Genomic DNA, 57364 nt, shown 5'->3' with positions numbered 1-57364 from the left:
CGACCACCAGACGCTTCAGGTACAGCTCCGGGGCCACCCGCAGGTACAGGTCCAGGTCCAGGGCGTTGTGGTGGGTGGTGAACGGCTTGGCCGTGGCGCCGCCGGGGATGTAGTGCATCATCGGCGTCTCCACTTCCAGGAAGCGGCGCGCGTCCAGCCAGGCGCGCATGGCGCGGATGATCTTGGAGCGCTTGACGAACACCTCGCGCGCCTCCGGCGACACGATCAGGTCAACGTAGCGCTGGCGGTAGCGCTGCTCCACGTCGGACAGGCCGTGCCACTTGTCCGGCAGCGGCCGCAGCGCCTTGGTCAGCAGCCGCAGGCCAGTGGCCTTGACCGACAGCTCGCCGGTCTTGGTGCGGGTCAGCCCGCCTTCCACGCCGATGATGTCGCCGATGTCCCAGCCCTTGAAGGCGTCGTAGGCCTCGCCCAGGGCGTTGGCCTGCAGGAACAGCTGGATGCGCCCGGACTCGTCCTGCAGTTGCACGAAGCTGGCCTTGCCCATCACCCGCTTGGCCAGCAGGCGCCCGGCCAGGCGCAGGCTGCGGCCCTGGGCCTCCAGCGCCTCGGCGGTCCAGCGCTCGGTGTCGGCGAACTCGGCCTGCAGATCGCCGGCGAAGTCGCTGCGGCGGAAATCGTTCGGATAGGCCACGCCCTGCGCGCGAAGCGCGGCGAGTTTGGCGCGCCGTTCGGCGATGAGGCTGTTCTCGTCGACGGGAAGGGACGGCGCGGGGGTCTGCTCGGTCATGGGATGGGGGATGCGTGAGGAAGGGAAAGAATGCACCAGCCGGCGGGCCGTGTGCCGCCGCATGGCCTCCGTCGCCAGGATGGAGGCCGCCGGTTCAGGCGTCGCTGCGTTTCGCGCCGGCTTCCAGGCCGGACTTGAGGCTGGCCTCGACGAACTCGTCCAGGTCGCCGTCGAGCACCTTCTGGGTGTCCGAGCGCTCCACGCCGGTGCGCAGGTCCTTGATCCGGCTCTGGTCGAGCACGTAGTTGCGGATCTGGCTGCCCCAGCCGATGTCGGACTTGGTCGCCTCCACCGCATCGCGTTCGGCGTTGCGCTTCTGGATCTCCAGCTCGTACAGCTTGGCGGCCAGCATCTTCATCGCGTTGTCGCGGTTCTGGTGCTGGCTGCGCCCGGTCTGGCAGGCCACCACGATGCCGGTGGGCACGTGGGTGATGCGCACCGCCGACTCGGTCTTGTTGACGTGCTGGCCACCCGCGCCGGAGGACCGGTACACGTCGGTCTTCAGATCGGCCGGATTGATGTCGATGTCGATGTTGTCGTCCACTTCCGGCGACACGAACACCGAGGTGAAGCTGGTGTGGCGGCGGTTGTCCGAGTCGAACGGCGACTTGCGCACCAGCCGGTGCACGCCGGTCTCGGTCTTCAGCCAGCCGTAGGCGAAGTCGCCCTCCACGCGCAGCGTGGCGGACTTGATCCCGGCCACTTCGCCGCCGGAGACTTCCATCAGCTCGGTCTTCCAGCCGCGCGACTCGCACCAGCGCAGGTACATGCGCAGCAGGATCTCGGCCCAGTCCTGGGCCTCGGTGCCGCCGGCGCCGGCCTGGATGTCGACGAAGGCGTTGCTGGCGTCCATCTGCCCGGAGAACATGCGCTGGAACTCCAGCTTCTCCACCTGCGCCTGGAAGCGGTCGACGTCGGCCAGCACCGCCTGCGCGGTGGCCTCGTCGTTCTCGCTCTCGGCCAGTTCCAGGAATTCCAGCGATTCGTTCAGGCCATCGAGCACGCTGGCGATGCCGCCGACGGTCTTCTCCAGGCTGGCGCGTTCACGGCCCAGGCCCTGGGCGCGCTCGGGGTCGTTCCAGACGTCGGGGCTTTCCAGCTCCCGGGTGACTTCCTCTAGACGCTCCTTCTTGGCGTCGTAGTCAAAGAAACCCCCGTAGCGACAGCACCCGATCGGACAGATCGGCGATGCGGTGGCGAATCGGATTGAGTTCGATCATTGCGGCGTTTCCGGCAGACAAGAGCGCGATTCTAGCAATTCCGGCCGCCGCGCCACAGCGCCGCCGGACTACTCGACGGTCGCCGCCTCGCCCTCCCCGGCCGCCACGCGCAGCGCGGCGCGGTAGCGGCGGCTGCACGGCACCTGGCTGCCGTCGCGCAAGTGCACCCGGGCCTCGCCCGCCTCCAGCGGCTCGATCGAGACCACGCTGGCCAGGTTGACGATGTAGCTGCGGTGGATGCGCACGAACCGCGCCGGGTCCAGCCGCGCCTCGATCGCGGCCATGGTGCTGCGCAGCGGGTAGTCGTGGCCGCGCACGCGCAGGTTGACGTAGTTGCCAGCGGCCTGCAGCCACTCGATGTCGGCCGCGGCGACCAGGAAATCGCGGCCCAGCTTGCGCACCAGGAAGCGCTCCGGCCGTTCCAGCGAGCCCACCGGCGGGCCGGCGTCGGGCGCGCCGAGCAGCGCCGCCTCGCCCTGCCAGCGCCGCAACAGGAACCGGTACATCTCCACGCACAGCGCGATCGAGGCCAGGCTGCGCACGTCCTTGAGGTATTCGTAGGCCAGCCCCTGCGGCCACGGCCCGAAGTCGTACTGCTGGCCCTGCAGTCGGTAGACCAGGCTGCGCAGGGCGACCATTCCCACCACGTGCAGCACCGACAATGCCACGCTGCCCAGCAGGTAGCCCGGCAGCCGGCGCCGCCAGGTGTCCCAGTGCAGCGGGTAGCGTCGGGTCAGCAGCACCACCAACGGCACGATCAGCAGGAACATCAGTTGGCTGGACCACTCCCAGACCACCGGCTCCCATGCGGCGAAATGCAGCCCGGTGTTGCGGATGTCGATCAGCACCGTGACGCTGTTGGCGATGGCGTTGATCAGGGTGAGCGCGACCCAGAAGCCGATTTCGAAGCTGCGGCGCCAGGGCTGGAAACGGGAATAGGCGCTGGCGCCGGACGGATCAGACATGGTCGAAGTGTAGCGCGCCGGCATGACCGCGCCGGCGCGCCATGGGCGGATCAGCGCACGTCGAACTCGCCGACCAGCACCGTCTCCTTGCGCTCGGCCAGGCGCAGCGTCACCTGCTGGTCGCGCTGCGCGGCCGTACCCCAGCCCGTGCTCAGTTGCAGATGCAAGGTGGTAGCACCGGTGACCAGCGGCTGGCGCTCGCCGAAGAAGTTCGCCTCCACCTTGTACTTGCCGGGCTTGGCGGTGCGCAGCGAGAACTCCTCCGGCCCGTAGCCGCCGGTGAAGTCCGGCGACAGCTGGCCGCCCTGGTAGGTCGCGCGGTTTCCGTAAAAGCAGCGCTCGCCATTGGGGTCGGTCACCCACAGGTCCATGTCGCTGTTGTCGCTGTCCCAGTTCAGCACCACGCGCAGGTCCAGCGGCAGGTTGCGCAGCAGCCGTGGGTCGACGAAGCCGGTGTCCAGCGGCCGCGGCGCCCGCGCCACGATCGCGTTCAGTTCGTTGAGCGCGATCATGCTCACCCCGTCGAAGCGCGTGTCCCAGTCGCGCACCACCACCTGATACAGCTGTGCGATCGCCGCCTGCGCGTCGCCGCGCGCGGCATAGGCCAGGCCCAGGTCGCGGAAACTCTGCGGCTCCTCTTCGCCCAGCCGCAGCACCTGCTCGAACACCGGCACCGCCAGGTCGGCGCGACCGGCCTGCAGCAGCCGGTAGCCGAGCACGCGCAGCACATGGCGATTTTCCAGTTGCAGCTCGGCCAGGTTGGAGAGCACCCGCAGGGCCAGGTCGCGCTGGCCGCGCTCGAACAGCACATCGGCCACGTCCAGGTAGAACGCCACGCTATCGGCGTGCGCCGCGCGTTCGCTCAGATACAGCGGATACACCGCGTCCGCTGCGGCCGCACGCAGGCGCCGCGCATACGGCGAATCCGGCTGCCAGGGCTGCACGGCCAGGGAGATCGTGGCCGGAGCCGCCACACGCTCGCGCGCAGTCGCCGACGCGGCCGCGTCGCTGGGCGCGCCGGACGAACCGCCGACGATGTCCAGTTCCAGCGGCGCGAGTGCAGGCGCGGCAGCGGGCATCGGCGCAGGCGCTGCGAGGGCCATGGACCGTTGCGGGCCCGACGGGGTCTGCATGCGCTGGTCGGCAGTGTCAGCGGCGGCGATCGCCACTGGCGGCGCGTCCTTGGGAAAGCGCCGCTGCCACCAGGCGACACGCTGCGCGAACGCTTCGGCGATCGCGTCGATGCGTCGCTTGCGCGTGTCGTCCTGCAGCTTCTGCTGCCGCACCTGCGCACCCGCCACCGCCGCACGCAGCGCCGTGGGCGCCGGGATGCCATAGCGGGCGTAGTCGTCGGCATTCTCCAGCACCAGCAACGAAGTGTCGGCGCTGACCAGCCCGAAGCGCGTCGCCAGCGCCTGGCGGCGCGCGGCCGATCCCTGCGGATCGGCGGACAGGTTGCGCAGCATGGCCCGTGCCCAGGCGCCCGGCACCAGGTCGCCTGGAACTTCCTCCGCCTCGCGCAACGGCAAACTCAGGCGTCGGGTGCTGGCGGCGGTGGCGATCTCCAGGTGCAGCGTCGCATCGGCGCCGAGCAGGCGCCCGGCGATGCGCAGGTAGCCATCGTCGGCGTCGCGCGAATCGGCGACCAGATCGGCAACCTGGCTACCGTCCAGCGCGACCAGTTCGCCGCCACGCCGCAACAGCCGCTCGCTGGCCAGTTGCACGCCCGGCAGGCCCTGCAATGCGATCGCGCGTCCGCCGCGCGCTTCCGCGATCGCCGCCAGGCGCGCGGCATCGGCGTGCACGCCGGCCGAGTCGATCGCATACAGGCGCTGCCCCGGCGCCAGCGTCGGCATGGTCTGCGCGCCGTAGTTGCCCAGGCCATCGCTGAACAACAGATACTCCTGCACCTGCGCCGCCGGTTGCCAGTCGCCCAGCGCACTGGCGCCGTCGGGCTGCTCGGCCTGCAACGCCGCCTTCAAGGCGTTCCAGTCGCCGTTGCGCACCTGGAACCTGCGCGGCGCCGCGGCACGGTCGCGCAGCACGATCAGATCGACCTGGGCGGTGCCGACCGCGGCGAAATAGCGCTGCAGCAAGGCCAGTTCGGCCGGAATGTCGCGCTGCCGTGCCGAACCGGACGCATCCCAAAGCAGGCCGATGCGTTGTGGCAGCGGGCGCGGGCCATGCAGGTCGGCGATCGGCACCAGCGCCTGGAAGTAGCGCTGGCCATCGTGGAGACCGGTCGCCACGCGCGGCGTGGCGCTTGCGCGCAGCGACAGCACCAGCTCCGACGGCAACTGCGCCGGGCTGCCGGACCAGGACGCGGCGTAGCCACCGTCCGCCGTCGGCAGCAGCCGCATGCCTGGCGTCGCCACGCGTTCATCAGGCGCGGCCTGGGTACTCAGCGCGACCTGCAGCGACCGCGCGCCGACCGCATACGCCAGCGGCAAGCGCCATTGCCAGCCGGCGGCGGTGCGCTGTAGCGATTCGCGATAGACCAGGCGCACATGGCGGCTGCCATGCGCCGGCAGCGGGTAGACGCGCAGCCGGAACTGGTTGCCGGCGGTCTGCTCGAGCAGGCCCGGATCCACGCCGCGCCGCTCGACCGCTTCGAACACCTGGCGCCCGCGCGCCTTGGGCACCGGCACCGCGTCGCGCATCTGCCCATCGACGTCCAGGGCGAAACCGCTGAGCTGCTGCCCCTCGCGCAGCGGGAACGTCAGCTGCCCTTCCAGCACGCGCGCGTTGGGATTGAAGAACTCCAGCTCCACTGTGGTTTCGGCCAGGCCGCCGGCGGCATGCGCACGCACTGTCGCCGAGCGCAGTTCGACCGGACGTTCGCCGGCGTCGGTGTGTAGCAACGGCGCGACCAATTGCCGCTGCGGCGCGGACTGCGCCCCGGCCGGGACCGCGGCGAGTAACGACAACGAAAGCAACAACACGTACACGCTTCTGCGCATGGTGGACGGCATGGATCGCTCCTTGCTGGGACGGTATGGCTTGAACGTCCGCCGTGACACGATGGGGTTGCTTGTGTGCGTCCAGACTCAGGCGACGCGCAAGCCCCTCTCCCATCGGGAGAGGGGTTGGGGTGAGGGTGCGGCGCAAGGCGCAGCGCTTTGGCGATGCGAGGCTGCGTCCGTACCCTCATCCGCCCCTGCGGGGCACCTTCTCCCGGGGGGAGAAGGGAAAGCAAAGCCCCTCTCCCATCGGGAGAGGGGTTGGGGTGAGGGTGCGGCGCAAGGCGCAGCGCTTTGGCGATGCGAGGCTGCGCCCGTACCCTCATCCGCCCCTGCGGGGCACCTTCCCCCAAGAAGGGGCCATGGTCCCGGCGGGAGAAGGGAACGCAAAGCCCCTCTCCCACCGGGAGAGGGGTTGGGGTGAGGGTCCGGCACCACGCGCAGCGTCAGACCGCCAACTGCTCAGCCATCCAATGGCAGACAGTGCTCCACCACCAGTTGCACCGCATCGCCGCCGCGGTAGTCGTCGGCGACCAGCCGATAGGCGATGTGCACGCGGCGGCCCGGTTCGCGGCCGTGCCAGCCGTTGAAGTGGATCGCGTTCAAGGGCGCGGCACGGCCAGGACAGCGCAGGCTCAGCTTGAGGTGGCGCTCTTTCAGCACGCGCCACTGCAGCACCTCAAATTCGCCATCGAACAGCGGCTCGGGGAAGCCCTGCCCCCATGGTCCACCCTGGCGCAGCGCCTCGGCATGGCGATGGTCGAGTTCGTGCGGTTCCAGCACGCCGTCGCTGAGCAGTTCGGCCTGCAGCAGTTCCGCGTCCAGGCTGGCCAGCGCATGCGCGCGGAACACCTCTTCGAACTCGGCCAGCGCGTCCTGCGGCAGGCTCAGGCCCGCGGCCATGGCATGGCCGCCGAACTTCTCCATCAGGCCCGGCCGCTGCGCCTCCACCGCCGCCATCGCGTCGCGGATGTGGAAGCCGGGAATCGAACGCGCCGAGCCGCGCAACTGGGTGCTGCCCGGCTCGGCCGGGGCGAAGGCGATCACCGGCCGGTGCAAGCGGTCCTTCATCTTCGAGGCGACCAGGCCGATCACACCGGGATGCCACTGCGCATCGAACAGGCATACCGCCACCGGCGGCTGCTCGGGCGCGGCCAGCAGCGCCTGCGCCACCACCGCTTCGGCCTCGTCGGTCATCTGCTGCTGCACGGCGCGGCGCTCGGCGTTGATCTCTTCCAGCGTCGCGGCGATCGTGCGCGCCTGTTGCGGGTCCTCGCACAGCAACAACTCGATGCCCAGTGCCATGTCCTCGAGGCGGCCGGCGGCGTTGAGCCGCGGTGCCAGGGCGAAGCCGATGTCGCTGGCGCTGAGCCGTGCCGGGTCGCGGCCGCTGGCCTCGATCAGGGCGCGCAGACCGAGGCAACCTTCGCCACGCTGCAACCGGCGCAAACCGGCCGAGACCAGCGCGCGGTTGTTGGGATCCAGCGGCACCAGGTCGGCGACGGTGCCGACCGCGACCAGGTCCAGCAGCCCACTCAGGTCCGGCGGTGCCGCCGCGAACGCGCCGCGCACGCGCAGGTGCCGGCGCAAGGCCAGCAGCACGTAGAAGATCACCCCGACGCCGGCCAGCATCTTGCTCGGGAAGGCGTCGCCGGCCAGGTTCGGATCGACGATGGCGTCGGCCGGCGGCAAGGCCGGACCCGGCAGGTGGTGGTCGGTGACCAGCACCTGCCAGCCCAGCGCCTTGGCCGCGGCGACGCCGGCATGGCAGGCGATACCGTGGTCCACCGTCACCAGCAGGTCCGGCTGCAACGGCGCCAGTTCCGCGACCAGCGCCGGCGACAGCCCGTAGCCATGGACCATGCGGTTGGGCACCGCATGCAGCACCTGCGCGGCGCCGAGCAGGCGCAGCCCGCGCACCGCCACCGCGCAGGCGGTGGCGCCGTCGCAATCGAAATCGCCGACCACCAGGATGCGCTTGCCCGCCGCGATGGCTTCGGCCAGCAACGCCACCGCGGCGTCGATGCCGCTCAGCGCATCCGGCGGCAGCAGTTGCGCCAGCTTGGGCTGCGCCAGGCCACTGTCGTGCGCGCCGCGCGCGGCATAGATGCGCCGCAGCAGCGGCAAGGTGGCCTCATGCCACGGGCCGGTCGCGGCCGCCGCGGGCCGCCGCACGATGCGCGCGCTGGAACTCATGCGTCCAGGCGCGACAGCGGCCGCCGCCACAGGCGCCAGCGTTGCGCGGGAGCGATACGGAAACAGGTGCCGTCCTCGAAATCCAGCTGCAGCTGCTGCAGCTCGCCATCGCGCAACGCCTGCAGCAGCGGCTGCACCACCTCGCCGACGAACTGCTCGGGCGCGCGCAACTGGCGCAGGTCGACCAGCGCATCGACCCGCGGCGCCTGCGCATCGGCGACGCCGGCGGCCTGGGCCAACGCGCGCAACAGCGGATCGCGGCTGCGCACCTGCGCATGCGCAGTGCCGACGGTGGCCGGCAGGCGGCCGCCGCCCCAGAACCACAGCGAATTGATCGCCGGCTGGCCGCGGGCGACGCGTTCGCGGTTCCAGGGATGCTGGTGCAGCACGATCTGCACTTCGGTCAGCAGGGCACGCCAGCGGCGCGCATCCTCGCCCTGCGGCAGATGATCGAACAGGTCCGCCCCGAGCACCTGCGCCGGTGCCGCGAACACCGGCAGCACGCTGTCGGCCGGCAGGCGCAGGTACCAGCGGGTCGGATCGGGCGCGTCCAGGGTCAGCCCGCTCTCGGCGAACACGCCCTGGACCGCCGGCAACAGCGCGTCCAGGTCCACCGCGTCGAGCGGCAGCATGTCGCCATGCGCCATCAGCCGCGCGCCCTGCATGTCCGGCACCACATAGGCGGGATCGGCGCGCAGCCACAGGCCGTCGCCGGCATCGCCGGCGTCCAGTTGGCGGGTCAGCGCCGCGGCCGGCAGCGATGCTTCCGCCAGCACGAAATGGCGGCGCAACTGCGCCTCGCCGCCGGGCACGGCCTGCGTGCGGTCGGCGCGGCCGAACGCGCGCGCCACCTCGCCGGCCAGCACGGCGCCGGCCAGGCGGACCCGCTCCGGCAACAGCAAGGTGGCGACCGCCATCGGATCAGCCGACGTAGGCGACGCTGACGATCTCGTACTCGCGGCGTCCGGCCGGGGCATCGATGCTGACGCTGTCGCCTTCCATCTTGCCGATCAGCGCACGCGCCAGCGGCGAGGAAATCGCGATCAGGCCGAGCTTGATGTCCGCTTCGAGGTCGCCGACCAGCTGGTAGCGCTTCTCTTCGTCGGTCTCCACATCGGCCAGGGTCACGGTGGCGCCGAACACCACCTTGCTGCCGACCGCCAGCTTGCTGACGTCGATGACCTCGGCGTGCGACAGCTCGCTTTCCAGCTGCTTGATGCGGCCTTCGATGAAGCCCTGCTGTTCGCGCGCGGCGTGGTACTCGGCGTTCTCCTTGAGGTCGCCGTGCGCGCGCGCCTCGGCGATCGCGGTGATGACCTCGGGACGCTTGACCGACTTCAGGTGATCCAGTTCCTCGCGCAACCGCTGCGCGCCTTGCATGGTGATCGGGGCTCTCACGCTTCCAGCTCCTTGTGCAGTTCCTGCAGCGCCCAGACCGGACCGGTGCCGCGGAATTCCAGTGAATGCACCAGCGCACGCGCGCCGGCGACTGTGGTCGAATAAGTGACGCGATGCTGCAGGGCTTCGCGACGGATCGAGAACGAGTCGGAGATCGCCGCCCGGCCCTCGGTGGTGTTGACGATATACACGATTTCGCCGTTCTTGATCAGATCGACGATGTGCGGGCGGCCCTCGGCGACCTTGTTCACCTGCTCGCACTGCAGGCCGTGCTGCTGCAGCCAGGCGCAGGTGCCGCGGGTGGCGACCAGGGTGTAGCCGCGCTCGACCAGCGCCTGCGCCACCGGCAGCACGCGCTGCTTGTCCGGATCGCGTACCGACACGAAGGCCTTGCCCAGCGGCGGCGCCTTGATGCCGCCGGCTTCCTGCGCACGCGCGAACGCTGCGCCGAAGCTGCGACCCACGCCCATCACCTCGCCGGTGGAGCGCATCTCCGGGCCGAGGATCGGATCGACGCCCTGGAACTTGGCGAACGGGAAGATCGCCTCCTTCACCGAGTAATAGTCGGGCACAATCTCCTTCAGCGCGCCCTGCTCGGCCAGGGTCTTGCCGGCCATGCAGCGCGCGGCGATCTTGGCCAGCGGCACGCCGATCGCCTTGGACACGAACGGCACGGTGCGCGAGGCGCGCGGGTTCACTTCCAGCAGGTAGACGATGTCGTCGCCGGCATCGTTGACCTGCACCGCGAACTGGGTGTTCATCAGCCCGACCACGTTCAGCGCCTTGGCCAGTTCGACCACCTGGCGGCGCAGCTCGGTCTGGGTGGCCGGCGACAGCGAGTACGGCGGCAGCGAGCAGGACGAATCGCCCGAGTGCACGCCGGCTTCCTCGATGTGCTCCATCACGCCGCCGATCAGCACCTGGCCGCTATGGTCGGCGATGATGTCCACGTCCACTTCCACCGCGTTGTCGAGGAAGCGATCCAGCAGCACCGGCGAATCGTTGGAGACCTTGACTGCGTCGCGCACGTAGCGCGCCAGGTCGGATTCGCCGTAAACGATCTCCATGGCGCGGCCGCCGAGCACGTAGCTCGGGCGCACCACCAGCGGATAGCCGATCTCGCGCGCCAGCACCAGCGCCTCGTCGGCGTTGCGGGCGATACGGTTCGGCGGCTGCTTCAGGCCCAGCTTGTCGACCAGCTGCTGGAAGCGCTCGCGGTCCTCGGCCAGGTCGATCGAGTCCGGCGAGGTGCCGATCACCGGCACGCCGTTGGCTTCCAGCGCGCGCGCCAGCTTCAGCGGGGTCTGCCCGCCGTACTGCACGATCACGCCCTTGGGCTGCTCCAGCTCGACGATCTCCAGCACGTCTTCCAGGGTCAGCGGCTCGAAGTACAGGCGATCGGAGGTGTCGTAGTCGGTGGACACGGTCTCCGGATTGCAGTTGACCATGATGGTCTCGTAGCCGTCCTCGCGCAGCGCCAGCGCCGCGTGCACGCAGCAGTAGTCGAACTCGATGCCCTGGCCGATGCGGTTGGGGCCGCCGCCGAGGATCATGATCTTGTCGCGATTGCTGGGCGCGGCCTCGCACTCGTCCTCGTAGGTCGAGTACAGGTAGGCGGTGCTGGTGGCGAACTCCGCCGCGCACGAGTCAACGCGCTTGTACACCGGGCGCACCTTGTGCGCGCGGCGCAGCGCGCGCACCGCGGCCTCGTTGGTGCCGCACAGCTCGGCCAGACGCGCATCGGAGAAGCCGGCGCGCTTGAGCGTGCGCAGGCGCTTGGCGTCCAGCGCGCCGAGGCCGTCGGCAGCCAGCTGCGCTTCCTGCGCGATCAGGTCTTCCATCTGGTCCAGGAACCAGGGATCGATGAACGACAGCGCGTGCACCTGCTCCACGCTCATGCCGGCGCGGAAGGCGTCGGCGACGTAGAACAAGCGCTCCGGACCGGGCGCCTTCAGCTCGCGCTTGAGCGTGGCCAGGTCGTCCTCGCTGCTCAGGTCCAGCCCGGTCGGGTCCAGCCCGATCTTGCCGGTCTCCAGGCCGCGCAGCGCCTTCTGCAGCGATTCGGAGAAGGTGCGGCCCATCGCCATCACCTCGCCCACCGACTTCATCTGCGTGGTCAGGCGCGCGTCGGCCTGCGGGAACTTCTCGAAGGCGAAGCGCGGGATCTTGGTGACCACGTAGTCGATCGACGGCTCGAACGAGGCCGGGGTCAGCCCGCCGGTGATCTCGTTCTTCAGTTCGTCCAGGGTGTAGCCCACCGCCAGCTTGGCCGCGACCTTGGCGATCGGGAAGCCGGTGGCCTTGGAGGCCAGCGCCGAGGAGCGCGACACGCGCGGGTTCATCTCGATCACCACCACGCGGCCGGTCTGCGCGTTGATGCCGAACTGCACGTTGGAGCCGCCGGTGTCCACGCCGATCTTGCGCAGCACGGCGATGGAGGCATCGCGCAGGCGCTGGTATTCCTTGTCGGTGAGGGTCTGCGCCGGGGCCACGGTGATCGAGTCGCCGGTGTGCACGCCCATCGGGTCCAGGTTCTCGATCGAGCAGACGATGATGCAGTTGTCCGCGGTGTCGCGGACCACTTCCATCTCGAACTCCTTCCAGCCCAGCACCGACTCCTCGACCAGCACTTCGCTGGTCGGCGACAGTTCCAGGCCGCGGCCGACGATCTCGATCAGCTCTTCGCGGTTGTAGGCGATGCCGCCGCCGCTGCCGCCGAGGGTGAAGCTGGGGCGGATGATGGTCGGATAGCCGACCGTGGCCTGAATCTCCAGCGCCTCTTCCAGGGTATGCGCCACCGCAGCCTTGGGGCACTCCAGGCCGATCTCGCCCATCGCCACGCGGAACAGCTCGCGGTCCTCGGCCATGCGGATAGCCTCGCGCTTGGCGCCGATCAGTTCGACGCCGTACTTCTCCAGCACGCCGTGGTCGGCCAGGTCCAGCGCGCAGTTCAGCGCGGTCTGCCCACCCATGGTCGGCAGCAGCGCGTCGGGCTTTTCCTTGGCAATGATCTTCTCGACCGTCTGCCAGTTGATCGGCTCGATGTACACGGCATCGGCCATGTTCGGGTCGGTCATGATCGTGGCCGGGTTGCTGTTGACCAGCACCACGCGGTAGCCCTCGTCGCGCAGCGCCTTGCACGCCTGCGCGCCGGAGTAGTCGAACTCGCAGGCCTGGCCGATGACGATCGGGCCGGCGCCGATGATGAGGATGGTTTGGAGGTCGGTGCGCTTGGGCATGGGGGATTCTCAGTAGAGGCGGTCCTGCCACGCCGCGGGGGCGCGCCAGGTGATCTGATCGGGCGAACGCGCATCGATCGCGCCATGGTCGACCGCGGCGCGAACCTCGCGCTGCATCGCGGCCCAACTGCTGGCGGTGGCGCCGATGCGCGCGCCGATCCGGTTGTTGTGGGCGTCCATCGCCCGGCTGGCGTTGCCGTGGCCGTCGCGCTCCATGACCGCCGTGACCCAGTCCACGCAGCGCGGCGACAGGGTGTAGGCGACCACGGCGCTGGCCAGGCTGTGGCGGTACGCATCGGCCGGGCCGTCGCGTCCGCCCGGCAAGCCGGCGCTGAGCCACTGCGGATACACCGCGCCCAGCACGAAGGCCGGATACGCGGCGAGCACCAGCAACGCCGTGGCCGGCCACCGCCAGCGGCGGGTCGGCGACGGCATGGCCGGCGCTGCGGCCATCAGGCGGCGGCCGCCATCAGCGCGGTGAAGCGATCGAACAGCGGCGCCACGTCGCGTGGACCCGGCGACGCTTCGGGGTGGCCCTGGAAGCTGAAGGCCGGCGCGTCGGTGAGCGCAATGCCCTGGTTGCTGCCATCGAACAGCGAGCGATGGGTGACGCGCACGTTGGCCGGCAGCGTCGCCTCGTCCACCGCGAAACCGTGGTTCTGCGAGGTGATCATCACCCGGCCGCTGTCCAGATCCTGCACCGGATGGTTGGCGCCGTGGTGGCCGTGGCCCATCTTCAGGGTCTGCGCGCCGGCGGCCAGCGCCAGCAGCTGGTGGCCCAGGCAGATGCCGAAGGTCGGGATCTTGCGCGCCAGCAGTTCCTTGATCGCGGCGATCGCGTAGTCGCACGGCGCCGGGTCGCCGGGGCCGTTGGACAGGAACACGCCGTGCGGGTTCATCGCCAGCACCTCGGCGACCGGCGTCTGCGCCGGCACCACGGTCACCTCGCAGCCGCGCTCGGCGAGCATGCGCAGGATGTTGTGCTTGACCCCGTAGTCGTAGGCGACGACCTTGAACTTGGGCTCGGCCGTGACGAAGGCGTTGCTGTCCAGGTCGAGCTGGCCGTCGCGCCAGGGATAGGACTTGTCGGTGGAGACCACCTTGGCCAGATCCATGCCCTTCAACCCCGGGAACTTGCGCGCCGCTTCCAGCGCGGTGTCCACGTTCACCTCGCCGGCCATCAGCGCGCCGTTCTGCGAGCCCTTCTCGCGCAGGATGCGGGTCAGCTTGCGGGTGTCGATGCCGGCGATGGCGACCACGCCGCGCTGGATCAGCCAGTCCGGCAGCGCCACCTGGTTGCGCCAGTTGCTGGGGCGGCGCGGCACGTCGCGCACGATCAGGCCGGCCGACCAGACCTGGGCGGCCTCGTCGTCCTGGTCGGTGCAGCCGGTGTTGCCGATATGCGGATACGTCAGCGTGACCAGTTGGCGGGCGTAGGAGGGATCGGTGAGGATCTCCTGGTAGCCGGTCATGGCGGTGTTGAACACCACTTCGCCGACGGACAGGCCGGCAGCGCCTACGGATTCGCCCTCGAACACGGTGCCGTCTTCAAGGACAAGGATTGCGGGTTGAGTCACGGGGTTCGCCTTGGGGAGAGAGGAACCCTGCCCCACCAACTTGCAGGCTGCAAGAAACCGCGAACTCGGCGCTTCTCCGGGTCCGTGGCGATGGGTAACAGGCGAGCGAGAATTGTACCGGCGCGGGGCGGTCCGCGCCAGCCGTTTATGTGAAAACCGCGTTCAGCCGAGCAGGTCGCGCAGCCGATAGGCCCCGGGCGCACGCCCCGGCAGGCGCGCGGCGGCATGCAACGCGCCGCGGGCGAAGATGTCGCGGTTGCTGGCGCGGTGCACCAGTTCGACCCGCTCGCCGAGTCCGGCGAACTGCACCAGGTGTTCGCCGACGATGTCGCCGGCACGCAGGCTGGCGTAGCGCGGGGTCGCGCCGCCGTGCGCGGCCGCGTCGCCGAGGGTGAGCGCGGTGCCGGAGGGCGCGTCCTGCTTGTGCACGTGGTGGGATTCGACGATGTCGCAGTCCCAGCCCGGCAGCGCCGCGGCGGCGCGCTCGACCAGATCGTGCAGCACCGCCACGCCCAGGCTGAAGTTCGAGGCCCAGATCAGCGGAATGCGTTCGGCCGCAGCGGCCAGCGCCTGCCGCTGCGCGTCCTCCAGTCCGGTGGTGCCAGACACCAGCGCCGCACCGCGCCCGGTGCACAGGACCAGCACCGGGTCGAAGCCCTGCGGCAGGCTGAAATCGATCGCCACGTCGAAGGCCGGCACGCCGCCCAGCTCGGCCGCGGCGAAGTACGGCACGCCGTCGATCACCCGCTGTGCCGGCGCGCGCCGCACCACCGCGGCCACCACTTGCAGCGCCGGGTCCTGCGCGGCCAGCCGCAACAACGCCTGGCCCATCCGGCCGGACGCACCATGGATCAACACACGCAGCGGAGAAGTCGTCATCGGCACAAGGCTAGCGGTTTGCGCGCGGGTGCGACAGAGGGCGCGCGCGCCCGAGACGCAAGCGTCCCACGCGCCACCTCGGACGTGGCGATGCTTCCCTCGTCGGGGCTGAAGTCCCTCCCACAGGGGCGTGGCGGCACTGGAAGCGACAAAAAAGCCGCCGGGCGAGGCACCCGGCACCTGCCAAGAGACATCGCAGCCGATCAGACACCACCTGCGGGAGGGACTTCAGCCCCGACGCGTTGCACCCACCCAATCGGGCATGCACCTGTCGACGCCACCGCTACCGCCAAGAGGGGAGCACGCTCGCCGGATCGATCAACCGCCCTACTCGGCCGCCGCCTGCCCCAACAAGCGCTTGTCCCAGTCCTCCACCGCACGCTGCGCCAGGCGCCGCTCGAACAGGGTGCGCCAGTTCGGCACCAGCGGCAGCGCCAGCACCTCCTGCAGTTGCGCCGGGTCGATCTCGCGCCGGTACAGCAGGCCGACCAGGCGTGCCAGCGGCCACTGCGGATACGGACGCTCCAGCAGCACCAGACTGTCACCGGCGGCGACCTCGCCGGGCTGCAGCACACGGTAGTACCAGCCGGTACGGCCACTGTCCTGCACGCGCCGCGCCAGCGCGGCCACGCCGAACCGGTCGGACAGCTTCCAGCACGGCTGCCGCGACTGCGACACCTCGACCAGGGACGTGCCCAGGCGCAGGCGATCGCCCAGGCACAGGTCGGCTTCGGTCACCCCGCTACTGCTGAGGTTCTCGCCGAACGCGCCCGGCGCGTCCAGCAAGGCATGTGCGCCGAGTTCCTCGCGCCAGGCCGGGTAGTGATCGCGCGGGTAATGGTGCAAGGCCTTGTCGGGGCCGCCATGCACGCGGCGGTCGCCCTGCTCGTCCAGCTCCAGCCCCTCCGGGCCGATGCGCAGGCGTCCGTCCTGGGGCCGCTTGTCGATCGCGCTGCGGCTGCCCGGGCGGGTGAACGCCTGCGCGCGGCCGACCAGGACCGCGTCGATGGTCCAGGACGCGACGGCGGCATCGGACGACGTCATCGACGGAGGCGACGCCGGACTCAGGCCGTCGCCCGCCGGTGCGCAGCGACCTCGTCCTGCAGCAGCGCACCGAGGATGCGCACGCCGGTCTCGATGCGTTCGGCCGGCACGGTCACGAACGACAGCCGCAAGGTATTGCGCTGCGGCGCGACCGCGAAGAACGGCGCGCCCGGCACGAAGGCCACGTTGCGCTCGATCGCCTTGCTCAGCAGCGCGCCGCCGTCCATGCCCTCCGGCAGTTCGACCCAGATGAACATGCCGCCGGCCGGGCGGTTCCAGCGCACCTGCGCCGGGAAGTACTTGGCCAGGGCCGCCAGCATCTGCTCGCAACGGCTGGCGTACAGCGCACGGATGCCGGGAATATGCGCATCCAGGAACCCGTCCTGCACCGCCTCGTAGACGATGCGCTGGCTGAACGAGGGCGTGTGCAGATCCGCCGCCTGCTTGGCCTGCACCAGCTTGGCGTGCACGGCCTCCGGCGCGACCACATAGCCCAGGCGCAGGCCCGGCGCGAACACCTTGGAGAACGAGCCCATGTAGATGGCGCCGTCCGGGTTCATCGACAGCAGGCTCGGCAGCGTATCGCCGCTGTAGCACAGCTCGCCATAGGGATCGTCCTCGACGATGGGCACGCCGGCTGCGGCCGCACGCGCGACCAATGCCTGGCGGCGGTGCAGCGGCAGGCGCCGCCCGGTCGGATTCTGGAAGTTCGGCAGCACGTACATGAAGCGCGCGCCGGCCAACTGCGCATCGTCCAGCGCGTCCACCACCACGCCGTCGTCGTCCGACTGCATCGCCGCGAACGCCGGCTGGAACAGCGAGAACGCCTGCAGCGCGCCAAGATAGCTGGGCGTTTCCACCAGCACCTTGCTGCCTTCGTCGATGAACACCTTGCCGAGCAGGTCCAGGCCCTGCTGCGAACCGGTGGTGATCAGCACCTGGCTGGGACGGATGTGGGCGCCGTCGCGGCTCAGCCGCGCCGCCACCCATTCGCGTAGCAACAGATAGCCTTCGGTCGGGCCGTACTGCAGCGCCGCCTGTGGCGCGTCGCGCAGCACCTTGTCGCAGGCCTCGCGCATGCGCTCGACCGGGAACGTGTCCGGCGACGGCAGGCCGCCGGCGAAGGAGATCACTTCAGGCCGTTCGGTGACCTTGAGGATTTCGCGGATCGCCGAACTGGTCAGCGCCTGCGCACGGCGGGAGAACTGGAATGGGCTGGTCATCGGCATAGGATAGTCGCCGCCATCGCGACGCGCATGTGCGGCGCACAAGCGATGCGCCGGCCAGCAACGGGCGACGCGACTCAGTGCCGCCGCGGCGGCGTCGGCCCGCAGCTGTCGCAGCCGCCACAGGCGCCCGCACCGGCGCTGGCCGGCGGTGCGATGCGCCGCCCCAGCGCCTGCAGCCAGGCCGCCCGGCCGGGCTTGAGCAGGCGTAGTGCGAGCGCGCCGCGCAGCTTGCGCGCGGTGCCCGGGAACTGCTTCTTCAACACCACCCAGGCGCTGACCAGTACCGCCAGCGCGATCACCAGGTACTGCAGCAGCAGCGAGGCGCTCATCTCAGCCGGCTCCCAGCGCCACCGCAACCTGGTAGGTGACCAGCGAGGCCAGATACGCCAGCGCGAACAGGTAGAACGCGGCGAAGCTCATCTGCTTCCACGAATTGGTCTCGCGCTTGATCGTGGCCAGGGTGGAAATGCACATCGGCGCGTAGATGTACCAGACCAGCAGCGACAGCGCGGTGGCCAGCGACCAGCCGTCGTGGATCAGCGGCGACAGCGCCTGCGCGGCGGCATCGTCGTCGGCCGCCGACAGCGCGTAGACCGTCGCCAGCGAGGACACCGCCACCTCGCGCGCGGCCAGCCCGGGGATCAGCGCGATGCAGATCTGCCAGTTGAAGCCCAGCGGCGAGAACACGGTGGTCATGGCGTGGCCGATGCGGCCGGCGAAGCTGTAGTCGATCGCCGGCAGGGTGGCGTCGGCCGGCGGCGCCGGGAACGACAGCAGGAACCACAGCAGGATGGTCAGCGCCAGGATGATGCCGCCGACGCGCTTGAGGAAGATCGCCGCGCGCTCCCACAGGCCCAGCGCCAGGTCGCGCAGGTGCGGCACGCGATAGGACGGCAACTCCAGCAGCAGCGGATGCTCGCCCTTGTCGCGGCGCCACTTCTTCATCGTCCACGACACCACCAGCGCACTGGCGATGGCGGCGAAGTACAGGCCGAACAGCACCAGCCCCTGCTGGTTGAACACGCCCCACACCTGCCGCTGCGGGATGAACGCGCCGATCAGCAGCGCGTACACCGGCAGGCGCGCCGAACAGGTCATCAGCGGCGCCACCAGGATGGTCGCCAGGCGATCGCGCGGATCCTGGATGCTGCGGGTGGACATGATGCCGGGCACGGCGCAAGCGAAACTGGACAGCAGCGGGATGAACGAGCGCCCGGACAGGCCGGCGGCGGCCATCATGCGGTCGAGCAGGAACGCCGCACGCGGTAGGTAGCCGGATTCCTCCAGCGCCAGGATGAAGGCGAACAGGATCAGGATCTGCGGCAGGAACACCACCACCCCGCCGAGGCCGGCGATGATGCCGTCCACCAGCAGGCTGTTCAGCGGCCCCTCCGGCAGGGTTCCGCCGATCCAGGCGCCCAACGCCTTGGTGCCGCCATCGATCAGGTCCATCAGCGGCGCCGCCCAGGCGTACACCGCCTGGAAGATCAGGAACATCACCACCGCCAGGGTCAGCAGGCCGGCCACCGGATGCAGCAGCCAACGGTCCAGCGCGTCGTCGACGCGCGAGGTGCGGGTCGGCATCGACACCGCCGCCGCCAGGATCGCGCGCACCTGCTGGTGGTAGTCGCCCTGCCCTTCGCTCGGCGCCACCGCGGGCGGCAGTGCCGGCGCCAGCGCGTCCAGCCGCTCGACCAGGGCGCGGGCGCCGTTGCGGCGCACCGCCACGGTCTCGATCACCGGCACGCCCAGCGCCTGTTCCAGCGCCTGGCGGTCGATCTGGATACCGCGGCGCTGCGCCGCGTCGACCATGTTCAAGGCCACCAGCATCGGCTTGCCCAGCTCGCGCAGTTCCAGCGCGAAGCGCAGGTGCAGGCGCAGGTTGGTGGCGTCGACCACGCAGACCAGCACGTCCGGCGCCGGTTCGCCCGGGTAGAAGCCGCGGCACAGGTCGCGGGTGATCGCCTCGTCCAGGCTGGCCGGCTGCAGGCTGTAGGCGCCGGGCAGATCCAGCACCGCGAACTCGCGCCCGGACGGCGCGCGGAAGCGGCCCTCCTTGCGCTCGACGGTGACGCCGGCGTAGTTGGCGACCTTCTGCTTGCTGCCGGTCAACTGGTTGAACAGCGCGGTCTTGCCGCAGTTCGGGTTGCCGACCAGGGCCAGGCGCAGCGGCGCGGCCACCGCGCTCACGAGCGCACCTCGTCCAGCGCGCTGACCTGCACCCGTGCCGCCTCGCTGCGCCGCAGCGCGAAGCGCGTATACCCCACCTGCACCAGCAGCGGTTCGCCACCGATCGGCCCGCTGGCCAGCACCTGCACCTGTTCGCCGGCGACGAAGCCCAGCTCGCGCAGACGCCGGGCGATGGCGTCGTTGGCCTGGCGGTCGTGCACGGATTCCACGAGGGCGCTGCTGCGCAACGGCATGTCGGACAACGTCACAGCACGTTCCGTCGATAAGAATGGTTATCAATTGTAGCATCGCCGCGGCGCGTCATGGCGGGACCGGCACGGCCGGCTATGATCGCCGTATGGCTGCCGTTTTCCCTTTGTACGAGCGTGTTCGATGAGCGATGCCCTGTTGTTGCAACGATCCGGCAAGGTCCTGACCCTGCAGTTGAACCGACCCGAGGTCCGCAACGCCTTCGACGCCGCGCTGATCGTCCAGCTCAGCGACGCCCTGCTGCAGATCGGCGCCGATCCGCAGGTGCAGGTACTGGTGCTGGCCGGTGCCGGCGCGGCGTTCTCGGCCGGTGCCGACCTGCAGTGGATGCGCTCGATGGCCGGCGCCGGCGAACAGGAGAACCTGGACGATGCGCTGGCCCTGGCGCGGCTGATGCGTCTGCTGGACGAACTGCCCAAGCCCACGGTGGCGCGGGTGCAAGGCGCGGCGTTCGGTGGCGCGGTGGGCCTGGTCGCCTGTTGCGACATCGCCGTGGCCGCCACCGATGCGCGCTTCGCGCTCAGCGAAAGCCGGCTGGGCCTGCTGCCGGCGGTGATCTCGCCGTACGTGATCGCGGCGATCGGCGCGCGCCAGGCGCGGCGTTGGTTCGCCAGCGCGGAAACCTTCGACGCCGCCACCGCGGCGCAGATCGGCCTGGTCCACCAGGCGGTGGCGCCGGAGGCGCTGGACGCGGCGGTGCAACGCCAGGTCGCCCTGCTCGGCCAGGCCGGGCCGCTGGCCGCCGCCGGCGCCAAGGCCCTGGTGCGGCGGGTCGCGGCCGGCGGCGAGCGCGATGCGCTGGACCAGGCCAACGCCGCCCTGATCGCGCAATTGCGGGTCTCGGCCGAAGGCCAGGAAGGACTGAATGCGTTCCTGGAGAAACGCGAACCGGCCTGGAGGGCTAGTCCATGAACCCGATCGACCATCTCGGCCTGCGCTGCAGCGACCTCGACCGCAGCCTGACCTTCTACCGCGCCGCCCTGGCCGCGCTGGAGCTGGACGTGGTGATGCAGGTGAGCGCCGAGGAAAGCGGCGGCCAGCGCCACGTCGGTTTCGGACGCGACGGCAAGCCCAGCTTCTGGATCGCCGACGGCGGCCGCGACGCCGGCGACAATGGCGTGCACGTGGCCTTCGTCGCCGCCAGCCGCGCGCAGGTGGACGCGTTCCATCGCGCCGGCCTGGCCGCCGGCGGCCGCGACCACGGCGCACCGGGCCTGCGCCCGCACTATCACCCCGACTACTACGGCGCGTTCCTGCTGGATCCGGACGGCCACAACATCGAAGCGGTCTGCCACCGCCCGGCAGCGGCCTGATCCGCGCTACCGCGTTGCGCCAGCGCACCTGGCGCCAGCCATGCCTGCCACTGCTTCACCGCATCTCTTCATCAGGAATCCCATGACCCTCTTTGCTTCCCGCTTCGTGCGCAGCGCCCGGCCAACCGCGCAGGAATCCCGCGAATGAGCGACCGCGTGCGCATCGTCGAAGTCGGCCCGCGCGACGGCCTGCAGAACGAGAAGGCCTGGGTCGCCACGGAAGACAAGATCGAGCTGATCGCGCGGCTGGGGCGCACCGGCCTGCGCAGCATCGAGGCGACCAGCTTCGTCAGCCCGAAATGGGTCCCGCAGCTGGCCGATGCGGCCGAGGTCTACGCCGGCATCGCGCAGGTGCCGGGCGTGGACTATCCGGTGCTGGTGCCGAACCTGCAGGGCTACGAACGCGCGGCCGCGGTCGGCGTGCGCGAGGTGGCCGTGTTCACCGCCGCCTCGGAGACGTTCAACCGCACCAATACCAATGCCGGCATCGACGAATCGCTGGCGCGCTTCGCGCCGGTGCTGGAGCGCGCGGCGGCGGACGGGGTCAAGGTCCGCGGCTACGTGTCCACCGTGCTCGGCTGCCCCTACCAGGGCGACGTCCCCCTGGCCGACGTGGTGCGGGTGGCGCAGCGGCTGCATGCGATGGGCTGCTACGAGATCTCGCTGGGCGACACCATCGGCGTGGGCACGCCAGGCAAGGCGCGGGCGATGCTGCGCGCGGTCGCCGCCGTGGTGCCGATGGACGCATTGGCGGTGCACTTCCACGACACCTACGGCCAGGCCCTGGCCAACATCGCCGCCTGCCTGGAAGAAGGCGTGCGCGTGGTCGATGCCGCGGTGTCCGGCGCCGGCGGCTGCCCATATGCCAAGGGTGCCAGTGGCAACGTGGCCAGCGAGGACGTGGTCTACCTGCTGCACGGCAATGGCGTGGAGACCGGGATCGACCTGCCCGCGCTGGCCGCGACCGGCCGCTGGCTGGCGCAGAAACTGGGCCGGCCGACCGGCAGCAAGGTCGGCCAGGCGCTGGCCGCCGAGGGCTGAGCCGCGGCAGTTCCTTACCCGGCGACGGACCTGCACGCCGCGGCCCGTCGCCGATCTCGCCGCGATGGGGCGGCAGCCTCTAAACTGGGCGTTTTCCTGGGAGGGAACATCCATGCAGCTTGCCGATCTGAAAGCGGTGGTCACCGGCGGCGTGTCCGGCCTCGGCCTGGCGGTGGCGCAACGCATCGTCGCCGAAGGCGGCAAGGTCGCGCTGTTCGACCTGAACGACGACAAGGGTGCGGCCGCGGTCGCCGCCCTGGGCGCGGACCGTGCCTGCTACCTGCGCACCGACGTCAGCGACGAGGTCCAGGTGGCCGCGCAGCTCGGCGCAGCGCAAGGCTTCCTCGGCGGCCTCAATGCCGCGATCAACTGCGCCGGCATCCTCGGCGCCGGCCGCGTACTGGGCAAGGAGGCGCCGATGCCGCTGGCCACCTTCCAGGGCACGGTGATGGTCAACCTGGTCGGCAGCTTCAACGTCGCCAAGGCCGCCGCCGACCTGATGCAGCACAACGCCCCGGGCGAGGACGGCGAGCGCGGCGTGATCGTCAACACCGCCAGCGTCGCCGCCTACGAAGGCCAGATCGGCCAGGCCGCCTACGCCGCCTCCAAGGGTGGCGTGGTGGCGATGACCCTGCCGATGGCGCGCGAACTGGCGCGCTTCGGCATCCGCGTCAACACCATCGCCCCGGGCATCTTCTGGACGCCGATGGTCGACGGCATGCCCGAGGCCGTGCAGCAGTCGCTGGCCGCGGCGATCCCGTATCCTTCGCGTCTCGGCCGCCCGGACGAATTCGCCGACACGGTGATGTTCCTGCTGCGCAACCGCTACCTCAACGGCGAAACCATCCGCCTCGACGGCGCGGTGCGGTTGGCGCCGAAGTAGCGGGGAATGGAGAATCGGGAATGGGGAATCGCAACGGCGTTTCCCTTCCGCTGATCCTCTCCGCCTGCTTGACCCTGTTCCGATTCCCTATTCCCCATTCCCGATTCCCAGCCCTCATGAAAGCCAACGAAATCAAGAAAGGCAACGTCGTCGAGTACAACAACGGCGTGTACCAGATCCGCGACATCGAGCGCAGCTCGCCGCAGGGCCGCGGCGGCAACGTGCGCTTCCGCTTCGTGATGTACAGCGTGCCGGGCGGCAACAAGCTCGATGCCAGCTTCGACGGCGACGACGACCTGCGCGAAGTCGAGCTGATGCGCCGCCAGTCCACCTTCTCGTACAAGGACGGCGACGCCTTCGTGTTCCTCGACGACGAGGACTACACCCCCTACACCCTGGACGCCGATGCGATCGGCACCGATGCGGGTTACATCACCGACGGCCTCAGCGGCATCTACGTGCAGGTCATCGACGACCAGCCGGTGGCGATCCAGTTGCCGCAGAGCGTGACCCTGGAAGTGATCGAGACCCCGCCTGAGCTCAAGGGCGGCACCGCCACCAAGCGCCCGAAGCCGGCCAAGCTCAACACCGGGATCGAGATCATGGTGCCGGAGTACATCGGCAACGGCGAGCGCGTGCTGGTCAATACCACCACCGGCGAGTTCGCCGGTCGCGCCGACTGAGCCCATGCGCGGGAGCAGTGTCACCCACGTCTCCCGCACAGGCAGCGCCGCGCATGCGCCGCGGCACGCCTGCCTCGGCCTGCTGCTGGTCTTGCCGGTGCTGGCGCTCGCCGCGCCGGCGACGCCGGCCACGGCGGCCGCCCCCAAGCCCGCGTGCACGATTCCCGACGCGGTCGATCCCGAGCACCACGACGGTTTCTGCACGCTGCCCGCGCCGATCCGCGCCTTCGTCGCGCGCCAGGACACCTGCACCCATTTCGCCGGCGAAGAGCCCTACGACGCGGCGCGGCGGCGCGAACTGGAGCAGGCGATGGCCAAGTACTGCGACGGCAACGAACAGACTTGGGCGACGCTGCGCGCGCAGTACCGCCAGGATCCGCCGCGCGACGCCTGGCTGCGCCGCTACGGCGAGGATGCGGGTCTCGAGCTGCCGTGATGACGGCTTGCCGGCCGGCAAGGTGGCGCCCTTGCGGGCATCGGCGTCGGCCCTGACGGCCGTCGACATCGGCCTGCTTCGCGTCTTCGCTCGTCGCGGCTGAAGCCGCCCCTACATAAATGGGTTGGAAGCTGCGCCGCGTTTCTGTGGGAGGGACTTCAGTCCCGACCCATGGAGCTATCAGTCTTCCTTCATGCGAACACGGCTGCGCCTGCGACGCACAGGTGCTGCGGACTCACGCCGCCACCGCGCCGCCGTCAACCGCACGCACGATCCAGTTCCCTTCGATCGCCTCGCATCGCAAGCCCGCACGCTGCGCTACGGCTGCCCACCACGCTGCCGCAACAGCGACGGCGAATCCAACTGCAGTCCACCGCCTTCGCGATTGAGCGTGCGCAGGCGTGCGCCCAGCGTCGCCAGGTTGGCATCGATCTGCGCCAGGTCCGCCTGCAGCGGCGCCGGCAGCAACCCGCGCAGGCGCGTCTGCAGCGCGGCGCCGTCGTCGTGCAGCGCCGCGATCCGCGCCTGTCCCTGCACCTGCAGCCAGGCACGTTCCTGCGCCTGCGGCAGGCCATAGCCCGGCTGCCCCTGCAGCAGGCTCGCCGGTTGGCTCAGTAGCCCCTGCTCGGCCAGCACGGCACGCACCGCGCTGGCGGCGTCACGGGTGTCGGCACCCGCATCGCCCGCACCGGCCACCGCGGTCGGCAGCGGCTTGCCCAGATAGCGCCGCTTCAATGCATCGCGCCCACGCTGTTCGGCGCGGCGGCGGGCGGCGTTCTCCAGCAGCAACAAGGCGGCACTGGCACGCAGGTCGCCGCGCTCAAGCCACGGCGCGCGCTGCGCGGCCGGCAGGTCCAGCCACGCGTCGGCATTGCGGGCCGGCAGTGCCAGGGAGCCGCGCGCCACCGCGAACATCTGCGCAAAATGCGCGCTCGCCGCCGGGAAGAAGTAGCCATCGCGCACCGCTGCGTCGGCGTCGTCGAACACCGACGCATCGGCGATGCCGGCCCGTACCAGGCGCCGGCGCAGGCCGGTCGGGCTGATCCCGGACAGATGCGCGGCCGCCAGCCGCGGCACGCCGTCGTGCAGCAAGGCGTAGGTCTCCACCGCGCAGTTGTTGCTCAGGAAGTAATAGCGGCCGTCGTAGCTCCAGTGCAGTTGCGCGGCACGCTCCAGCAGCGCGGCGATCTCTTCGCGCGACAGCCGCAGCGGCAGCGACTGCAGGCCGCGCAACTGCACCTGGGTGTAGTCGTCCACCACCTGGCGCAGCGGCAGCACGAACAGCCGCGACGGGTAGGAGCCGGTGAGCCCGCGCAGGTTGGAAATCTGCACGTCGTCGACGAAGGCGCGGAACGACAGCACCCGGTGCTCGGCCAGGTCCAGCCGGCATGCCGGCCCCAGCGGCCGCCCCGGCGCGCAGATCACCAGGCGCAGCATGCTGTGGCCCCAGTGGCTCATCGGCTGCGCGTTGCCTTCGGCCAGCAGGTAGTCCACCGCGTAAATCCGCGCCGGGTCCACCTGCAGCAAGGCGGCCGCGTCGGCCAGCGGGTCCTGCACGAACACCTGGCCGGGCGCGCATGCGCTCGCCGGCGGCGTCCATGCCAGGCGCGCGGCGAAGTAGCGGGCCAGCGCCGGCCGCCGGCAGGCGTAGTCCGGATCGAGCAGGAAGTGCTCGAGATTCACCGCAACGAACTCGGCCGGCGACTGCAATTCGTAGCGATCCGGGCTGCGCTCGGTGAACCGGTTCTGGCCACGGCGCAGGCCCAAGCGCATCGGGCTGACCTGCCAGCCGGCCAGATCCAGCAGGCGCGGATCGGACGACAGCCGCCCCGCCGCGGAGCGGTCGTAGAAGTGCGCCAGTTCGTGCAGCAAGGCGGCCAGCGCCGGGCGCCGTGCCGGGTCGGCGACCGGATCGGTGTCGCGCCCCGACGCCGCCATCCAGTCGCGCAGCAGGCGCTTGTTCAACAGCAGGCGTTTGGCCTGCGCGCGCCCGTGCACCTGTGCGGGGAGGTCGTCGCGCCACTGCAGCGGCAGCCCTGCCGGCAGCGCCGCGGTCCAGGCCGGCGGCAGCCGCGCCTGCGCCGCAGCCAGCACGGCCTGGCTGGCCGTGCGCTCGGCGGGACTCAGCCCTGTCTCATCGACAGCGAGCGGCGCGGCCGCTGCGGGCATCGCAGCAGCCAGCGCCAGGACCGCCAGCCACCGCGCGCGCAGGCGCCGTGGCCGGCGCGCGATCACAGCGCCAGGATCGCCTGCGCCAGTTCCAGATCGCTGGCCTGTTGCGCCTGCGGGTTGCGCTCGCGTAGCACGCGCAGCGCCGCTTCCAGTTGCACGCCGCGGATGCGGCCGGCGCTGGCGACGAAGCCGGCCGCGTCGTCGCGCGCCTGCAGCACCACCTTGTCGTTGTTGGAACTGCTGTCCGAGGACGCCGAACTGCCGGCCGAGCCGGCCGAGGCCGAACCGGCGGAGCTGCCGGCGAAGCTGGACGCCTGCGCGAACGCGGGCAGGATCAGGGCGAACAGCAGGGCGCAGCGCGCGGTCACTCGGGTCATTGCAATCGTTCCAAACGGGATCGTGAAAAAGGGGACGGCCAGCGCCGCGCCGCATAGCCTAGCGGTCCGCCCCGCGCAGCGCCTGAACGGGCCGCGCGGCAGCGGTGCTAGGCCGGACTCAGGGGTCGAACAGCTTGCCCGGATTGAGCAGCCCGGACGGATCGAACACGCGCTTCACCGCGCGCATCAGCGCGATCTCCTCGGCGCCGCGGGTGCTGTCCAGGTAGGGTTTCTTGACCAGGCCGATACCGTGCTCGGCGGAGATGCTGCCGCCGTGCTCGGCCAGCACCTGCGCCAGCAGCTTGGTGACCTGCTCGCAGGCGGCGATGAAATCCGCCGGCGCAGTGGCCTCGGGCTTGAGCACGTTGATGTGAAGGTTGCCGTCGCCGATGTGGCCGAACCACACCACCTCGAACTGCGGGTAGGCCTCGCCGAGCAGCGCCTGGGTCCGCGCAAGGAACGCCGGCATCGCCGAGATCCGCACCGACACGTCGTTCTTGTAGGGGGTGTAACGCGCCACCGCCTCGGTAATGCCTTCGCGCAGGCGCCACAGCTGCGCGGCCTGCGCCTCGCTCTGGCTGATCACCCCGTCCAGTACCCAGCCCTGCTCCATGCAGGCCTCGAACGCGGCCAGCGCCGCGGCCTCCTGCGCCTCGTTGCCGCTGGCGTACTCGGTGACCACGTAGTACGGATAGACGGTGTCGAACGGCGCCTGCGCGCCGTGCGCCAGCACGTGCTGCAGCGCACGGTCGGTGAAGAACTCGAACGCCTCCAACTGCAGCCGGCTGCGGAATGCGGCGAACACCTGCATCAGCACCTCGAACGAGGGCAGCGCCAGCAGCATCACGTTGCTCGGCGGCGGCGGATCGGTGAGGCGCAGGGTGGCTTCGACCACGATGCCGAGGGTGCCTTCGGAGCCGATCAGCAACTGGCGGAAATCGTAGCCGCTGGAATTCTTGATCAACCCGCGGTTGAGCTCGAGCAATTCGCCGCTGCCGGTGACCACCTTCAACCCGGCGATCCACTCGCGGGTGTTGCCGTAGCGGATCACGCGGATGCCGCCGGCATTGGTGGCGATGTTGCCGCCGATCGAGCACGACCCGCGCGCGGCGAAGTCCACCGGGTAAAGCAGCCCGTGCTCGCGCGCGGCGTTGTGCACCGCTTCCAGCGGCATGCCGGCCTGCACGGTGAGGGTGCGGTCGACCGGATCGAAGGCCAGCGCCTTGTTCATCCGCTCCAGGCTCAGCACCAGTTCGCCGTGCGCGGCCACCGCGCCGCCGGACAGGCCGGTGCGACCGCCGGAGGGCACCACCGCCACCGCGTGGTCGTTGGCCCAGCGCAGCACCGCCTGCACCTCCTCCACCGTCGCCGGCAGCGCGATCGCCAGCGGCGCCGGGGTCCAGCGCCGGGTCCAGTCGCGACCGTAGTGCTCGAGGTCGGCGGGATCGGTCTTCAGGCGCAGGCCGGGAACGGCGAGGGCCAGGGCATCCAGGCGCGGGTCGGTCATAAGTGGAGAGGTCGAAGCGTAGACAATCGTTCAAGCGTGCCAGCGTTGCGCAACGGCGTCCAGTTCGCTGCCAGCAGGTCGCTGCTTCTGCGAATCCCCCATCTCCACTGCCGAATCCCCCACCGGCCGCCGCCAATCGATGCACCTGAAACCGTCCACCGGCGTTGCATCCACGGCCTCCCGGCATCCTATTGCGGCGCACCAAAGCGCGGAGCCATCTGGCATAGTGACCGGCCCGTTGGCCATCGCTCCCTCGCCGCAATGTCGCCCAAGAAGACCTCGTTTCCGAAGCAGGATATCCGCGTGCTGCTGCTCGAAGGCATCAGCCAGACCGCCGTCGACGTGTTCCGCGCGGCCGGCTACTCGCAGATCGAACTGCACGCCAAGTCGCTGCCGGAAGACGAGCTCAAGCAGCGCATCGCCGAGGCGCACATCGTCGGCATCCGCTCGCGCACCCAGCTCAGCGCCGAGGTGCTGGCCCACGCCAAGCGCCTGATCGCGGTCGGCTGCTTCTGCATCGGCACCAACCAGGTCGACCTGGACGCCGCGGAACTGGCCGGCATCCCGGTGTTCAATGCGCCCTACTCCAACACCCGCAGCGTCGCCGAGCTGGTGATCGCCGAGGCCATCTTGCTGTTGCGCGGCATTCCGCAGAAGAACGCCGAATGCCACCGCGGCGGCTGGTCGAAGTCGGCCGCCGGCAGCCACGAGACCCGCGGCAAGGTGCTGGGCATCGTCGGCTACGGGCATATCGGCACCCAGGTCGGCGTGCTGGCCGAGGCGCTGGGCATGCAGGTGATCTTCCACGACATCGAGACCAAGCTGTCGCTGGGCAACGCCCGCACCGCCACCGACCTGGACGACCTGCTGGCGCGCTCGGATGTGGTCACCCTGCACGTGCCGGAAACCGCGGCCACCCGCGACATGATCGGCGCCACGCAGCTGGCGCAGATGAAGCCGGGCGCGCACCTGATCAACGCCTCGCGCGGCACGGTGATCGACATCGACGCCCTGGACGCGGCGCTGCGCAGCGGCCACATCGGCGGCGCCGCGGTGGACGTGTTCCCGATTGAACCCAAGGGCAACGGCGACCTGTTCGAATCGCCGCTGGCCGCGCACGACAACGTGATCCTGACCCCGCACGTCGGCGGCAGCACGCTGGAAGCGCAGGACAACATCGGCGTGGAAGTGGCGGCCAAGCTGGTGCGCTACAGCGACAACGGCAGCACCCTGTCGGCGGTGAACTTCCCCGAGGTGACCCTGCCCGAGCACGCCGAGAGCCTGCGCCTGCTGCACATCCACCGCAACGTGCCGGGCGTGCTGTCGCAGATCAACGAACTGTTCTCGCGCCACAACGTCAACATCGACGGCCAGTTCCTGCGCACCGACCCCAAGGTCGGCTACGTGGTGATCGACGTCGGCGCCAGCGAGGAGCAGGCGGCGGTGCTGAAGGAGGAACTGGCGCAGGTGGCGGGGACGTTGCGGACGCGCATTCTTTATTAGCGAGGATTGGGGATTGGGGATTGGGGATTGGGGATTCGTGGGGGCGCTGCGCGCCCGTACCCTCACCCCAACCCCTCTCCCGGAGGGAGAGGGGCTATGCATTTCCCTTCTCCCGCCGGGACCATGGCCCCCTTTTTGGGAGAAGGTGCCCCGAAGGGGCGGATGAGGGTACGGGCGCAGCCTCGTGCAGCTGAAACACCGCATGCGCTTCGCGCCCGACCCTCACCCCAACCCCTCTCCCGGGGGGAGAGGGGCTGATGCGCGGCGCTTCAACCACTTCTGCGCCATGCGCCGCAGCGACGGATCCAGGTCCGCTTCATCCAACAATTCGGCGATCGGGCGCCAGGCCAACGCCAGCGATTCTTCGCTGACCGCGAAGGCTTCATCGGCGCCGGCGCGGACCACGTAGCGTGCGTCGTAATGCCAGTGCCCCGGCACCTCGCCGCGGGCGGGAATCCAGTGCCGGTCCAGGTCGAAGATCGCGCCATCCTCCAGTGCCAGGCCGGGCAGCCCCGATTCTTCCTCGGCCTCCTTCAAGGCCACCCGCGCCAGATCGCGGTCGCCGTCGGCGTGGCCGCCCAGTTGCAGCCAGCGCTGCAGCTTGCGGTGATGGGTCAGCAAGGTGCGCGTGCCGTCGGCGCTGACCAGCCAGGCCGAGCCGGTGAAATGGCCGTCCAGGCGGGCGCGCACGAACGGATCGGCGGCATCGTCGAGCAAGGCCAGGAACTGCGCGGCGACCTCGGCCTGGTCCGGGCACCGCCCGGCATGGGCCTGCAACTGCTGGCGTAGGGACGACTCCGGCATCGGCGTTCTCGCATTCGGGGGCGGCCATTATCGCCGTCCACGGTGCAGCGCGGCTTGTGGCGGCCGGCCGGCTTTGGCATGGTACGACGCTTGCGTCGCCCGCTGCGGGCCCGGCGCTTCGCCATTGCCGGGGCCGCTTGCCCCGTACCGCCACCTGGGGATGCACCGAATGCTCAAGTCTTTGCTGAGGGTCAAGCCGATCGAACCGGCCGGTCACGTCGATGCCGGCGAACCGTTCGAAGGCAGTCTGGAGGGCGAAGCCACCCTCAAACGCACCCTCACCGCCAGACACCTGATCCTGCTCGGCATCGGCGCGGTGATCGGCGCCGGCATCTTCGTGCTCACCGGCCAGGCAGCGGCCAATCATGCCGGCCCGGCGGTGATGCTCTCGTTCGTGTTCGCCGGCCTGGCCTGCGCCTTCGCCGGCCTGTGCTATGCCGAATTCGCGGCGATGCTGCCGGTCTCGGGCAGCGCCTACTCGTACTCCTACGCCACGCTCGGCGAAGGCGTGGCCTGGTTCATCGGCTGGTGCCTGGTGCTGGAATACCTGTTCGCCGGCTCCAGCGTCGCGGTGGGCTGGTCGGCCTATCTGATCAGCTTCGTCACCGGCACCCTCGGCCTGCCCTTCCCCGCGGAACTGGCCAGCGCGCCGCTCACCTGGACCGGCCATGCGTTCGTGGCCTCGGGCAACCTCGTCAACCTGCCGGCGGTGCTGATCGTGGCCGCGGTCAGCACGCTGTGCTACGTCGGCGTCACTCAATCGGCCTTCGTCAACGCCATCGTGGTGGCGATCAAGGTGCTGGTGATCTGCCTGTTCGTCGGCGTCGGCATCTTCTACATCAACCCGGACAACTGGCATCCGTTCATCCCGGAAAACACCGGCCCGGGCGAGTTCGGCTGGAGCGGCATCTTCCGCGCCGCCTCCATCGTGTTCTTCTCCTATATCGGCTTCGATGCGGTCTCCACCTCCGCCGGCGAGACCAAGGACCCGCAGAAGAACATGCCGATCGGCATCCTGGTGTCGCTGGCCATCTGCACCGTCATCTACATCATCGTCTGCGCGGTGCTGACCGGCCTGCTGCCCTACACCCAGCTCGGCACCGCCAAGCCGGTGGCCACTGCGCTGGAGCACTATCCGCAGCTGGCCTGGCTGAAAACCTTCGTCGAGATCGGCGCCATCGCCGGCCTGTCCTCGGTGGTGCTGGTGATGCTGATGGCGCAGCCGCGCATCTTCTACACCATGGCGCGCGACGGCCTGCTGCCGAAGCTGTTCGGCAAGGTCCATCGCCGTTTCCACACCCCCTACGTCGGCACCGTGGTGGTCGGCGTGCTCGCGGCGCTGCTGGCCGGGCTGATCCCGCTGGACGTGCTGGGCGAACTGGTGTCGATGGGCACCCTGCTGGCCTTCGCCACGGTCTGCGTCGGCGTGATGGTGCTGCGCTTCACCCGTCCGGATCTGCCGCGCCCGTTCCGGGTGCCGCTGTTCTGGGCGGTGTGCCCACTGGGCGCGCTGTTCTGCGTGGGCCTGTTCTTCCAGGCATTCCAGGAACACTGGAAGGTGTTCGTCGGCTGGACCCTGATCGGCCTGTGCATCTACTTCTTCTACGGCATCCGCAACAGCCGCCTGGCCACCAAGGCCTGATCCGCTCCTCCGAAGACCGGCGTCCGCGCCGGTCTTCGCGTTCGCCCCCTCTTCCTCGCACGCCGCGCCCGGCTGGAACCGCTCGATGCTCAAACAACTCTTGGCCACCAAACACCCCCATGCCAGCCACGAGGACGCCGGCGGGCTAGGCCTGCAACGCGCGCTGGGCCCCTGGGGCCTGACCGCGCTGGGCATCGGCGCGGTGATCGGCGGCGGCATCTTCGTCATCACCGGGCAGGCCGCGGCCAACCACGCCGGGCCTGCGATCATGCTCTCGTTCGTGCTGGCCGCGGTGTGCTGCGCGTTCTGCGCGCTGGCCTACGCCGAGTTCGCGGCGATGGTGCCGGTCTCCGGCAGCGCCTACACCTACACCTACGCCACCTTCGGCGAACTGGCGGCCTGGTTCATCGGCTGGATGCTGGTGCTGGAGTACGGCGTGTCGGCCTCGGCGGTGGCGGTCAGCTGGACCGGCTATTTCCTGAGCCTGCTCGACCACTTCAACATCCATCTGCCCGCGGCCCTGGTCAACGCGCCGCTGGACGGCAAGCTGCAGCCCACCGGCGCGATCGCCAACCTGCCTGCCGCCGGCATCGTGCTGCTGCTGACCTGGCTGTGCTACGTCGGCATCCGCAAGTCCTCAGCGATGAACATGGCGATGGTGGTGCTGAAGAGCGGCCTGATCGTGCTGGTCATCGCCGCCGGCTGGAAGTACGTGGACCCGGCCAACTGGCACCCGTTCATCCCGGCCAACGAAGGCCCGGGCAAGTACGGCATGGATGGCGTGCTGCGTGGCGCGGCGATGGTGTTCTTCGCCTACATCGGCTTCGAGGCGGTGTCGGTGGCGGCGCAGGAATCGCACCGGCCGCAGCGCGACCTGCCGATCGGCATGATCCTGTCGCTGGTGATCTGCACCGTGCTGTACATCGCCATGGCCGCGGTGATGACCGGGCTGGTGCCGTTCGCGCAACTGGGCACCGACGAGCCGGTGGTGACCGCGGTCGCCGCGCATCCGCAACTGGGCTGGCTGCGCGTGGTGGTGGAGGTCGGCGCGCTGATCGGCCTGTCCTCGGTGGTGCTGGTGATGATCATCGGCCAACCGCGCATCTTCATGATCATCGCCCGCGACGGCCTGCTGCCGCCGGTGTTCACCAAGATCCACCCGACCTACCGCACCCCGCACGTCAACACGGTGATCACCGGCATCGGCATCGCCCTGCTGGCGGCGCTGTTCCCGCTGGACGTGCTGGGCGAACTGACCTCGATGGGCACCCTGATCGCCTTCGCCGCGGTCTGCGCCGGCGTGCTGATCCTGCGCCGCACCCAGCCGGACCTGCCGCGGCCGTTCCGCATCCCGTTCGCCTGGCCGATCTGCATCGCCGGCGTGCTCAGCTGCCTGGCGCTGCTGTCGGCGATGACCGCGCACAACTGGATGCTGATGGCCGGCTGGACGGTGATCGGCCTGGCGATCTACTTCGGCTACGGCTACCGCCACAGCCGCCTGCGCGGCAGCCAAGGCTGAGCGCAGAGCCCCTTTCCCATCGGGAGAGGGGTTGGGGTGAGGGTACGGCGCGCGAAGCGCCGCACCCATCTGGCAGCACGAGGCTTCGCCCGGACCCTCATCCGCCCCTGCGGGGCACCTTACTCCCGACCGGAGAAAGAACAAGCCAGAGCCCCTCTCCCCTCGGGAGAGGGGTTGGGGTGAGGGTACGGCGCGCGAAGCGCTGCGCCCATCTGGCAGCACGAGGCTTCGCTCGGACCCTCATCCGCCCCTGCGGGGCACCTTCTCCCAAGGGGAGAAGGAAAAGCCGTAGCCCCTCTCCCTCCGGGAGAGGGGTTGGGGCGAGCGTCCGACCGCTCGTGACCCGTCTTGAGACGGGTCGGCTTGAGGGTACGGCATGAGCAGATGCGCTTGGATCCAGCCACCTGTCATCCCAATCCAACCCCCAAGCCCTACACTACGCGCATGAACGCACTGCCCTACGATTCCGAGCGCCTGCGCACGCTGGCGCACCTGCTGATCGACAACATCCGCGAGCTCTCGCAGGCCGGCTGGACGCCCGCCACCAGCAGCAACTTCTCGCACCGCCTGGACGATCGCCATGCCGCGATCACCGTCTCCGGTGGCGACAAGGGCCGGCTGGTGGAGGACGACATCATGGTGGTGGACTTCGACGGCCAGGCCGTCGGCCGGCCGCTGCGCCCGTCCGCCGAGACCCTGCTGCACACTCAGCTGTACCGGCGCTTCCCCGAGGTCGGCTGCATTCTGCACACGCACTCGCCGGTGCAGACCATCGCCTCGCGCCTGTACGCCCCGCAGGGCCAGATCCGCCTGGAAGGCTACGAGCTGCTGAAGGCGCTGCACGGCAACCAGACCCACGAGACCGCGGTGGACCTGCCGGTGTTCGCCAACACCCAGGACATGACCGTGCTGGCCGCGCAGGTCGACGCCCTGCTCGATCGCACGCCGCTGTGGGGCTACCTGATCGACGGCCACGGCCTGTACGCCTGGGGCCGCGACATGGCCGAAGCGCGCCGCCACCTCGAAGCCTTCGAGTTCCTGCTGCACTGCGAGCTGGAGCTGCGCAAACTGCGCGCCGCCGGCTGATCCGCCGCGGCGCGACAGCGTTCCAGCGCCGCAACGGCCGCCGGCCGCGCACCTGCTACCCTTTTCGTCCCCACTGACGCTTTCGCCCGCCGCCATGAGCCGACTCCGCATCTTCGCCGACACCACTCCCGACGCGCCGCTGTTCGACAGCCGCGATGGCGACGCGATCGCCGCCGAACTGCGCAAGATCGGCGTCACCTTCGAGCGCTGGCAGGCCAACCAGCCGATCGAGCCCGGCGCCTCGCCGGACGCGGTCATGGCTGCCTACAAGGCCGACATCGACCGCCTGGTCGCCGCCAACGGCTTCAAGACCGTGGACGTGGTCAGCATCGCCCCAGACAACCCGCAGCGCGAGGAGATGCGCAAGAAGTTCCTCGACGAGCACTTCCACAAGGAAGACGAGGTGCGCTTTTTCGTCGCCGGCTCCGGCCTGTTCACCCTGCACGTGGACGGCAAGGTCTACGAGATCGAGTGCGTGCAGGACGACCTGATCGCCGTGCCCGACGGCACCCACCACTGGTTCGACATGGGGCCGGAGCCGCGCTTCGTCGCGATCCGCTTCTTCACCGAGCCGGACGGCTGGGTCGGCCACTTCACCGGCACCGACATCGCCCAGCGCTTCCCGCGCTACGAGGCGAAGCTGCGTGGCGAGGCGCACTGAGCGATGACCGATCCGCGCGTCGTCCTCACCGACATCGAAGGCACCACCAGCAGCATCTCCTTCGTCAAGGACGTGCTGTTCCCCTATGCGCGCCGCGCCCTGCCCGGCTTCGTGCGCGAGCACGGCCAGCAGCCGCAGGTGCGGCAATGGCTGGATGCGGTCGCCAGCGAATGCGGCGGCATCTGCACCGATGCGGTGATCGTGGAGACCCTGCAGGGCTGGATCGACGAGGACCGCAAGCACACCGCGCTGAAGGCGCTGCAGGGCATGATCTGGGAAGCCGGCTACCGCGATGCCGACTTCACCGCGCACATCTATCCCGATGCCGCGCCGGCGCTGCGCCGCTGGCATGCCGACGGCCGCGCGCTGTACGTGTATTCGTCCGGCTCGGTACCGGCGCAGAAGCTGTTCTTCGGCCATAGCGACGCCGGCGACCTTCGCGCGCTGTTCTCCGGCTGGTTCGATACCGAGATCGGCGGCAAGCGCGAGCAGCCCAGCTACGCGCGCATCGCCGAGGCGATCGGCGTGGCGCCGGCGCAGATCGTGTTCCTGTCCGACGTGGTCGCCGAACTGGATGCGGCCCGCGCCGCCGGCCTGGACACGGTGCTGATCGACCGCCGCGACGATTACCCGCAACCGCGCCAGGGCGAGGCCTGCAACGGCCACCACCGCGCGGAGAGCTTCGCCGACCTGGGCTTCTGAGTCCCCGCGCATGCGCAGGCCTGTCGCTGCCTTGATGGCCGCCCTGACGGCGTTGCGGCGCCCGTTGGCCGTGCTGCGGCGCCGACTGCTGCCGGCCGCGCTGCTGGCGCTGGCGCTGCCCGCCTGCCATTCCGATGCCGGCGCCATGCCGGCCGGCGCGGCCGACACCGCGCAGGACGAGGCGGCGCAGGATCCGGTCGACCAGGCGCAGCTGCGCCAGGCGCTGGGATCGCTGCAGCCTCAGCGCCCGGGCGTCCCCGACCTGTACGTGGTCGGCTTCGCCGGCGACGCCAGCGAGGACGTGTTCCGCAACGAAGTGCTGTACCTGCGGCAGATGTTCACGCAGCGCTTTGGCGCCGCTGGCCGCATCGCCACCCTGATCAACCACGGCGACAATCTCGGCGCGCACGCCTACGCGCCGCAGGCGTCCTACGACAACCTGGCCGATACGCTGGACCGCATCGGCAAGCTGATGGACAAGCGCGAGGACGCGCTGCTGCTGTTCCTGACCAGCCACGGCACCGAGCAGCACGAGCTGTATCTGCAGTTCGGCCCCGGCGAGGATGCCGAGTACGACACCATCACCCCGCAGGAACTGCGCCGCCTGCTCGACGACACCGGCATCCGCAACCGCATCATCGTGATTTCGGCCTGCTACTCCGGCGGGTTCGTGCCGGCGCTGAAGACCGCCGACACCCTGGTCATCACCGCCGCGCGTCGCGACCGGCCCTCGTTCGGCTGCGGCAACACCGCCAGCGCCACCTATTTCGGCCGCGCCTGGCTGATCGACGCGCTGACGCGCACCACCGATCTGGTCGACAGCTATCGCCTGGCCAGTGCCGAGATCAGCGCACGCGAGCAGGCCGAAGGCGAGGCGCCGTCGTATCCGCAGCTGTACGTGGGCGCGCGCATCGGCAGCTGGCTGCAGCACTGGCGCGCGCAGTTGCCGAACGCCGCCGCACCGGTCTATCCGTATCCGGAATCCGATGCGGACGACGCGGCGGATGCGGCCGATGGCGAGCAGACTGGCGAGCCCGGCGCAGCGGCTGCACCCGTCGCACCGACGCGCGCGCAGGACTCGGCACCGGCGACGAAGCGCACGCCGGCGCGGTGACGCAACCGCGCAGGACGCGGGGTCGACTGTATGCGACGTCGCGCGCACTCGCGTGTTTGCCGGCCGCTCCTGCCCTCGACCGCGTAAGCCCGACCCCGTGTAGCAGGCCGAAAAGATGAGAGTGATTCGCGTTCGATCGCGACGTGTGAGCGCTCGCTAGAATGCCTCCCGCAGCAAGCCAGCCCGCGTTTCGCCAGCCAGCTGCGCCCCCGATCCGACCGCCCGCCAGCCTTCGCTCGCCAGCCAGGATCATTTGGTTTTGTAGGCCTCCTTCGTGGAGGTTTTTTTGTTTCTGGGGTTCGGTGTGGCGCGTGTGGAGCGCGAGCCTCTTGCCGTTGGCGGTGGATGGCGCGACCGTCTTACCGCGCTTGTCGCGGCTGAAGCCGCTCCTACGTGGGCCCGACGCTGCGAGGCGCTGATCGGCGCCCTGTGGGAGGGGCTTCAGCCCCGACGCCTGGGACGCATGGCGACTAAAGCTCTGTCGCGACAGTGACGGTGACCGGGCACGCAGCATCGCTGCGCACGTATCTGCCGGCCGTCACCGACCACCGCAATCTGATCAAGGGCTCGCGTCCTGCAATCGATAGCTGCCGCTGGCGTGCTGCTCGCCGCGCCAGCGGTCGAACGCGCGGACCTCGATGCGGTGCGCACCCACGCTCAGATCGGTCGGCAAGGCGCCGCGCCACAGGTGTTGCGAGGGAATCGCTTCCGGCGACCGATCGTAGCCGCGCAACGCGTCGGCGGCATCGTCGCGCGCGTTCTCGGCGAGCAGGGTCGGGTCCGGCTGTTCGACCCGCTGCATCGGCTTCCAGGCGCCGTCGTCCACGCGGTACTCGACGCGCGTGTCGTCCTCGCCCATGTACACGTTCGCGTACACGCCCCAGGCCGGATAGGCACCGCGGCGCAATACCTTCGGCGCATGCAGGCCGATCTGGGTGTCGTCGGCGGCACGCGCGGCGTGGTAGGCCAGCGCATAGCCGCCGTCGCGGCGCACGGTCAGCAGTGCATAGCCGTTCGGGGTGCCGTCGGCCATGGTCGCGGCGGGAATGCCCTCGGCATCCTTGACCCCGGACCAGAACGCGCCGCAGGCCGCGCCGACGTTGTATTCGTGCAGCGGCTGCGCGCCGTGCCAGCCCTCGTCGGCACCATGGTAATAGTGGCGTTGGGTGTGGCTGTGGCCGCTGAGCACCAGCACGTGCGGGAACGCCTGCAGCAGCGCGAACAGCCGCGCGCGATCGGCATGGCGGAAGGTCTCCTTGCCGGGCGCCGCATCGAACAGCGGGATGTGCAGGCCCAGCACCACCAGCCGCTCCTTGGGCAAGCTGGCCAGGTAGGCCTGCAGGAACGCGAACTGGTCCGCGCGCAGGCCGCCGATGTACTTGGGCTGCTGCGTCGGCTGGTAGACCACGTCGTCCAGGAACACGAAGCTGGCGCCACCCTCTTCCACCGCGTAGGTGTCGGGACCGTAGACCGCACGCCAGCTCGACAGCGAATCGACGTCGTCGGTCGCATCGAAGTTGAGGTCGTGGTTGCCCGGCACATGGAACCACGGCACGCCGAGCTTGGCGGTTTCCGCATTCAGCGCCGGATACAGCGACAGGTCGTCGCTGACCACGTCGCCCAGGGTGGTGCCGATGCGCGCGTGGGTCTTGCCGCGCAAGGGCGCGACGATGTCGCGGGCGTAGTAGCCGACATCGGTCATCGATGCGGTCTGGGTATCGGCGAACACCAGCACCTCGGTGCTGTCGGCCTTGGGCTGCGCGCGCAACGCGAAGTCCCAGTGGTCGGTGGCGCCGCGGGTGGGCGCGATGCCCGGATACTTGAGCGCGGGCGAGCCGGCGGGCGCGTAGTGCCGCCAGTAGTCCGGCAGGCCGTTGCCGGCGCTGGCGAAGCTGTAGCCGTCGGGCTTGATCACGAACACCGTGCGGCCGGGCTCCACCTGCAGGCGGTAGCGGCCCTGCGCGTCGGTGCGGACGATGTGCACACCGTCGGACACCTGCACGCCGGCGACGCCGGTATCGCCCGGGCCGCGGCCCGGGGCGTTATCGCGTTCCTGGTAGACGCTGCCGCTGATCGTCGCGGTCTGCGCCACGGCGGGAGCGGCGGCGGCCAACAGGCAGGCAAGGACGACGGTGCGCAGCATGCGGAACATCCGGAGAAGCCGAGGGCCTCCGATTGTAGCCAACGACATCGACACGGCGATGACCGCGCCGGACAGACTCAGCGGTGCCGCGCCTCCAGCACAGCCACCGCGTCGGCCAGGCCCAGGCCGCGTGCGCGCAGCAGCACGGTCAGGTGGTAGAGCAGATCGGCGGACTCGCCGAGCAGGTCCTCGTCGCCCTGGGCGACGCCGGCCAGTGCGGTCTCCACGCCCTCCTCGCCCACTTTCTGCGCGATGCGTCGCGTGCCCTTCTCGAACAGCTGCGTGGTGTAGCTGCCCGCAGGCCGTTCGCGCTCGCGTTGCGCGACCAGCCGGTCGAGCGCGCCCAGGAACTGGCCCGGCGCCTGCGGGAAGCAGCTGTCGCGGCCGAGGTGGCAGGTCGGCCCGCGCGGATGCGCCAGCACCAGCAGGGTGTCGCGGTCGCAATCGGTGTCGATCGCCACCACGTCCAGCACGTTGTCGGAGCTTTCGCCCTTGGTCCACAGCCGCTGCTTGCTGCGGCTGTAGAAGGTGACCTGGCCGCTGCGGCGCGTCTGCGCCAGCGCCTCCTGATTCATATAGCCCAGCATCAGCACACGCAGGGTCGCGGCATCCTGCACCACTACGGGCAGCAGGCCGTCGCCCTTCGCCCAGTCCAGCGCCGCATCGGCGGGGTCCGCGTCGTGGGAGTGTTCATGCGCCATCGCGCACCTCGATCTGTCGTTGGCGCAGGAAGCGCTTGAGTTCGGGAATGGCGATCGCGCCGCTGTGGAAGACGCTGGCGGCCAGCGCGCCGTCGACGTCGGCACGCTCGAACACGTCGGCGAAGTGCTGCATCTCGCCGGCGCCGCCGGACGCCACCAGCGGCACCTTGCACAGGGCGCGCACCTCGTGCAGTTGGGCGATGTCGTAGCCGCGGCGCACGCCGTCGCTGTCCATGCAGTTGAGCACGATCTCGCCGGCGCCCAGGCGCTGCGCCTCCACCACCCAGTCCAGGGTGCGCATGCGCAGCGCCTGGGTCTTGCTGGGATCGCCGGTGAAGCGGCGCACGCGCCATTGGCCGTCGTCCTCGCGGATCGAATCGATGCCGACCACCACGCACTGCACGCCGAAGGCCTCGGCCAGCTCGGCGATCAGTGCCGGCCGCTCCAGTGCCGGCGAATTGATCGAGATCTTGTCGGCGCCGGCGTGCAACACTGCGCGCGCAGTGGCGACGTCGCGGATGCCGCCGGCCACGCAGAACGGGATGTCCAGCAACCGCGCCACCTTCTCGACCCAGGCGTAGTCCACCGAGCGTCCTTCCGGGCTGGCGCCGATGTCGTAGAACACCAGTTCGTCGGCGCCCTGGTCGCGGTAGCGCAACGCCAGTTCGGCGATGTCGCCCATGTCCACGTGGTCGCGGAACTTCACGCCTTTGACCACGCGCCCTTCGCGCACGTCCAGGCACGGGATGATGCGCCGGCTCAGCACGCCAGCGCCTCGTCCAGGCGCAGCCGCCCTTCCAGCAAGGCCTTGCCGAGCACGGCACCGGCGCAGCCGGCCTCGCGCGCGCCACGCACATCGGCAGCGTTGCGGATGCCGCCGGAGGCCTGCACCGCCAACGCCGGCGCGAGCTGCCGCAGGTGCGCGTAAAGCGCCAGGTTCGGCCCGGACAGCATGCCGTCGCGGGCGATGTCGGTGCACAGCAGGTGGATCAGCCCGGCCGCGGCGTACTCGCCGGCCAGCGCGTCCAGGCTCAGCGAGGACGTTTCGGTCCAGCCATGCACGGGCAAGCGCCAGACGCCGTGCGCGTCCTGGCGGCTGTCCAGCGCCACGGTAATGCGCTCAGGACCGAATTCGGCCAGCCACTCCAACACCGACTCGCGGTCGCGTACCGCCAGCGAGCCGATCACCACGCGGCTGGCGCCGGCATCGAGCAGGCGCTGCACGTCGGCGCGCGAGCGCACGCCGCCGCCGGTCTGCACCTGCAGCCCGGTCTCGTTGCGGATCCGCTGCAGCAGCGGTGCCAGGGTATAACCGCCGGCGCGGGCCGCATCCAGATCGACCAGGTGCATCCACTGCGCACCGGCCTCGGCGAAGGCCTGCGCGCGGCGCAGCGGATCGTCGCCGTAGTGGGTCTCGCGGGCGTAGTCGCCCTGCGCCAACCGCACCACGCGGCCGTCGCGGATGTCCAGGGCGGGATAGACGACGAAGCTCATGGGAAATCGGTCTCGAGGAAGTTGCGCAGGATGCGCGCGCCGGTGTCGGCGGAGCGCTCGGGATGGAATTGCGCGCCGCAGCGGCGACCATGCTGCACCACCGCGGTGAACAGACCGCCATGATCGCAGGCGGCAACAGTGTCGCCTGTGACCGGTGCGGCATAGCCGTGCACGAAATAGGCGCTGGCACCGTCCGGCACGCCCGCCAGCAACGACGACGGGCGCAGCGGCAACAGCCGGTTCCAGCCCATGTGCGGCACGCGGATGCCCAGCGCCGGCGGCATGCGCCGGACCACGCCGGTCAGCAGGCCCAGGCAATCGACATCGCCCTCCTCGGAATGCTCGAACAGCAACTGCATGCCCAGGCAGATGCCGATCAGCGGCACCTGCAGCGCGCGCAGTGGCTCGAGCAGGCCCTGCTCGCGCAGCCGCGCCATCGCATGCGGCGCCGCCCCCACGCCCGGCAGGATCACCCGCTCCGCGCCCTGCAGACCGGCCGCGTCGCGCACCAGCCGCGGCTCCACGCCGAGCCGCTGCAGCGCATAGCGCACCGAACCGAGGTTGGCGCCGCCGGCGTCGATCAAGGCCACCGTGCTCATCGCACCCTCCGCGTGTCCACGACGCGCCGATTCACAGCACGCCCTTGGTCGAGGGCAGCGCCGCACCCTCGCGCTTCAGCGCCTGGCGCAAGGCGCGGGCCAGCGCCTTGAAGCAGGCCTCGACCTTGTGGTGGTCGTTGTCGCCGCGCACGCTCAGGTGCAGGTTCAGCCCGGCCGCATCGCACAGCGAGCGGAAGAAGTGCGGTACCAGTTCGGTGGGCATGTCGCCGACCCGCTCGCGCTTGAACTCGCCTTCGAACACGAAGTACGGGCGCCCGCTGAAATCCAGCGCGGCGCTGGCCAGGGTCTCGTCCATCGGCAGGGTGAAGCCGTAGCGGCCGATGCCGCGCTTGTCGCCCAGCGCCTGACGCAACGCCTGGCCCAAGGCCAGACCGGTGTCCTCGATGGTGTGGTGTTCGTCGATGTGCAGGTCGCCGTCGGCACGCACGTCCAGGGCGAAACCGCCATGCTTGCCGATCTGCTCGAGCATGTGATCGAAGAACGGCAGGCCGGTGGCGCAGTGCGGGTCGCGCGCCAGGTCCAGGTCCAGCTCCACCGCGATGCGGGTTTCCTTGGTGTCGCGCTGCACCCGCGCACGCCGCGGCGCATCGGCCAGCTCGTGGGCGATGCCGGCCCAGTCCCACTCGCCGCCGAACTGGGCGGTACGCAACTGGAAGCCGCGGATGCGCAGGTTCTCGGCGAACTGGATGTCGGTGACGCGGTCGCCGACCATCGCCGAGCGCGCCCAGTCGATGCTGCGGTCCTGCAGGTACGGCAGCATCAGGCCGATGCCGGGCTTGCGCGTGGGCGCATTGTCGGCCGGCCAGCTGCGGTCGACCAGCACCTCGCGGAACACGATGCCCTGGCTGGCGAAGATCTGCAGCATCAGGTCGTTGGGGCCGTCGAAGGCGGCCTGCGGGTAGGCCTCGCTGCCGAGGCCGTCCTGGTTGGTGACGATGACGAACTGGTAGCCGGCGTCGCGCAGCTTGAGCATCGCCGGGATCACGCCCTGCACGAAGCGCAGCTTCTCGTAGGCGTCGATCTGGAAATCGGCCGGCTCCTCGATCAAGGTGCCGTCGCGGTCCACGAACAGGATCGGGGTCATGCCGCCGCCCTCCACGCCTGCAAGGCGCCGAGCACGCGCTGGTTCTGCGCCGGCGTGCCCAGGGTGATGCGCAGCGCATCGCCCAGGCCCGGCGCGGCGCGCTGGTCGCGCACCACAACCCCGGCCGCCAACAGCGCCTGGAACGCGCCCTCGGCGTCGTCGCAGCGCAGCAACAGGAAATTGCCCTGCGACGGATACACCTGGCGCACGCCCGGCAACGCCGCCAGCGCCGCCTGCATCCGCGCACGCTCTGCCCGCACCTCCTGCACCCGCGCCGCGGTCTGCCGCAGCGGTTCGGGCTGCAGCGCGGCCAGCGCCAGTTGCGTGCACGGCGCCGGAATCGGATACGGCGCCTGGCAGCGCCGCAGCACCGCGATCAGCGCTGGATCGGCGATCACGCAGCCGATCCGCGCCGCCGCCAGGGCGTGCGCCTTGGACAGCGTGCGCAGCACCGCCAGGTTGGCATGGCGCGCAAGCAAGCTGGTGGCCGAGGCTTCGTCGGAAAACTCGCCATAGGCTTCGTCCACCACCAGCACCGCACGTCCTTGCAGACGCTCGGCGGCGCGATCGATGTCGGCCAGGGCGATCGCCGCACCGCCGGGGTTGCCCGGCGAACACAGGAACACCAGCTTGGCCATCTGGCTCAATGCGGCGTCCACCACTGCGTCCACGTCGGTCAGCAGGCCTTCGGCGGTATCGCGCAGCGGCACCTCGACCACGCGCGCGTTCTGCAGCCGCGCGCACACCGCGTACATGCCGAACACCGGCGGGGTGATGACGATGGCGTCGCGGCCCGGCTCGCACAGGGCGCGCAGCAGCAGGTCGATGGCCTCGTCGCTGCCACGGCCGAGCAGCACCTGTTCCGGGGTGCAGGCGTACAGCTGCGCCAATGCGGCGCGCAGCGCCGGCGGCTGCGGGTCGGGATAGCGGCGATTGCCGGCGTCGCCATCGGCGGCGTTGGCCCAGGCCGACTCGTTGGCATTGAGCCAGATCTCGCCCTGCAGCGCACTGCTGCGCGCGGACGAATAGCCGGCGAACTCGCGCAGGTCCGGGCGGACCAGCGCCAGCACGGCGCGTGCGTCTGGAGTCTGGCTCATGCCGCCTTCTCCATGCGCAGCGCCACCGCGTTGGCGTGCGCGTCCAGGCCTTCGGCGCGCGCCATCAACACCGCGCAACCGCCGATCGCGGCGATGCCGGCCGCGCTGGCGCTCTGCACGCTGACGAAGTTCTGGAAGCTGGCCACGCTCACGCCGCTGTAGGCACGCGCCGCGCCGCTGGTCGGCAGCACGTGGTTGGTACCGCTGCAGTAATCGCCCAGCGCCTCTGGAGTGTAGTCGCCCAGGAACACCGAGCCGGCAGCCTCGACGCGGTCCAGCCAGTCGCGCGGCGCGCGCAGCGCCAGGATCAGGTGTTCCGGGGCGTAGCGGTTGCTGATGTCGAAGGCGTCATCCAGCGTGTCGACGCGGATCAGCCGCGACGCGGCTAGCGCCTGCCGGGCGATCGCCGCGCGCGGCAGCGTCGCCAGCTGCCGCTCCAGTTCGTTCTCGACCGCCTCGATCAGCGCGGCGCTGTCGGACAGCAGCAGCACCTGCGAATCGGGGCCGTGCTCGGCCTGCGACAGCAGGTCGGCGGCCACGAAGGCCGCATCGGCGCCGGCGTCGGCGATCACCAGCACTTCGGAGGGGCCGGCCGGCATGTCGATCGCCGCCGCGCCGGCCTGCGCGATTTGCTGCTTGGCCTCGGTGACGTAGCTGTTGCCCGGGCCGAACAGCTTGTCGCAGGACGGCACGGTCTCGGTGCCGAAGCCCATCGCCGCGATCGCCTGGGCGCCGCCGAGCTTGAACACCCGGTCGACGCCGCACAGCGTCGCCGCGACCAGCACCGCCGGGTCGGCCGAGCCGTCGGCGCGCGGCGGCGTGCACACCACCACCTCGCGACAACCGGCCAGCGCCGCCGGCACGCACAGCATCAGCGCGGTCGACGGCAGCGGCGCGCTGCCGGCCGGCACGTACAGGCCGACCCGACCGATCGGCCGCACCACGCGCTCGCAGACCACGCCCGGCGCGGTCTCCACCGCGTACGGCTGCGCCATGCCGGCGCGGTGGAAGGTATCGATCCGCGCCGCCGCCTCGGCCATCGCCGCGCGCAGCGGCGCCGGCACCGCCGCCTCGGCGGCGGCGAACTCGGCGGCGCTCACTTCGAAGGTCTCCAGCACCACGCCATCGAAACGCGCGGTGAGCTCACGCAGCGCGCCGTCGCCGCGGCTGCGCACCTCATTGAGCACCTGAGCCACCGCGTTGCGGGTCTGCTCGGCCACGCGCTGCACCGGCCGGGTCAGCGCCTGGGTGCGTTCCTGCGCGTCGAGCGCGCTCCATTCCAAACGATTCATGCCAGCGACCGCTCCACCGTCAACACCATCAAGCCCTGCGCACCTGCGCGCTCCAGTTCCTCCATGCGCTGCCAGGTGATCGCACCGTGGCACATGGTCTGCAGCTGCAGCGGGCCATCGGCATCGCCGGGCAGTTGCACCAGCGGTTCGGCGTCGGGCAGCAGCCGCGCCAGGTCGGCGACGCGTTCGCGCGCGGCGCGGAACATCAGCAGCTTGCTGTCGCGCAGCTTGAGCACGCCGTCGAGCCGGCGCAGCAGCATCGCCGCCAGGCCGGCGCGGGCATCGGCCGGTTCGCGGACCGGACCGGCCAGCACCGCCTCGCTCTCCAGCAGCGTCTCCACCGGCTTGAGCTGGTTGGCGGCCAGGGTGGCGCCACTGGAGACCAGATCGCAGATCAGGTCGGCGGTGCCCAGGCGCGGCGCGATCTCCACCGAGCCGGACAGCTCCACCACCTGCGCGGCGATGCCACGCGCGTCCAGCCAGTCGGCCAGCACCGCCGGGTAGCTGGTGGCGATGCGCAGCCCCTGCACCTGCTGCGGGCCGCTCCACTCCCAACTGTCCGGCACCGCCAGCATCAGCCGGCACTGCCCGAAGTTGAGCCCGCGCAGGGCACGATAGGCCTCCGTCAGGCCATTGCGGCGGCGCTCGCCGGCCTGCTCTTCGAGTTCGTTGCGGCCGACGATGCCGAAGTCGCACACGCCGTCGGCGATCAGCCCGGGAATATCGTCGTCGCGCACCAGCAGCAGGTCCACCGGCAACGATTCGCCGTAGCAGAACAGCTTGTCGCGGCTCTCGCGCCAGCTCAGCCCGCAGGCGGCCAGCACCGCACGGGCCGGCTCGGCCAGGCGGCCGCTTTTCTGGATCGCGATACGCAGCCGGTCGCGCGCCGGTGCTGCCAGGGAAGCACTCATCAGGACATCTCAGTGGGAATCGGAGGGGCGCGCCGTCTGCCGGCGCAGCGCCGCGGCATAGCCGCCGGCGCCGTATTCCAGGGTCCGTGCGACACGGCCGATGGTGGTGACGCTGACCTGGGTCAGGTCGTGGATCTCGCGGTACGGCACGCCCTTGAGCAGCAGCGGCACCACCCGCCAGCGGTCCGCCATCGCCTCCAGCTCGGCCGGCGTGCACAGGTCCTGCAGGAACGCCGCCACTTCCTGCGGCTTGCCGAGCTGGGCCAGGGTGCGCGCCAACGCCTTGAACGAGGCGTCGCTGTCGCGGTCTGCTGCAGGGACGGGACGTTGTTTCATTGCGCTAATGTAATAGCACGCTATTACAAGGTCAAGCTTGCACGGGTCGCAGCGACCTGGCATTCAGCCTCCGGGCCATCCTGTTGCGCGTTCTGGCGCCGTGCGCGTTGCCGCGATCCGGTCTCACGCTGCGCGCAGACGCCTCCTGTGGCGGATGGAAGGATCGCCCGGCGACCGCTAGGATCGGCGATGACCGCCGCCGCTCTGGAGTACCGCATGCGCACTGCGTGTTTTGCCGCCCTTGTCCTGTGCATGGCGATGTCGGCAGCGGCGCAGCCGCCGCCGGCGCCTCCCGCCCAGGGGGCCGCAAACGCCGACACCGCGGCCACTGTGGAGCAACTGCCGATCCGCTCCGCCGCCCAGCTCAAGGCCTACCTCCGCGCCCACGCCGGCCAACGCACGCCGCTGGACGCGCTCACGCCCGGCGCCCGCGAACGCTTCCTCGACGGCCTGGTGTTCGGCCGCAATGGCCTGGGTGGATTCGATGCGCAGGACCTGCCGCAGCTGACCCGCACGCAGGGCCGGGCGCTGCTGGCGCTGTTCGGGGTCGAGCGCTACGCGGAAAGCTTGCCGCACTGGGCGACGCAACCGCGCGCCAACGAGCCCACCGCCGCGATCGGCGACCTGGAGCGTCGCTACAACGGCTACAACCGGAATCTGGACGGCCTCGGTCGCACTGGACGCGATCCCTGGCCCGCAGTGCGCAGCGCCCTGCCCGAAGCATTCGACCCCGCCGCCATCGCGCAATCGGACGCGGCCGCGCTGGATCTTCTGTATCGGGCCGTCGTCGCGACCTACGCGCTGCGCCCCACCCCCGCGGGGCTGGACACGCAACTGCAGGTGTTGGCGCAGTTGCGGCGCCGCGGCCAGGCCAGCGCGGCGCAGGTGGACGACGCCGGCAACGCGCTGCTGCTCGCGCATCGCGTGGAAGACGCACGGCGCCTGCTGGCCGATGGCGGCAGCGCCGACTGGCCGCATTGGCTGCGCTTCGAGGACCGCCTGGGCGCGGCGGCGCAGGGGCCGACGCTGTGGTCGCTGGAACCCGATGGGCGCACGCTGCACCGGCAGCGGATCGATCTGGGGCCACCTCAGATCCTGGTCGCCGCCGGCTGCCATTTCGCCGCCGACGCAGCACGCGCCATCGCCGCCGATCCCGAACTGGGCCCTGCGTTCCGCCGCCACGCGCTGTGGCTGACCCTGCCGCCCGGCAGCGAGGACCTGGAGGCGCTGCGCGCCTGGAACCAGGCGCAGCCGCAGACGCCGCTGCATCCGCTCTACGACGTGGAGGAATGGCCCCTGTTGCCGCGCGAATGGCGCATGCCGACGTTCTTCCTGGTGCGCGACGGCAAGGTCGTCGCGCAAGTGCAGGGCTGGCCGGCGGACGATGGCGCGCAACGGCGTGCGCTCAAGGCGATGCTGCAGGGTGCGGGCCTGCTGTAGTTAGCGTTTTTGGGATCGGCCGTGGCCGGGGTTACCGGCCGTGCCGGTCGCGGCTGAAGCCGCTCCCACGAAGATCTCGCACAGCGCGGCGGCCGTTGCCGGCCGCCGCCGCCAGACTCAGGCCATCACCTTGGCCTGCTCCAGCTCCACCTGCAGCGTGCTGGCCAGTTCGTCGCGGGCGATCTCGAACTGCTGCTCGCGCAGCAGGTCCTTGACCGCGACCACCCCGCGCGCCAGCTCGTCGTCGCCGGCCAGCACCACAAAGCGGATGCCGGCACGGGCCGCGTACTGGAACTGCTTGCCGATCTTCTTCGGCTCCATCTGCACTTCGGTGTTGATGCCGCCGGCGCGCAGGCGCCGCGCGATGTCCAGCGCGTCGTCCAGCTTGGCTTCGTCCATCAGCGCCACCATGGCCTGCACGCTGCTGGAGGCGATGCCGTCGATCAGCCCGGCCTCGCGCAACTGCCAGAACAGCCGGGTCAGGCCGATGGAGATGCCCACGCCGGGCAGCTTGGACTTGCTGTAGTGGCTGGCCAGATCCTCGTAACGGCCGCCCGAGCAGATCGAGCCGATCTGCGGGTAGTCGGTCAACAAGGTCTCGTAGACGGTGCCGGTGTAGTAGTCCAGGCCGCGGGCGATGGAGAAATTGAGGCAGTACGCGGTCTCCGGCACGCCCAGCGCCTTGACCAGGGCCAGCACCTCGCGCAGTTCGGCCACGCCCTCGCGCAGGGTCGCGGTGGCGCGATCCCACTCGTCCAGCTCACGCAGCCGCGCCAGCGCATCCTCGTGGCTCTTGGAACGCACTGCGACGAAAGCTAGGATCTCGGCAACCTTGGGGAAAGGCAGATCGAACCCCTCCCCCATCAATGTCTCGCGCACGTAGTCGGCGCCGCGCTTGTCCAGCTTGTCGACCTCGCGCAGCACCGCGAGCTGGCGCTCGCCCTCGGCCACGCCCAGGCTCTCGAAGAAACCGCGCATCAGCTTGCGGTTGTTCAACTGCACGGCGAAATCGCCGATGCCCAGTTCGGCGAACACCGCGTGGATCACCGCCAGCACCTCGGCGTCGTAGCGGATGCTCAGCGCATCCTTGCCGATCACGTCGATGTCGCACTGGTAGAACTCGCGGAAGCGGCCGCGCTGGGCGCGTTCGCCGCGGTACACGCGCTGCATCTGGTAGCGCCGGAACGGGAAGCTCAGCTCGTGTTCGTGCTCGGCCACGTAGCGGGCCAGCGGCACGGTCAGGTCGAAGCGCAGCGCCAGTTCCGGCAGCCCGCCCTCGCCGCCCTCGGCCGCGGCATTGGCCAGCGCACCGGTGGACTGCACGAAGTACACTTGGCGCTCGGTCTCGCCGCCGGACTTGGTCAGCAGCACGTCGGACAGCTCGAACACCGGCGTCTCCACCGGCAGGAACCCGAACCGCTCGTAATTGCGGCGGATGACGTCCAGCATGCGCTGGAACGCGATCTGCTCGCGTGGCAGCAATTCCATGATGCCGGGCGGCGTACGGGGCTTGATCACGTGCGGAACTCCTGCGATTCGGGGGCGAGCGGGACGCCAATTCTAGCCGCACCGGCCACGCGCGGCCGCATCGGCGTATCATTCGCCTGTGCCGAAGCCGCTGCCCCGCCCATGAACAGGCCTCCTTCCGGATTCGCCCTGCCCTACGCCGACGCGTCCGCCCCGCGCGAACCGCGCGGCAACGAGTGCCTGCATTGCGCGGTCCGCCACCTGGCGATCTGCTCGGCGCTGGCCTGCGACGAGGTGCAGGCGCTGGAACGGGCCACGACCTCGCTGCACTACGCCGCCGGCGCCACTCTGGCGCGCACCGGCGAGGCCCGGCAGGCGGTCTACACCGTCACCGCCGGCGCGCTGCGCCTGGTCCGCACCCTTGCCGACGGACGCCGCCAGGTGGCCGGTTTCGTCCTGCCCGGCGACTACGTCGGCCTGAGCGAATCGGCCAGGCACCGCCACGATATCGAAGCCATCGCCGACAGCCGGGTGTGCCGGGTGCCGGTGGCGCAGATGCAGCAGTTGCGCACGCAGTTCCCGCACCTGGAGCGCAAGCTGCTGCAACGCGCCTGCCTGGAGCTGGATGCGGCGCAGGACGCGGCGCTGTCGTTGGCGCGGCTGCAGCCGGCCGAGAAACTGGCCGACTTCCTGCTCAAGCTGGCGGCCCGCGCGGCGCGCCAGGGCGATGCTGGCAACAAGGTGGTGCTGCCGATGGGCCGCGGCGACATCGCCGACCATCTCGGCCTGACCATGGAGACGGTCAGCCGTACCTTCACCAAGCTGCGCCAGCAGGGCCTGATCGCGCTGCCGCAACTGCACGTGGTGGAGATTCGCGACTTCGCCGCACTGCACCGGCTGGCGTCGGACGAAGACTGAGCGGACCGGCGTGGCGATTTTTTCGCCACGCCGATCCAGGCACCGACGCCATGCGGTGCCTGGCCACTTATCCACAGGATTCCAGAGCAACGCTCCACATCGCGTGTGGACAACCGTGCAGCGCCCGCCCGCCGGCGGCCAACCGATCACCGGTTTGCTGCCGCGTGCAGCACTGCCGCACCGCCAGCTCTGAACGCTTCAGCCGGCCATCGCGGCGGCGACGCCCGACCGGCATACACTGCGTGCGCAACACACCTGCGGCGCCGCCGCGGTGCCGGTGGGGGGACCACTCGGAGGGCCAACATGGCCGTCGCCATCGAGATGCAACACGCCTCGCGCGCCTGCGTGATGCTGGACCGCGAGCGCGAACTGGAGTTCTGGAAGGCGCATTACGCACACAGCCCCTTCCATCAGCCCGGTTACACGTTCCACGACTACGAGCCGGCGCTGAAGCTGGCCTACGATGCCTACCTCAAGTACCACGGCCAGCGCGTGGAAGAGGTGGTCGCGCAACTGCGCGACGTGTTCCTGCGCGACCATCCGCGCTCGCGCCTGGACTGGCTGCAGGTCCGCGGCATCGTCCTGGCCGCCTGGCAGCGGTTGCAGCCGTCCGACTGAGCCGTCGGGCGCGCTCGCGCGCCCCGGCCTGCGCTGCTCAGCCGGCCAGCAGCCGCGCGCGCAGCGCCGCGTAGTCCGGCGCGATCGGCTCGGCCTGCGCGGGCCGCTGCAGCAGCGCCGCCAAGGCCGGCGGCACCGCCACCGGCTGGCCGATCAGCGGCTCCACCACCCCCTCGAACTTGGCCGGATGCGCGGTGGCCGCCACCGCCCAATCGCCGGCGTCGGCCTCCGCGCCTTCGGCGCGCAGTTGCTGCAGCACGTGCAGCGCGGTGGCGGTGTGCGGGCAATGCACCTCGCCGTAGCGGCGGAAGCGCTCGCCGATGGTCTGGCGGATCTGCGCATCGTCCACCGAGTACGCCTGGAACTGGGTGCGCAGCGTGGCGTCGTCGCCCTGGTACAGCCAGCGCAGGCGCTCGACATTGCTTGGCGCGCCGACGTCCATCGCATTGGCCAGGGTCGCCACGCTGGGCTGCGGCGCATAATCGGCGCCGGCGAAGAAATCCGGCAGCACGCGGTTGGCATTGGTCGCCAGCACGATCCGGCCCAGCGGCACACCCAGCTCACGCGCCAGGATCGCGGCCAGCGCATTGCCCAGGTTGCCGGTGGGCACCACCAAGTTCAGCGGCTGCGCATGCGCGGCATGGTACTGCAGCGCTGCATGCGCGTAGTAGCTCATCTGCGGCAGCAAGCGCCCCAGGCTGATGCTGTTGGCCGAACTCAACGGCGCCTGCGCCTGCAGGTCGGCGTCGTTCAGTGCCTGCTTGACCAGCGCCTGGCAATCGTCGAACGAGCCGGCCACGCGCAGGGCGTGGATGTTGTCGCCGAAGCAGCCGAGTTGGTGCGCCTGCCGCGGCGACACGCGCCCGTCCGGATACAGCACCACCACGCGCAGCCCGGGCTGGCGATGGAACGCGGCCGCGACCGCGGCACCGGTATCGCCGGAGGTGGCGACGAGGATGGTCAACGGCGTTTCCGCCCCCCGCCGCAGCCGGGTCAGGCAGGCGGCCAGGAAGCGCGCGCCGAAGTCCTTGAACGCGGCGGTCGGCCCATGGAACAGCTCCAGCGCGTGGTCGCCGGGCGTGGCCAGCGGCTGCAGCGGCGCGGCGAAGTCGAAGGCCTCCGCGCAGATGGCCGGCAGTTCCGCAGCCAGAGCGTCGCCATCGAAGAACGGCGCCAGCAGGTCCGCGGCTGTCTCGGCGAGGCTGGCACCGGCGCGCAGGTCGCGGGCGGCGGGCAGGCGCTCGGGGACGTACAGGCCGCCATCGGGGGCGAGCCCGGCGGCGATGGCCTGGCTGAGCGAAACGGCGGGAGCGGCGTTACGGGTGGAGATGAAGTTCATGGTGGTTCCGGTGGCAGGGGAATTCGGTCGCACTGGCATTTCTGGCTCTGGCTTTGGTTCTTGCGTTAGCTTTTGGCTCTGGCTCTTGCTGTTGCTCTTGCTTTGGCTGTTGCGCTTCTGCTTTACCGGGGGCCCCTCGGCGCGGCAGCCGCGGCGGGCGAATACCCCAAGGGCGACGCGCAGGATGCGCGTCGTTTTTCGCCGGCACATGGGTGAGCCGGACAAAGGCGAAGCACTGCTTCGCCCCGGCGAACGGGCTGGCGCCGTGAGGCGCCTGCCCCGGGCTTGGCCGCGTAGCGGACAAGTGCCGTCGAAAAATGCCCGTCGTGGCTGCGGACCCGGAGCGCGTTAGCGCGGAGGGCGCGCTGCGGGGTGTGCTTTCTTTTGGTTACTTTTCTTTGCACAAGCAAAGAAGCGCTCCTCAGCAGCCGAAGGCTGATCAAAGTGACTCGCCGACAGGCGAAAGCTGTTGCTGTTGCTTCAAGCTTTAGAGCTTTAACAGCAAAAGCATCAGCAACAGCAAAGGCTTTCGCCCTTGCGGGCGAGTTACTTTTCTTTGCTCGCGCAAAGAAAAGGTAACCAAAAGAAAGCGCGCCCTGCCTCGCGCCCTCCGCGCTGCGCGCTCCGGGTCCGCGTCCATCGCGGGGATCCGCGGAAGGGGCATCCTGCCCCTGCCGCGGACGGCGTACATCCATGTACGCCGCCCTTTTCGGGTTTTTCCCCGCGATGGCCGCCGCTTCGGAAGGGAACCCGGTACGGCAACAGCAACAGCAACAGCAACAACAAAGCAAAAGCAAAGCAAAAGCAAAGCAACGATCAGAGCAACAGCGACAGCGACAGCGACAGCGACAACAAAAGCAAATTCGAAATTGGCAACAGCAACAGCGGCGCGGACAACGCACCGCTCCAATAAGTGGCTACAGCAACGCCGCACCCGGACACTGCAACGGCGACACCCAGTGCTGGCTACCAAAACCAGCGTCCGCGAAGGCCGCCTGCACCGCCGGCGCCGCGGCCTCCGCCTCGGCACGGCTGGCGAACCAGGCGAACACACTCGGACCAGCGCCGGAAATGCCCGCACCCATCGCCCCCGCCGCCAGCGCCGCCGCCTTGGCCGCGTCGAAGCCGACGATCAGCGGCGCGCGCCGCGGCTCGATCAGCACGTCGCGCAGGCCGGCGCGCACCAGCGCCTCGGCGCCGGCATGGCAGCCCGCCAGCACCAACGCCAGGTTCGCGCTCTGCGCCACGAACTCGCCGAGCCGGTATTCCCCTGCCAGCGCCGCACGCGCGTGGCGCGTCTCCAGCGTCGCGTCCGGATGAACCAGCAGGCTGTGCCAGCCGCTCGGCACCGGCACCGGCACCAGCCGCTCCAGGGTCGACAACACCAGCCCACCCAGCAGCATCGGCCCGAGGTTGTCGCCGTGGCGGCTGCCGCTGGCCACCGCCTCGCCGTCCAGCGCGTACCGATACAGTGCATCGCGCGACAGCGGCGCGGCAAGCAAGGCATTGGCCGCCACCAGCGCGGCCACGCACGAGGCGGCCGAGCCGCCCATGCCGGAGCTGAGCGGGATGCCCTTGTCGATCTCCAGTTCGAAGCCGAACGGCAGCGCCAACGCCTCGCGCAGCGACATCAACGCGGCACCGGCGGTGTTGCGTGCGGCCTCCAATGGCAAGGCCACGGTGGTGCCACGGATCGCGGCAATACGCACCTCCGGCGCGTCGATACGGCGCACCGTCACCGTGTCACCAACACCTTCCACCGCATAGCCCAGCAGGTCGAATCCCACCGCCACGTTGGCCACCGAGGCCGGCGCGAACGCGCTTGCCTGCGTCGGCAGCGCGGCCGGGCCTGCGGCGCTCTCTGCCAGCATCTGCATCCGGCTCACAGGCGCGCGCCCTCGCCCGCCGCGACCCGCAGCAGGTCGGCGAACACGCCGGCGGCGGTCACTTCCGGGCCGGCGCCCGGCCCCTGCACCACCAGCGGATTGTTGCAGTAGCGGCGGGTGGTGAACTGCACCACGTTGTCGGTCAGACGCAGATTGGCGAAGGCATGGTCGGCCGGCAGTTCCACCAGGCCCACGCTGGGTGCATGGCCCGGCGCCAGCCGCGCCACATAGCGCAGCACGCAGCCGCGCGCCCTGGCCGCCTGCAGACGCTGCGCGAACATCGCATCGACTTCGTGCAGGCGCGCCATGAAGTCGTCCACGCTGGCCTGGCGCAGCGCTTCCGGCACCAGGCTTTCCACCGCCACGTCCTCCAGGCTCAGTTCGTGCCCTGCCTCGCGCGCCAGGATGACGAGTTTGCGCGCCACGTCGGTGCCGGACAGGTCATCGCGCGGGTCCGGCTCGGTGTAGCCCATGCCGCGCGCCTCGGCCACCAGCTGCGCGAACGGCACGCTGCCGTCGTACTTGTTGAACAGCCAGGCCAGGGTGCCGGAGAAGATGCCTTCGATCGCGGTAACCGCGTCGCCGGTATCGACCAGGTCGCGCAAGGTGGTGATCACCGGCAGGCCGGCACCGACCGTGGCTTCGTAGCGGAAGCGCGCGCCGCTGGCGGCGGCCGCGGCGCGGATGGCGTGGAAGCGCGGCAGTGGCCCGGCGCCGGCCTGTTTGTTCGGCGTGACCACGTGAATGCCGGCGGCCAGCCAGCCGGCGTAGCGGTCGGCGACGTCGGCGCTGCCGCTGCAGTCGATGATCACCGCATGCGGCAGATGCGCCGACAGCAGGTGCGCGGTGAACGCGTCCAGATCGGTCGGCTGCTGGCCGGCGGCCAGCGCCTGCCGCCAGTCGCCGGCGAAGGCGCGCGGCTCCAGGCGCATCGTGCTGCGCGAGGCCACCGCGCGCAGGCGCAGGTCGAGGTTGGCCTTGGCCAGCAGTTGCGGCTGCGCGGCGCGCAACTGGTCCAGCAGCGCCGCACCGACGTTGCCCGGCCCGATCACGCCGACCGAGAAGGTCTGCGGCGACAGCCAGAAGCCGGCATGCGCGGCGCGCAGCGCCTTGGTCGCGTGCGCGCTGTCGATGGCCACCGAGATGTTGCGCTCGGACGAGCCCTGCGCGATCGCCAGGATATTGACCTGGGCGCGGCCCAACGACTCGAACAGGCGCGCGGCCACGCCGGGCTGCCCGGTCATGCCGTCGCCGACCGCGGCCAGCACGCTGATGCCGGTGGTCAACTGCACGCGCTGCACCTGGCCCACCACCAGTTCGTGGGCGAACGCGGAGAGCACCGCGTCGCGCGCGCGTTCGGCCTCGTTCTGGCGTACCACGCAGCAGATGGAATGCTCGGACGACCCTTGCGAGATCATCACCACCGACACCCGCGCGTTGCGCAGTGCGGCGAACACGCGCTCGGCGGTGCCGGGCACGCCGATCAGGCCGGTGCCTTCGAGGTTGAGCACGGCCAGGTCCGGGCTCAGCGTCAGCCCCTTGATCGGGCCGCTGGTGGCGCTGCTGGCGGTGATGCGGGTGCCCGGGTGCTCGGGCTGGAAGGTGTTGCGGATGATGATCGGCAGGCCGCGCTCGATCGCCGGCGACATGGTTTGCGGGTGCACCACCTTGGCGCCGAAATAGGCCAGTTCGCAGGCTTCGTCGTAGCTGAGCGTTTCCAGTTGCACCGCTTCGGGCACGACCCGCGGGTCCGCCGAAAGCACGCCGTCGACGTCGGTCCAGATGTGCAGCTCGGCGGCGTCGAACAGCGCGGCGAAGATCGCGCCGGAGTAGTCGCTGCCGTTGCGGCCGAGGGTGGTGATGCGGCCGGCGCGGTCGCGGGCGACGAAGCCGGTGACCACGATGCGCGGCTGCGGGTGCTCCGCGCGCCATTGCGCCAGGCGCTGCGCGCTGGCGGACCAGTCCACGTCCACGCCCAGTTCGCCGCGGTCGACCACCAAGACCTCGCGCGCATCCAGCACCGCGCACTCCTCGCCCAGCGCACGCAGGTGGTCGCCCAGCAACTGCGCCGAGTACACCTCGCCCAACCCCTGCACGCGGTCCAGCACTTCCCGCGGCAGTTCGCCGATCACCGCCAGCGCGGCGAGGATCTCGGCCAGGTGCTCGAAGCGCGCGTCCAGCCATTCGACCGTGGCGCCGGCATGTTCGCCGAGCAAGGCCACTGCGGCGGCGCGATGGCGGGCACGGGTTTCGTGCCAGCGCTCGCGCCAGTCGCCGTGGCCGCGCGCGGCCAGTTCGGCCAGGCCGATCAACGCATCGGTGACGCCCTTCATCGCCGAGACGACGGTGACCTGGAGACGTTCCGGGCGCGCCAACAGCAGTTGCGCGACATGACGGTAGCGTTCGGCATCGGCCACCGAGGTGCCGCCGAACTTGTGCACGACGGTGGCGGCGGCGAGCGCGGGGTCGACGGCGGAATCAGGCGAAGCGGCGACAGCAGGAGCGACGGCGGGGGGCGACATGGAAGACCTCGGAGTGGAGGCCCCGCTCGCATCAGGCTGAGGGATTCCCCCGCATCCTGATCCGGGTGCGGGGCCGTGGTGTTCGACGATCAGACGAAGACGACGGGCCGCACCGGGCGAATGGTGAGGGTGGTAATACCGGTGGTAATGCCCGCAGCA

General features: G+C 70.3%; 50 protein-coding genes (1 of these 50 only partly in view). 16 read left to right on the top strand and 34 right to left on the bottom strand.

Going from position 1 to position 57364, the window contains the following annotated elements:
• The 16 genes from lysS to SLW52_RS19030 all read right to left on the bottom strand — a co-directional run.
• Positions 1-748 carry the beginning of a lysine--tRNA ligase gene (gene lysS, locus SLW52_RS19105; RefSeq protein ID WP_017917554.1) on the bottom strand. The gene continues 770 nt to the left of window position 1, outside the view, so only the first 748 of its 1518 coding nucleotides appear in the window; it begins with the start codon at positions 746-748; its stop codon lies beyond the left edge, outside the window.
• Between the two features lie 94 nt (positions 749-842).
• A protein-coding gene (prfB, locus tag SLW52_RS19100) for a peptide chain release factor 2 (RefSeq protein WP_100224025.1) occupies positions 843-1968 on the bottom strand; the annotation gives its coding sequence in 2 pieces (ribosomal slippage) (positions 843-1892 and positions 1894-1968; 1125 coding nt in all).
• 68 nt (positions 1969-2036) lie between these two features.
• Positions 2037-2933 (bottom strand): LytTR family DNA-binding domain-containing protein, encoded by an 897-nt coding sequence (locus SLW52_RS19095; RefSeq protein ID WP_170268148.1) that lies wholly within the window; start codon positions 2931-2933, stop codon positions 2037-2039.
• A gap of 50 nt (positions 2934-2983) precedes the next feature.
• On the bottom strand, positions 2984-5905 hold the full coding sequence (locus tag SLW52_RS19090; protein ID WP_320740911.1) for a VIT domain-containing protein: 2922 nt from the start codon (positions 5903-5905) through the stop codon (positions 2984-2986).
• Between the two features lie 450 nt (positions 5906-6355).
• Positions 6356-8089 (bottom strand): single-stranded-DNA-specific exonuclease RecJ, encoded by a 1734-nt coding sequence (gene recJ / locus SLW52_RS19085; RefSeq protein WP_320740912.1) that lies wholly within the window; start codon positions 8087-8089, stop codon positions 6356-6358.
• Positions 8086-9006: a phosphoglycerate mutase gene (locus SLW52_RS19080; protein ID WP_267099497.1), complete on the bottom strand. Its 921-nt coding sequence runs from the start codon at positions 9004-9006 to the stop codon at positions 8086-8088. The genes recJ and SLW52_RS19080 overlap by 4 nt, the downstream gene beginning before the upstream one ends.
• A gap of 4 nt (positions 9007-9010) precedes the next feature.
• Positions 9011-9475 (bottom strand): transcription elongation factor GreA, encoded by a 465-nt coding sequence (greA, locus tag SLW52_RS19075; protein WP_026143501.1) that lies wholly within the window; start codon positions 9473-9475, stop codon positions 9011-9013.
• 8 nt (positions 9476-9483) lie between these two features.
• Positions 9484-12726, bottom strand: a complete 3243-nt coding sequence (carB, locus tag SLW52_RS19070; RefSeq protein ID WP_017915611.1) for a carbamoyl-phosphate synthase large subunit — start codon at positions 12724-12726, stop codon at positions 9484-9486.
• Positions 12727-12735: 9 nt separating this feature from the next.
• Entirely contained in the window at positions 12736-13179 is a 444-nt protein-coding gene (locus SLW52_RS19065) for a hypothetical protein (RefSeq protein ID WP_043091930.1), read from the bottom strand.
• A complete protein-coding gene (gene carA / locus SLW52_RS19060) occupies positions 13179-14303 on the bottom strand; it encodes a glutamine-hydrolyzing carbamoyl-phosphate synthase small subunit (protein ID WP_152237821.1) in 1125 nt (374 codons plus the stop codon). The genes SLW52_RS19065 and carA overlap by 1 nt, the downstream gene beginning before the upstream one ends.
• Before the next feature lie 162 nt (positions 14304-14465).
• On the bottom strand, positions 14466-15182 hold the full coding sequence (dapB, locus tag SLW52_RS19055; protein WP_295935627.1) for a 4-hydroxy-tetrahydrodipicolinate reductase: 717 nt from the start codon (positions 15180-15182) through the stop codon (positions 14466-14468).
• A 327-nt stretch (positions 15183-15509) separates the two neighbouring features.
• Positions 15510-16226, bottom strand: coding sequence for an MOSC domain-containing protein (locus SLW52_RS19050; RefSeq protein ID WP_153750902.1), 717 nt, complete (start codon positions 16224-16226; stop codon positions 15510-15512).
• Positions 16227-16246: 20 nt separating this feature from the next.
• Positions 16247-17455: a PLP-dependent aminotransferase family protein gene (locus SLW52_RS19045; RefSeq protein ID WP_152245425.1), complete on the bottom strand. Its 1209-nt coding sequence runs from the start codon at positions 17453-17455 to the stop codon at positions 16247-16249.
• A gap of 74 nt (positions 17456-17529) precedes the next feature.
• Positions 17530-17784, bottom strand: a complete 255-nt coding sequence (locus tag SLW52_RS19040; RefSeq protein WP_148828380.1) for a DUF6587 family protein — start codon at positions 17782-17784, stop codon at positions 17530-17532.
• A 1-nt stretch (position 17785) separates the two neighbouring features.
• The gene (gene feoB, locus SLW52_RS19035) at positions 17786-19645 is read right to left on the bottom strand and encodes a ferrous iron transport protein B (protein ID WP_209029170.1); all 1860 of its coding nucleotides are present in this window, start codon (positions 19643-19645) and stop codon (positions 17786-17788) included.
• Positions 19642-19893, bottom strand: a complete 252-nt coding sequence (locus tag SLW52_RS19030; RefSeq protein WP_026144392.1) for a FeoA family protein — start codon at positions 19891-19893, stop codon at positions 19642-19644. The genes feoB and SLW52_RS19030 overlap by 4 nt, the downstream gene beginning before the upstream one ends.
• 124 nt (positions 19894-20017) lie before the next feature.
• Here SLW52_RS19030 and SLW52_RS19025 point away from each other — a divergent pair, with 124 nt between their 5' ends.
• The 6 genes from SLW52_RS19025 (at position 20018) to SLW52_RS19000 (ending at position 24250) form a co-directional block, all read left to right on the top strand.
• Positions 20018-20806 (top strand): enoyl-CoA hydratase-related protein, encoded by a 789-nt coding sequence (locus tag SLW52_RS19025; protein WP_152237815.1) that lies wholly within the window; start codon positions 20018-20020, stop codon positions 20804-20806.
• Positions 20803-21207: a VOC family protein gene (locus SLW52_RS19020; protein WP_267084367.1), complete on the top strand. Its 405-nt coding sequence runs from the start codon at positions 20803-20805 to the stop codon at positions 21205-21207. Before SLW52_RS19025 ends, SLW52_RS19020 begins: the two co-directional genes overlap by 4 nt.
• 144 nt (positions 21208-21351) lie before the next feature.
• Complete coding sequence (locus SLW52_RS19015; protein ID WP_017912212.1) at positions 21352-22248, top strand: hydroxymethylglutaryl-CoA lyase; 897 nt, start codon at positions 21352-21354, stop codon at positions 22246-22248.
• 112 nt (positions 22249-22360) lie between these two features.
• A complete protein-coding gene (locus tag SLW52_RS19010; RefSeq protein WP_267084366.1) occupies positions 22361-23131 on the top strand; it encodes an SDR family oxidoreductase in 771 nt (256 codons plus the stop codon).
• 116 nt (positions 23132-23247) lie between these two features.
• Entirely contained in the window at positions 23248-23814 is a 567-nt protein-coding gene (yeiP, locus tag SLW52_RS19005) for an elongation factor P-like protein YeiP (RefSeq protein WP_267120930.1), read from the top strand.
• Positions 23815-23818: 4 nt separating this feature from the next.
• Positions 23819-24250: a hypothetical protein gene (locus SLW52_RS19000; protein ID WP_295907347.1), complete on the top strand. Its 432-nt coding sequence runs from the start codon at positions 23819-23821 to the stop codon at positions 24248-24250.
• Between the two features lie 318 nt (positions 24251-24568).
• Here SLW52_RS19000 and SLW52_RS18995 read toward each other — a convergent pair whose 3' ends face one another.
• From SLW52_RS18995 to SLW52_RS18985, 3 genes are all read right to left on the bottom strand, one after another.
• A complete protein-coding gene (locus SLW52_RS18995) occupies positions 24569-26419 on the bottom strand; it encodes a DUF4105 domain-containing protein (RefSeq protein WP_295907350.1) in 1851 nt (616 codons plus the stop codon).
• 62 nt (positions 26420-26481) lie between these two features.
• Positions 26482-26799 (bottom strand): DUF2388 domain-containing protein, encoded by a 318-nt coding sequence (locus tag SLW52_RS18990; protein ID WP_010341821.1) that lies wholly within the window; start codon positions 26797-26799, stop codon positions 26482-26484.
• 118 nt (positions 26800-26917) lie between these two features.
• On the bottom strand, positions 26918-28306 hold the full coding sequence (locus SLW52_RS18985) for an FAD-binding oxidoreductase (protein WP_295907352.1): 1389 nt from the start codon (positions 28304-28306) through the stop codon (positions 26918-26920).
• Positions 28307-28567: 261 nt separating this feature from the next.
• Between SLW52_RS18985 and serA the strand changes: the two genes are divergently transcribed.
• Positions 28568-29809, top strand: coding sequence for a phosphoglycerate dehydrogenase (gene serA, locus SLW52_RS18980; RefSeq protein WP_043091919.1), 1242 nt, complete (start codon positions 28568-28570; stop codon positions 29807-29809).
• Between the two features lie 222 nt (positions 29810-30031).
• On the opposite strand, the gene SLW52_RS18975 is transcribed toward serA, so the two are convergent.
• Positions 30032-30613, bottom strand: coding sequence for an NUDIX hydrolase (locus SLW52_RS18975; protein ID WP_320740913.1), 582 nt, complete (start codon positions 30611-30613; stop codon positions 30032-30034).
• Positions 30614-30782: 169 nt separating this feature from the next.
• Between SLW52_RS18975 and SLW52_RS18970 the strand changes: the two genes are divergently transcribed.
• The 6 genes from SLW52_RS18970 (at position 30783) to SLW52_RS18945 (ending at position 37337) form a co-directional block, all read left to right on the top strand.
• The gene (locus tag SLW52_RS18970; RefSeq protein WP_043091917.1) at positions 30783-32255 is read left to right on the top strand and encodes an amino acid permease; all 1473 of its coding nucleotides are present in this window, start codon (positions 30783-30785) and stop codon (positions 32253-32255) included.
• An 85-nt stretch (positions 32256-32340) separates the two neighbouring features.
• On the top strand, positions 32341-33774 hold the full coding sequence (locus SLW52_RS18965; RefSeq protein WP_010341826.1) for an amino acid permease: 1434 nt from the start codon (positions 32341-32343) through the stop codon (positions 33772-33774).
• Between the two features lie 444 nt (positions 33775-34218).
• Positions 34219-34860, top strand: coding sequence for a methylthioribulose 1-phosphate dehydratase (locus SLW52_RS18960; protein WP_295929910.1), 642 nt, complete (start codon positions 34219-34221; stop codon positions 34858-34860).
• Between the two features lie 94 nt (positions 34861-34954).
• Positions 34955-35521, top strand: a complete 567-nt coding sequence (locus SLW52_RS18955; RefSeq protein WP_017907269.1) for an acireductone dioxygenase — start codon at positions 34955-34957, stop codon at positions 35519-35521.
• Positions 35522-35524: 3 nt separating this feature from the next.
• The gene (mtnC, locus tag SLW52_RS18950) at positions 35525-36223 is read left to right on the top strand and encodes an acireductone synthase (protein ID WP_320740914.1); all 699 of its coding nucleotides are present in this window, start codon (positions 35525-35527) and stop codon (positions 36221-36223) included.
• A gap of 34 nt (positions 36224-36257) precedes the next feature.
• Complete coding sequence (locus tag SLW52_RS18945) at positions 36258-37337, top strand: C13 family peptidase (RefSeq protein WP_320740915.1); 1080 nt, start codon at positions 36258-36260, stop codon at positions 37335-37337.
• A gap of 559 nt (positions 37338-37896) precedes the next feature.
• On the opposite strand, the gene SLW52_RS18940 is transcribed toward SLW52_RS18945, so the two are convergent.
• From SLW52_RS18940 to SLW52_RS18895, 10 genes are all read right to left on the bottom strand, one after another.
• Entirely contained in the window at positions 37897-39480 is a 1584-nt protein-coding gene (locus SLW52_RS18940) for a calcineurin-like phosphoesterase family protein (protein WP_267120938.1), read from the bottom strand.
• A gap of 77 nt (positions 39481-39557) precedes the next feature.
• Positions 39558-40181, bottom strand: a complete 624-nt coding sequence (gene hisIE, locus SLW52_RS18935; RefSeq protein ID WP_267103451.1) for a bifunctional phosphoribosyl-AMP cyclohydrolase/phosphoribosyl-ATP diphosphatase HisIE — start codon at positions 40179-40181, stop codon at positions 39558-39560.
• Entirely contained in the window at positions 40171-40947 is a 777-nt protein-coding gene (hisF, locus tag SLW52_RS18930) for an imidazole glycerol phosphate synthase subunit HisF (RefSeq protein ID WP_267084357.1), read from the bottom strand. The genes hisIE and hisF overlap by 11 nt, the downstream gene beginning before the upstream one ends.
• A complete protein-coding gene (gene hisA, locus SLW52_RS18925; RefSeq protein ID WP_017913326.1) occupies positions 40941-41675 on the bottom strand; it encodes a 1-(5-phosphoribosyl)-5-[(5-phosphoribosylamino)methylideneamino]imidazole-4-carboxamide isomerase in 735 nt (244 codons plus the stop codon). Before hisA ends, hisF begins: the two co-directional genes overlap by 7 nt.
• Positions 41672-42274, bottom strand: coding sequence for an imidazole glycerol phosphate synthase subunit HisH (hisH, locus tag SLW52_RS18920; RefSeq protein WP_017913325.1), 603 nt, complete (start codon positions 42272-42274; stop codon positions 41672-41674). The genes hisA and hisH overlap by 4 nt, the downstream gene beginning before the upstream one ends.
• Positions 42275-42305: 31 nt before the next feature.
• The gene (gene hisB, locus SLW52_RS18915) at positions 42306-43379 is read right to left on the bottom strand and encodes a bifunctional histidinol-phosphatase/imidazoleglycerol-phosphate dehydratase HisB (protein WP_267084356.1); all 1074 of its coding nucleotides are present in this window, start codon (positions 43377-43379) and stop codon (positions 42306-42308) included.
• Positions 43376-44476, bottom strand: coding sequence for a histidinol-phosphate transaminase (gene hisC, locus SLW52_RS18910; protein ID WP_267084355.1), 1101 nt, complete (start codon positions 44474-44476; stop codon positions 43376-43378). Before hisC ends, hisB begins: the two co-directional genes overlap by 4 nt.
• Entirely contained in the window at positions 44473-45768 is a 1296-nt protein-coding gene (gene hisD, locus SLW52_RS18905) for a histidinol dehydrogenase (protein ID WP_295907363.1), read from the bottom strand. The genes hisC and hisD overlap by 4 nt, the downstream gene beginning before the upstream one ends.
• Positions 45765-46679 (bottom strand): ATP phosphoribosyltransferase, encoded by a 915-nt coding sequence (gene hisG, locus SLW52_RS18900; protein WP_267103780.1) that lies wholly within the window; start codon positions 46677-46679, stop codon positions 45765-45767. Before hisG ends, hisD begins: the two co-directional genes overlap by 4 nt.
• 9 nt (positions 46680-46688) lie before the next feature.
• Positions 46689-47015: a YerC/YecD family TrpR-related protein gene (locus tag SLW52_RS18895; protein ID WP_152236964.1), complete on the bottom strand. Its 327-nt coding sequence runs from the start codon at positions 47013-47015 to the stop codon at positions 46689-46691.
• A 189-nt stretch (positions 47016-47204) separates the two neighbouring features.
• On the opposite strand from SLW52_RS18895, the gene SLW52_RS18890 reads away from it, so the two are divergent.
• Positions 47205-48455: a hypothetical protein gene (locus tag SLW52_RS18890; protein WP_320740916.1), complete on the top strand. Its 1251-nt coding sequence runs from the start codon at positions 47205-47207 to the stop codon at positions 48453-48455.
• Positions 48456-48572: 117 nt separating this feature from the next.
• On the opposite strand, the gene hisS is transcribed toward SLW52_RS18890, so the two are convergent.
• Positions 48573-49973: a histidine--tRNA ligase gene (gene hisS, locus SLW52_RS18885; protein WP_152181163.1), complete on the bottom strand. Its 1401-nt coding sequence runs from the start codon at positions 49971-49973 to the stop codon at positions 48573-48575.
• A 111-nt stretch (positions 49974-50084) separates the two neighbouring features.
• Between hisS and SLW52_RS18880 the strand changes: the two genes are divergently transcribed.
• Together SLW52_RS18880 and SLW52_RS18875 are read left to right on the top strand one after the other, a co-directional pair.
• The gene (locus SLW52_RS18880) at positions 50085-50840 is read left to right on the top strand and encodes a helix-turn-helix domain-containing protein (RefSeq protein ID WP_017912245.1); all 756 of its coding nucleotides are present in this window, start codon (positions 50085-50087) and stop codon (positions 50838-50840) included.
• A gap of 303 nt (positions 50841-51143) precedes the next feature.
• Positions 51144-51458 (top strand): hypothetical protein, encoded by a 315-nt coding sequence (locus tag SLW52_RS18875; RefSeq protein ID WP_017912246.1) that lies wholly within the window; start codon positions 51144-51146, stop codon positions 51456-51458.
• Between the two features lie 37 nt (positions 51459-51495).
• Here SLW52_RS18875 and thrC read toward each other — a convergent pair whose 3' ends face one another.
• The 3 genes from thrC to thrA form a co-directional block, all read right to left on the bottom strand.
• A complete protein-coding gene (gene thrC, locus SLW52_RS18870) occupies positions 51496-52797 on the bottom strand; it encodes a threonine synthase (protein ID WP_320740917.1) in 1302 nt (433 codons plus the stop codon).
• A gap of 917 nt (positions 52798-53714) precedes the next feature.
• Positions 53715-54668 (bottom strand): homoserine kinase, encoded by a 954-nt coding sequence (locus SLW52_RS18865; RefSeq protein WP_295931353.1) that lies wholly within the window; start codon positions 54666-54668, stop codon positions 53715-53717.
• A gap of 11 nt (positions 54669-54679) precedes the next feature.
• Positions 54680-57124 (bottom strand): bifunctional aspartate kinase/homoserine dehydrogenase I, encoded by a 2445-nt coding sequence (gene thrA / locus SLW52_RS18860; RefSeq protein WP_267094167.1) that lies wholly within the window; start codon positions 57122-57124, stop codon positions 54680-54682.
• Positions 57125-57364 lie beyond the last annotated feature (240 nt).

This window comes from Xanthomonas sp. LF02-5 (genome assembly GCF_034105325.1).
Classification (GTDB): domain Bacteria; phylum Pseudomonadota; class Gammaproteobacteria; order Xanthomonadales; family Xanthomonadaceae; genus Xanthomonas_A; species Xanthomonas_A sontii.
This window is presented reverse-complemented; position numbering and strand designations above follow the sequence as displayed.

Coding starts and splice junctions, on each gene's coding strand:
- SLW52_RS19095 (WP_170268148.1), bottom strand. CDS start 2,933: ATGTCTGATCCGTCCGGCGCCAGCGCCTATTCCCGTTTCCAGCCCTGG.
- SLW52_RS19090 (WP_320740911.1), bottom strand. CDS start 5,905: ATGCCGTCCACCATGCGCAGAAGCGTGTACGTGTTGTTGCTTTCGTTG.
- recJ (WP_320740912.1), bottom strand. CDS start 8,089: ATGAGTTCCAGCGCGCGCATCGTGCGGCGGCCCGCGGCGGCCGCGACC.
- SLW52_RS19080 (WP_267099497.1), bottom strand. CDS start 9,006: ATGGCGGTCGCCACCTTGCTGTTGCCGGAGCGGGTCCGCCTGGCCGGC.
- carB (WP_017915611.1), bottom strand. CDS start 12,726: ATGCCCAAGCGCACCGACCTCCAAACCATCCTCATCATCGGCGCCGGC.
- SLW52_RS19065 (WP_043091930.1), bottom strand. CDS start 13,179: ATGGCCGCAGCGCCGGCCATGCCGTCGCCGACCCGCCGCTGGCGGTGG.
- dapB (WP_295935627.1), bottom strand. CDS start 15,182: ATGACGACTTCTCCGCTGCGTGTGTTGATCCATGGTGCGTCCGGCCGG.
- SLW52_RS19050 (WP_153750902.1), bottom strand. CDS start 16,226: ATGACGTCGTCCGATGCCGCCGTCGCGTCCTGGACCATCGACGCGGTC.
- SLW52_RS19045 (WP_152245425.1), bottom strand. CDS start 17,455: ATGCCGATGACCAGCCCATTCCAGTTCTCCCGCCGTGCGCAGGCGCTG.
- SLW52_RS19040 (WP_148828380.1), bottom strand. CDS start 17,784: ATGAGCGCCTCGCTGCTGCTGCAGTACCTGGTGATCGCGCTGGCGGTA.
- SLW52_RS19025 (WP_152237815.1), top strand. CDS start 20,018: ATGAGCGATGCCCTGTTGTTGCAACGATCCGGCAAGGTCCTGACCCTG.
- SLW52_RS19020 (WP_267084367.1), top strand. CDS start 20,803: ATGAACCCGATCGACCATCTCGGCCTGCGCTGCAGCGACCTCGACCGC.
- SLW52_RS19015 (WP_017912212.1), top strand. CDS start 21,352: ATGAGCGACCGCGTGCGCATCGTCGAAGTCGGCCCGCGCGACGGCCTG.
- SLW52_RS19010 (WP_267084366.1), top strand. CDS start 22,361: ATGCAGCTTGCCGATCTGAAAGCGGTGGTCACCGGCGGCGTGTCCGGC.
- yeiP (WP_267120930.1), top strand. CDS start 23,248: ATGAAAGCCAACGAAATCAAGAAAGGCAACGTCGTCGAGTACAACAAC.
- SLW52_RS19000 (WP_295907347.1), top strand. CDS start 23,819: ATGCGCGGGAGCAGTGTCACCCACGTCTCCCGCACAGGCAGCGCCGCG.
- SLW52_RS18995 (WP_295907350.1), bottom strand. CDS start 26,419: ATGCCCGCAGCGGCCGCGCCGCTCGCTGTCGATGAGACAGGGCTGAGT.
- SLW52_RS18990 (WP_010341821.1), bottom strand. CDS start 26,799: ATGACCCGAGTGACCGCGCGCTGCGCCCTGCTGTTCGCCCTGATCCTG.
- SLW52_RS18985 (WP_295907352.1), bottom strand. CDS start 28,306: ATGACCGACCCGCGCCTGGATGCCCTGGCCCTCGCCGTTCCCGGCCTG.
- serA (WP_043091919.1), top strand. CDS start 28,568: ATGTCGCCCAAGAAGACCTCGTTTCCGAAGCAGGATATCCGCGTGCTG.
- SLW52_RS18975 (WP_320740913.1), bottom strand. CDS start 30,613: ATGCCGGAGTCGTCCCTACGCCAGCAGTTGCAGGCCCATGCCGGGCGG.
- SLW52_RS18970 (WP_043091917.1), top strand. CDS start 30,783: ATGCTCAAGTCTTTGCTGAGGGTCAAGCCGATCGAACCGGCCGGTCAC.
- SLW52_RS18965 (WP_010341826.1), top strand. CDS start 32,341: ATGCTCAAACAACTCTTGGCCACCAAACACCCCCATGCCAGCCACGAG.
- SLW52_RS18960 (WP_295929910.1), top strand. CDS start 34,219: ATGAACGCACTGCCCTACGATTCCGAGCGCCTGCGCACGCTGGCGCAC.
- SLW52_RS18955 (WP_017907269.1), top strand. CDS start 34,955: ATGAGCCGACTCCGCATCTTCGCCGACACCACTCCCGACGCGCCGCTG.
- mtnC (WP_320740914.1), top strand. CDS start 35,525: ATGACCGATCCGCGCGTCGTCCTCACCGACATCGAAGGCACCACCAGC.
- SLW52_RS18945 (WP_320740915.1), top strand. CDS start 36,258: ATGGCCGCCCTGACGGCGTTGCGGCGCCCGTTGGCCGTGCTGCGGCGC.
- SLW52_RS18940 (WP_267120938.1), bottom strand. CDS start 39,480: ATGCTGCGCACCGTCGTCCTTGCCTGCCTGTTGGCCGCCGCCGCTCCC.
- hisIE (WP_267103451.1), bottom strand. CDS start 40,181: ATGGCGCATGAACACTCCCACGACGCGGACCCCGCCGATGCGGCGCTG.
- hisA (WP_017913326.1), bottom strand. CDS start 41,675: ATGAGCTTCGTCGTCTATCCCGCCCTGGACATCCGCGACGGCCGCGTG.
- hisH (WP_017913325.1), bottom strand. CDS start 42,274: ATGAGCACGGTGGCCTTGATCGACGCCGGCGGCGCCAACCTCGGTTCG.
- hisB (WP_267084356.1), bottom strand. CDS start 43,379: ATGACCCCGATCCTGTTCGTGGACCGCGACGGCACCTTGATCGAGGAG.
- hisC (WP_267084355.1), bottom strand. CDS start 44,476: ATGAGCCAGACTCCAGACGCACGCGCCGTGCTGGCGCTGGTCCGCCCG.
- hisD (WP_295907363.1), bottom strand. CDS start 45,768: ATGAATCGTTTGGAATGGAGCGCGCTCGACGCGCAGGAACGCACCCAG.
- hisG (WP_267103780.1), bottom strand. CDS start 46,679: ATGAGTGCTTCCCTGGCAGCACCGGCGCGCGACCGGCTGCGTATCGCG.
- SLW52_RS18895 (WP_152236964.1), bottom strand. CDS start 47,015: ATGAAACAACGTCCCGTCCCTGCAGCAGACCGCGACAGCGACGCCTCG.
- SLW52_RS18890 (WP_320740916.1), top strand. CDS start 47,205: ATGACCGCCGCCGCTCTGGAGTACCGCATGCGCACTGCGTGTTTTGCC.
- SLW52_RS18880 (WP_017912245.1), top strand. CDS start 50,085: ATGAACAGGCCTCCTTCCGGATTCGCCCTGCCCTACGCCGACGCGTCC.
- SLW52_RS18875 (WP_017912246.1), top strand. CDS start 51,144: ATGGCCGTCGCCATCGAGATGCAACACGCCTCGCGCGCCTGCGTGATG.
- thrC (WP_320740917.1), bottom strand. CDS start 52,797: ATGAACTTCATCTCCACCCGTAACGCCGCTCCCGCCGTTTCGCTCAGC.
- SLW52_RS18865 (WP_295931353.1), bottom strand. CDS start 54,668: ATGCTGGCAGAGAGCGCCGCAGGCCCGGCCGCGCTGCCGACGCAGGCA.